Source organism: Mycobacterium sp. NGS68 (genome assembly GCF_059812195.1).
Genome location: NZ_JCALCE010000038.1, coordinates 1 through 50,181 on the forward strand (window position 1 = coordinate 1; position 50,181 = coordinate 50,181).

General features: G+C 68.4%; 39 protein-coding genes and 1 tRNA gene. 16 read left to right on the forward strand and 24 right to left on the reverse strand.

Going from position 1 to position 50,181, the window contains the following annotated elements; translation table 11 throughout:
* Positions 1-464 (reverse strand): hypothetical protein (locus AC5Y5V_RS26835; protein ID WP_499941219.1); only part of this gene is annotated, 464 nt, incomplete at its 3' end.
* 163 nt (positions 465-627) lie between these two features.
* Between AC5Y5V_RS26835 and AC5Y5V_RS26840 the strand changes: the two genes are divergently transcribed.
* Genes AC5Y5V_RS26840 through AC5Y5V_RS26850 form a run of 3 tightly spaced genes read left to right on the forward strand, consistent with a single transcriptional unit; the run spans position 628 to position 3,409 of the window.
* The gene (locus tag AC5Y5V_RS26840; protein ID WP_499941221.1) at positions 628-1,068 is read left to right on the forward strand and encodes a DUF2752 domain-containing protein; all 441 of its coding nucleotides are present in this window, start codon (positions 628-630) and stop codon (positions 1,066-1,068) included.
* 58 nt (positions 1,069-1,126) lie between these two features.
* Positions 1,127-2,545: a pyruvate kinase gene (pyk, locus tag AC5Y5V_RS26845; RefSeq protein WP_499941224.1), complete on the forward strand. Its 1,419-nt coding sequence runs from the start codon at positions 1,127-1,129 to the stop codon at positions 2,543-2,545.
* A complete protein-coding gene (locus tag AC5Y5V_RS26850; RefSeq protein ID WP_499941228.1) occupies positions 2,546-3,409 on the forward strand; it encodes an acyl-CoA thioesterase II in 864 nt (287 codons plus the stop codon).
* A gap of 23 nt (positions 3,410-3,432) precedes the next feature.
* On the opposite strand, the gene AC5Y5V_RS26855 is transcribed toward AC5Y5V_RS26850, so the two are convergent.
* The 7 genes from AC5Y5V_RS26855 to AC5Y5V_RS26885 all read right to left on the reverse strand — a co-directional run bounded on the left by AC5Y5V_RS26855 (position 3,433) and on the right by AC5Y5V_RS26885 (position 11,777).
* Positions 3,433-5,076: a thiol reductant ABC exporter subunit CydC gene (locus AC5Y5V_RS26855; RefSeq protein WP_499941230.1), complete on the reverse strand. Its 1,644-nt coding sequence runs from the start codon at positions 5,074-5,076 to the stop codon at positions 3,433-3,435.
* On the reverse strand, positions 5,063-6,649 hold the full coding sequence (gene cydD, locus AC5Y5V_RS26860; protein WP_499941232.1) for a thiol reductant ABC exporter subunit CydD: 1,587 nt from the start codon (positions 6,647-6,649) through the stop codon (positions 5,063-5,065). The genes AC5Y5V_RS26855 and cydD overlap by 14 nt, the downstream gene beginning before the upstream one ends.
* A gap of 80 nt (positions 6,650-6,729) precedes the next feature.
* Positions 6,730-7,770, reverse strand: coding sequence for a cytochrome d ubiquinol oxidase subunit II (cydB, locus tag AC5Y5V_RS26865; protein ID WP_499941234.1), 1,041 nt, complete (start codon positions 7,768-7,770; stop codon positions 6,730-6,732).
* A 15-nt stretch (positions 7,771-7,785) separates the two neighbouring features.
* Entirely contained in the window at positions 7,786-9,240 is a 1,455-nt protein-coding gene (locus AC5Y5V_RS26870; RefSeq protein ID WP_499941236.1) for a cytochrome ubiquinol oxidase subunit I, read from the reverse strand.
* Positions 9,241-9,320: 80 nt separating this feature from the next.
* Positions 9,321-9,896, reverse strand: coding sequence for an HdeD family acid-resistance protein (locus tag AC5Y5V_RS26875; RefSeq protein ID WP_499941303.1), 576 nt, complete (start codon positions 9,894-9,896; stop codon positions 9,321-9,323).
* A 177-nt stretch (positions 9,897-10,073) separates the two neighbouring features.
* Positions 10,074-11,405 carry an adenylate/guanylate cyclase domain-containing protein gene (locus tag AC5Y5V_RS26880; RefSeq protein WP_499941240.1) on the reverse strand — a complete coding sequence of 444 codons (1,332 nt, stop codon included), beginning with the start codon at positions 11,403-11,405 and terminating at the stop codon, positions 10,074-10,076.
* A gap of 30 nt (positions 11,406-11,435) precedes the next feature.
* Positions 11,436-11,777 carry a hypothetical protein gene (locus AC5Y5V_RS26885; RefSeq protein WP_499941242.1) on the reverse strand — a complete coding sequence of 114 codons (342 nt, stop codon included), beginning with the start codon at positions 11,775-11,777 and terminating at the stop codon, positions 11,436-11,438.
* Between the two features lie 134 nt (positions 11,778-11,911).
* On the opposite strand from AC5Y5V_RS26885, the gene AC5Y5V_RS26890 reads away from it, so the two are divergent.
* Positions 11,912-12,721 (forward strand): sulfotransferase family protein, encoded by an 810-nt coding sequence (locus AC5Y5V_RS26890; protein ID WP_499941245.1) that lies wholly within the window; start codon positions 11,912-11,914, stop codon positions 12,719-12,721.
* 24 nt (positions 12,722-12,745) lie between these two features.
* Here the strand turns inward: AC5Y5V_RS26890 and AC5Y5V_RS26895 are convergent, their stop codons facing one another.
* Positions 12,746-24,454: a PE domain-containing protein gene (locus AC5Y5V_RS26895; protein WP_499941247.1), complete on the reverse strand. Its 11,709-nt coding sequence runs from the start codon at positions 24,452-24,454 to the stop codon at positions 12,746-12,748.
* Between the two features lie 1,014 nt (positions 24,455-25,468).
* Between AC5Y5V_RS26895 and AC5Y5V_RS26900 the strand changes: the two genes are divergently transcribed.
* Positions 25,469-25,630 carry a hypothetical protein gene (locus AC5Y5V_RS26900; RefSeq protein ID WP_499941249.1) on the forward strand — a complete coding sequence of 54 codons (162 nt, stop codon included), beginning with the start codon at positions 25,469-25,471 and terminating at the stop codon, positions 25,628-25,630.
* 334 nt (positions 25,631-25,964) lie between these two features.
* Here the strand turns inward: AC5Y5V_RS26900 and AC5Y5V_RS26905 are convergent, their stop codons facing one another.
* From AC5Y5V_RS26905 to AC5Y5V_RS26925, 5 genes are all read right to left on the reverse strand, one after another.
* Entirely contained in the window at positions 25,965-26,258 is a 294-nt protein-coding gene (locus AC5Y5V_RS26905) for a hypothetical protein (protein WP_499941251.1), read from the reverse strand.
* 26 nt (positions 26,259-26,284) lie between these two features.
* Positions 26,285-27,145 carry a phage major capsid protein gene (locus AC5Y5V_RS26910; RefSeq protein ID WP_499941253.1) on the reverse strand — a complete coding sequence of 287 codons (861 nt, stop codon included), beginning with the start codon at positions 27,143-27,145 and terminating at the stop codon, positions 26,285-26,287.
* Positions 27,146-27,225: 80 nt separating this feature from the next.
* Positions 27,226-27,714: a hypothetical protein gene (locus AC5Y5V_RS26915; protein WP_499941256.1), complete on the reverse strand. Its 489-nt coding sequence runs from the start codon at positions 27,712-27,714 to the stop codon at positions 27,226-27,228.
* On the reverse strand, positions 27,715-29,091 hold the full coding sequence (locus tag AC5Y5V_RS26920) for a phage portal protein (RefSeq protein ID WP_499941258.1): 1,377 nt from the start codon (positions 29,089-29,091) through the stop codon (positions 27,715-27,717).
* Between the two features lie 26 nt (positions 29,092-29,117).
* Complete coding sequence (locus AC5Y5V_RS26925; RefSeq protein ID WP_499941260.1) at positions 29,118-30,584, reverse strand: terminase large subunit domain-containing protein; 1,467 nt, start codon at positions 30,582-30,584, stop codon at positions 29,118-29,120.
* Positions 30,585-30,599: 15 nt separating this feature from the next.
* Here AC5Y5V_RS26925 and AC5Y5V_RS26930 point away from each other — a divergent pair, with 15 nt between their 5' ends.
* Together AC5Y5V_RS26930 and AC5Y5V_RS26935 are read left to right on the forward strand one after the other, a co-directional pair.
* Positions 30,600-31,175: a hypothetical protein gene (locus tag AC5Y5V_RS26930; protein WP_499941262.1), complete on the forward strand. Its 576-nt coding sequence runs from the start codon at positions 30,600-30,602 to the stop codon at positions 31,173-31,175.
* Positions 31,176-31,440: 265 nt separating this feature from the next.
* The gene (locus AC5Y5V_RS26935) at positions 31,441-31,746 is read left to right on the forward strand and encodes a hypothetical protein (RefSeq protein ID WP_499941265.1); all 306 of its coding nucleotides are present in this window, start codon (positions 31,441-31,443) and stop codon (positions 31,744-31,746) included.
* On the opposite strand, the gene AC5Y5V_RS26940 is transcribed toward AC5Y5V_RS26935, so the two are convergent.
* The 6 genes from AC5Y5V_RS26940 to AC5Y5V_RS26965 all read right to left on the reverse strand — a co-directional run bounded on the left by AC5Y5V_RS26940 (position 31,732) and on the right by AC5Y5V_RS26965 (position 35,942).
* Complete coding sequence (locus AC5Y5V_RS26940; protein WP_499941267.1) at positions 31,732-32,127, reverse strand: HNH endonuclease; 396 nt, start codon at positions 32,125-32,127, stop codon at positions 31,732-31,734. The two genes, AC5Y5V_RS26935 and AC5Y5V_RS26940, sit on opposite strands and share 15 nt — an antisense overlap.
* A gap of 958 nt (positions 32,128-33,085) precedes the next feature.
* Positions 33,086-33,328, reverse strand: coding sequence for a hypothetical protein (locus AC5Y5V_RS26945; RefSeq protein WP_499941270.1), 243 nt, complete (start codon positions 33,326-33,328; stop codon positions 33,086-33,088).
* A gap of 13 nt (positions 33,329-33,341) precedes the next feature.
* The gene (locus tag AC5Y5V_RS26950; RefSeq protein WP_499941272.1) at positions 33,342-33,869 is read right to left on the reverse strand and encodes a hypothetical protein; all 528 of its coding nucleotides are present in this window, start codon (positions 33,867-33,869) and stop codon (positions 33,342-33,344) included.
* Between the two features lie 161 nt (positions 33,870-34,030).
* Positions 34,031-34,201, reverse strand: coding sequence for a helix-turn-helix transcriptional regulator (locus AC5Y5V_RS26955; protein WP_499941274.1), 171 nt, complete (start codon positions 34,199-34,201; stop codon positions 34,031-34,033).
* Positions 34,202-34,430: 229 nt separating this feature from the next.
* Positions 34,431-35,768 carry a tyrosine-type recombinase/integrase gene (locus AC5Y5V_RS26960; RefSeq protein WP_499941276.1) on the reverse strand — a complete coding sequence of 446 codons (1,338 nt, stop codon included), beginning with the start codon at positions 35,766-35,768 and terminating at the stop codon, positions 34,431-34,433.
* Positions 35,769-35,865: 97 nt separating this feature from the next.
* Positions 35,866-35,942, reverse strand: a tRNA-Leu gene (locus AC5Y5V_RS26965).
* Between the two features lie 106 nt (positions 35,943-36,048).
* Here AC5Y5V_RS26965 and AC5Y5V_RS26970 point away from each other — a divergent pair.
* On the forward strand, positions 36,049-36,663 hold the full coding sequence (locus tag AC5Y5V_RS26970; RefSeq protein WP_499941278.1) for an ANTAR domain-containing response regulator: 615 nt from the start codon (positions 36,049-36,051) through the stop codon (positions 36,661-36,663).
* A gap of 192 nt (positions 36,664-36,855) precedes the next feature.
* On the opposite strand, the gene AC5Y5V_RS26975 is transcribed toward AC5Y5V_RS26970, so the two are convergent.
* Both AC5Y5V_RS26975 and AC5Y5V_RS26980 read right to left on the reverse strand, forming a co-directional pair.
* Positions 36,856-38,055, reverse strand: coding sequence for a lipid-transfer protein (locus AC5Y5V_RS26975; protein ID WP_499941280.1), 1,200 nt, complete (start codon positions 38,053-38,055; stop codon positions 36,856-36,858).
* Complete coding sequence (locus AC5Y5V_RS26980; protein ID WP_499941282.1) at positions 38,055-38,498, reverse strand: Zn-ribbon domain-containing OB-fold protein; 444 nt, start codon at positions 38,496-38,498, stop codon at positions 38,055-38,057. The genes AC5Y5V_RS26975 and AC5Y5V_RS26980 overlap by 1 nt, the downstream gene beginning before the upstream one ends.
* Positions 38,499-38,689: 191 nt before the next feature.
* On the opposite strand from AC5Y5V_RS26980, the gene polA reads away from it, so the two are divergent.
* The 8 genes from polA (at position 38,690) to AC5Y5V_RS27020 (ending at position 48,871) form a co-directional block, all read left to right on the forward strand.
* The gene (gene polA, locus AC5Y5V_RS26985; protein ID WP_499941305.1) at positions 38,690-41,377 is read left to right on the forward strand and encodes a DNA polymerase I; all 2,688 of its coding nucleotides are present in this window, start codon (positions 38,690-38,692) and stop codon (positions 41,375-41,377) included.
* A gap of 1 nt (position 41,378) precedes the next feature.
* A complete protein-coding gene (locus AC5Y5V_RS26990) occupies positions 41,379-42,350 on the forward strand; it encodes a lysophospholipid acyltransferase family protein (protein ID WP_499941284.1) in 972 nt (323 codons plus the stop codon).
* A gap of 88 nt (positions 42,351-42,438) precedes the next feature.
* Positions 42,439-43,884, forward strand: coding sequence for a 30S ribosomal protein S1 (rpsA, locus tag AC5Y5V_RS26995; protein WP_499941286.1), 1,446 nt, complete (start codon positions 42,439-42,441; stop codon positions 43,882-43,884).
* Positions 43,885-43,893: 9 nt separating this feature from the next.
* Complete coding sequence (gene coaE, locus AC5Y5V_RS27000; RefSeq protein ID WP_499941288.1) at positions 43,894-45,108, forward strand: dephospho-CoA kinase; 1,215 nt, start codon at positions 43,894-43,896, stop codon at positions 45,106-45,108.
* Positions 45,109-45,199: 91 nt separating this feature from the next.
* Positions 45,200-46,168 carry a DUF2889 domain-containing protein gene (locus AC5Y5V_RS27005; protein ID WP_499941290.1) on the forward strand — a complete coding sequence of 323 codons (969 nt, stop codon included), beginning with the start codon at positions 45,200-45,202 and terminating at the stop codon, positions 46,166-46,168.
* Between the two features lie 90 nt (positions 46,169-46,258).
* Positions 46,259-46,552, forward strand: a complete 294-nt coding sequence (locus AC5Y5V_RS27010) for a hypothetical protein (RefSeq protein ID WP_499941292.1) — start codon at positions 46,259-46,261, stop codon at positions 46,550-46,552.
* A 22-nt stretch (positions 46,553-46,574) separates the two neighbouring features.
* Positions 46,575-47,747 carry a glycoside hydrolase family 19 protein gene (locus AC5Y5V_RS27015; protein WP_499941295.1) on the forward strand — a complete coding sequence of 391 codons (1,173 nt, stop codon included), beginning with the start codon at positions 46,575-46,577 and terminating at the stop codon, positions 47,745-47,747.
* Positions 47,744-48,871, forward strand: a complete 1,128-nt coding sequence (locus tag AC5Y5V_RS27020; RefSeq protein WP_499941297.1) for a hypothetical protein — start codon at positions 47,744-47,746, stop codon at positions 48,869-48,871. The genes AC5Y5V_RS27015 and AC5Y5V_RS27020 overlap by 4 nt, the downstream gene beginning before the upstream one ends.
* A 110-nt stretch (positions 48,872-48,981) precedes the next feature.
* Here AC5Y5V_RS27020 and AC5Y5V_RS27025 read toward each other — a convergent pair whose 3' ends face one another.
* Together AC5Y5V_RS27025 and ligD are read right to left on the reverse strand one after the other, a co-directional pair.
* Positions 48,982-49,761, reverse strand: a complete 780-nt coding sequence (locus AC5Y5V_RS27025; RefSeq protein ID WP_499941299.1) for an Fpg/Nei family DNA glycosylase — start codon at positions 49,759-49,761, stop codon at positions 48,982-48,984.
* Positions 49,754-50,181: non-homologous end-joining DNA ligase LigD (ligD, locus tag AC5Y5V_RS27030; RefSeq protein ID WP_499941301.1), on the reverse strand; the 428-nt coding region annotated here is incomplete at its 5' end. The genes ligD and AC5Y5V_RS27025, both read right to left, overlap by 8 nt.

Genomic DNA, 50,181 nt, shown 5'->3' on the forward strand with positions numbered 1-50,181 from the left:
TCGAGCCTGAGGTTGCGGAGTCTGAAGCCGCTGAGTCCGAGGTCGTCGAGCCTGAGGTTGCGGAACCAGAAGCGGCCGAAGCCGAGGAGCCTGAGGCAGCGGAACCAGACGCCGCTGAGCCGGCGATCAGCGAGCCGGAAGCAGCCCAGCCGGAGGCCGTCGAATCGGAAGCGGCCGAGCCTGAGATCGCGGAGCCGGAAGCCGTTGACGAACAAGCCGCGGAGCCCGAGGCTGAGGTCGCGGAGCCTGAAGCCGCTGAGCCTGAAGCCTCCGAGCCTGAGGTCGCGGAGCCTGAAGCCGCTGAGTCCGAGGTCGTCGAGCCTGAGGTTGCGGAACCAGAAGCGGCTGAGTCCGAGGTCCTCGAGCCTGAGGCTACGGAGCCTGAGGCCGGCAAGCCGGAGGCGGCCGAGCCCCCGATACCGCTCGTCACACCGGCGAATACCCCCCGGGAGCGCTGGCGGCAACGATTGCGGAATCTCAGGTCGCGGCCGGGCCGTTAGGGCGAAACTGGCTGCGCCCGACGTGAAGCCACTACGAAAAAGTGCGGGCTTTTTCGCAGTGGCTTCACGTCCGGCGAGGGAATAGACGCCCGCCGCCGAACCCCTGCCCGTCTGGCATGCTGAAACGGTGACAAATCCGTCGTCGCCGCAACCGCCGAGAAGCCAGGCGGACACGGGGCGCCGCGTCCGTGTCTACACAGCGGTAGGCACGGGTGTATTGCTGGCAGGCGCGCTCGCGTACATCGGTGTCGTCGACCCCCACAAGCCGCATTCGGCCTATCCGCTGTGTCCGTTCAAGATGCTCACCGGCTGGAACTGCCCGTTCTGCGGCGGCCTCCGGATGACCCACGACCTGCTGCACGGCGATCTGCTCGCCAGCATCAACGACAATGTCTTCGCGTTGGTCGGCCTCCCGCTGTTGGCGGGATGGATCCTGATGCGACGCCGACAAGGCCGTCCCACGCAGCCGATACCGGCGGTGGTGACGATCGTGGTGCTGACGGTCGTGTGGACGGTGCTGCGCAACCTCCCCGGCTTCCCGCTCGTCCCGACCATTCTCAGCGGCTGACCCGCCGCTAACTGCGACTCAACCCAACGGCAACCCAGCGCGACTATGCTGGATCGCCGTGACGCGACGCGGAAAAATCGTCTGCACCCTTGGCCCTGCATCCCAGTCCGAGGAGGCGATCCTGGCGCTGGTCGAGGCCGGAATGGACGTCGCCCGAATGAACTTCAGCCACGGCGACTACGCGGATCACAAAACCGTCTACGAGCGGGTGCGGTCCGCATCGGACGTCACCGGTCGCGCCGTCGGCGTGCTCGCCGACCTGCAGGGTCCCAAGATCCGGCTGGGCCGCTTCGCCGCGGGTCCCACCTACTGGGCTGACGGGGAAACGGTGCGGATCACCGTCGCGGACTGCGACGGCACCCACGACCGGGTGTCGACAACGTACAAGAAGCTGGCCGAGGACGCCGAGGTGGGCGACCGGGTGCTGGTCGACGACGGCAAGGTGGGCCTGGTGGTCGACGCCATCGACGGCAACGACGTGGTCTGCACGGTCACCGAGGGCGGCCCAGTCAGCAACAACAAGGGCCTGTCGTTGCCAGGGATGAACGTGACCGCGCCGGCGCTGTCGCAAAAAGACATCGAGGATCTCACGTTCGCACTGACGATCGGGGTCGATCTGGTCGCGCTGTCGTTCGTGCGCTCGCCGTCGGACGTCGAGCTGGTGCACGAGGTGATGGATCAGGTGGGGCGGCGGGTCCCGGTGATCGCGAAGCTGGAAAAACCCGAAGCCATCGACAATCTGGAAGCCATCGTGCTGGCATTCGACGCCATCATGGTGGCCCGCGGCGACCTCGGCGTGGAGTTGCCGTTGGAAGAGGTTCCGCTGGTGCAGAAGCGGGCCATCCAGATGGCCAGGGAGAACGCGAAACCCGTCATCGTCGCGACCCAGATGCTGGACTCGATGATCGAGAACTCGCGGCCGACCCGCGCGGAGGCCTCCGACGTCGCCAACGCGGTGCTCGACGGCGCCGACGCGCTGATGCTGTCCGGCGAGACGTCGGTGGGCAAGTACCCGCTGGCCGCCGTGCGGACCATGTCGCGAATCGTCTGCGCGGTCGAGGAAAACTCGACGGCCGCACCGCCTTTGACGCATGTGCCGCGCACCAAGCGCGGCGTGATCTCCTACGCCGCCCGCGACATCGGCGAGCGACTGGACGCCAAGGCCCTGGTCGCGTTCACCCAGTCGGGCGACACCGTGCGCCGGCTGGCGCGCCTGCACACCCCGCTGCCGCTGCTGGCCTTCACCGATCTGCCCGAGGTGCGCAGCCAGCTGGCCATGACGTGGGGCACCGAGACGTTCATCGTCCCGCACATGAAGTCGACAGACGGCATGATCCGCCAGGTCGACAAGTCGCTGCTGGAACTCGGCCGCTATAAGCGCGGCGACCTGGTGGTGATCGTCGCCGGCGCGCCGCCCGGGACGGTGGGGTCGACCAACCTGATCCACGTGCACCGGATCGGCGAGGACGACGTCTAGTTGACCGACTTCGAGGAACTGCTTGCGGTACTGGACCTCAAGCGCGTCGCTGACGACCGCTTCATCGGCTCCCACCCCAGCAAGAACCCGATGCGCACCTTCGGCGGCCTGCTGGTGTCGCAGTCGTTCGTCGCGGCCACCCGCAGCCTGACCCGCGACGACCTGCCGCCCAGTGCCGTCTCGGTGCACTTCATCAACGGCGGCGACACCGCAAAGGACATCGAATACCACGTGGTTGGGCTGCGCGACGAGCGGCGCTTCGCCAACCGGCGCGTGGACGCGGTGCAGGACGGGGTGCTGCTGTCGTCGGCGCTGATCGCCTACATGTCCGGCGGCCCCGGGCTGGAACACGCCGTCGACCCGCCCGAGGTGCCAGACCCGTACCTGCTGCCGACCATCGGCGAGCTGTTGCGCGGCTACGAAAAGACCGTGCCGCACTTCGTCAACGCGCTGCAGCCGGTCGAATGGCGCTACACCAACGACCCGGCCTGGGTGATGCGCGACAAGGGCGATCGCCTTGCCCACAACCGGGTTTGGCTCAAGGCGCTAGGCGCCGTGCCCGACGACCCGGTGCTGCACACCGCGACCATGCTGTACTCCTCGGACACCACCGTGCTGGACTCGGTGATCACCAAACATGGGTTGTCGTGGGGATTCGACCGCATCTTCGCCGCGTCCGCGAACCACTCCGTGTGGTTGCACCGGCAGGTCAATTTCAATGACTGGGTGCTGTATTCGACGACGTCGCCGGTGGCGGCGGATTCACGCGGGCTGGGCACCGGGCACTTCTTCGATCGCTCGGGGCAGGCCGTCGCGACCGTGATGCAGGAGGGCGTGCTGAAGTATTTCCCCGCCAAGCGATAGGCGCCGAGCAGACGCAACAGCCCCTAATTCCTCAGCGTGTCGGGGGCTTTTGCTGGGGGCACCTCCCGCTTGCGGGGGACTGCTCGGCGGTCGATCGTGACCTCCGCACAACTAAGGCCGTCGGGCAGGTGATGGGTTGCGACGACCACGGTCCGGTCCGCCGCAAACAGGCCGGGACCGGGGCCCAGCAGGTCACGCAGGATCGGCTCGGCGTCGCCGCGGTCGAGGTGCTCGGTCGGTTCGTCGAGCAGCACGACGCGGGCCGGCGAAATCACCGCGCGGGCCAGCAGCAACCGCCGGCGCTGGCCGGCGGACACCGCCTGGGCGCCGCCGGTCAACACCGTCGACAGGCCCTCGGGCAGGCTGGCCAGCCACGCGCCGAGGCCGACGGCAGTCAGGGCCGCGACCAGGTCGTCGTCGCCGCAGTCGCCGCGGGCTACCAGCAGATTGTCGCGGACGGTGGTGGCGAAGAGGTGCGCGTCCTCGGCGAAAAAGCTGACAGCACTGTGTAGTTCGGCATCGTCGAACTGGTCCAGGTCGGTTCCGTCCAGCGTCACGCGCCCGTGCGAGGGCGGCAGCAGCCCGGCGAGCGTCATCAGCAGCGTGGTCTTTCCGGCGCCGCTGGGCCCGGTGACCGCGAGGCGCGCGCCCGCCGGCAGGTCGAGCGTTCCGGCCGACAACCGGCCGGTCCCGCCGGGCACCGGTCGCGTGGGCAAGGGCTGGCCCGGCGGAACCAGGTCGAGCAGCCGACGCGCCGCAATCCGTGCCCGCGTCAGCGCAACGGCGGCGGCGGGCAACGGGCCCGTCGCCTCGAACGCGGACAGCGGCAACAGCATCAGGACCGCGAGCGTGGTGGGGGCGACGGTGGATGCCATCGCGATGCCGGCGATCACCGCGCCGAGCACGCTGATCCCGATCGCCGCGGTGGGCATGGCCTCGGCGAGGGCGGCCGGTCGGGCGGCGGCGTCCAGAGCGTCTCCCCAGGCGCGTTGGCGCCGTTGCGATTCGGCGATCACACCGGGCAGGGCGCCGGCGACCCGAAGCTCCGGCGCGTGCTCGAGGGCGATCATCGCCGCCGTGTCGCGCTCGGAATGATGTTGCCGGGCAATCGCTTCCTGCGCGGACGCGGCCCGGCCGGCGAACCAGGGCGCCACGCCGCCGGCGACGACCAGAGACAGCGCCAGCACCGCTGCGGCCGGCAGAGAGATCACCGCCACGACGACCGTCGCCGCCACGGAAAGCACGCCCGCGACCGCGATCGGCACCACGGCGCGCACCAGCACGTCGGCCAGCGCGTCGACGTCGGCGCCGACGCGAGCCACGAGCTCGCCGCTGGGCAACCGGACGGAGGCCGACGCCGGTCCGCGGGAGAGCCGGGTATAGATCGTCGCACGAGCGGTGCCGGCCGCGCGTAGGGCGGTGTCGTGGGTGGCCAGCCGCTCGCAGTAGTGCAGCACGCCCCGCGAGATCGCGAACGTCCGCACCGCCACGACCGCGACGGACAGATCCAGCACCGGCGGCATCTGCCAGGCCCGGGTGATCAGCCACGCCGACACCCCGGCCAGCGCCAGCGCGCTGCCCAGCGACAGCACCCCCAGCGCGATCGCGGCGAACAGGCGGGGGAGACGCGGCCGCAGCAGGCCCAGCACGGCTTCAGACCGGCGCATAGCGATCACCGCTGCAGACGACCTCGACGACGCGGTCCCCGATTGCGACGACGGGTTCGCGATGCCCGACGACCACCACCGTCGCGCCGGCGCGGGCGCGCTCGACGACCGCGCGCAGCACCCTGTCTTCGGCGGCGGCATCCAGGTGCGCGGTGGGTTCGTCGAGCAGCAAGACGGGCGCCGTCGAGCCCAACGCGCGGGCCAGGCCCAGGCGTTGCCGCTGGCCGAGCGACAGGCCCACGCCGCCGCGACCCAGCGCGGTGTCCAGCCCGTCGGGCAGCCCGGCCAGCACCGTGTCGAAACCGGCGGCCGCGCAAGCGCCGTCCAGGTCATCGAGATCGCCGAGCAGCAATAGGTTCTCGCGCACGGTTCCCGGGACCAGGACCGGGCGTTGCGGCAGCCAGGACAGCTGCCGCCACCACGCCTCGGGCGCCAGGTCTCGGACATCCGCACCGGCCACGCTGACCCGCCCGGACGACGGCGCCGTGAGCCCCGCGATCGCCTGCAGCGTCGTGCTCTTGCCGGCACCGTTTCGTCCCGTCAGCACGGTCACCCGGCCGGGTTCGAGCTGCGCGGTCAGATCATCCGGCGCGGCGCCGTCTCGCCCTGCGACGCTGAGGTTTTCGATGCGGATGACCGCGCCGCGGGCCGTGACGGTCCGCTGGCCGGGCTCTGACACGCAAGGCTCGCCGATCAGCGCGAAAGCCTTGTCCGCCGCGGCCCTGCCGTCCTGGGCGGCATGGAATTCCACGCCGATGCGGCGCAGCGGCCAGTACACATCCGGCGCCAGCAGCAGCACGGTCAAGCCGGTCGTCAGGCTCATTTCGCCGAACACCAGGCGCAGGCCGATGCTCACCGCAACCAGCGCGACCCCCAGCGTCGCCAGCAATTCCAGCACCAGAGCGGACAGGAAGGCGATCCGCAGTGTGGCCATCGCCGAACGCCGGTGCGCGGCACCGAGTTCGGCGATGCGCCGCTCCGGGCCGAAAGCACGACCCAGCGCCCGCAGCGTCGGGATACCGGCGATCAGGTCCAGCAGGCGCGCCTGCAGCGTTGTCATGGCTTGCAGCGCGGCGGCCGATCGCTCCGCGGTGGCCAGCCCGATCAGCACCATGAAGATCGGTATCAGTGGCAGCGTGATCACCACGATCACCGTGGATTTCAGGTCATAGCAGGCGATCACGGCGACGGTGGCCGGGGTCAGGATCGCGGCCAACAGCAGGGTGGGCAGGTAGCCGGTGAAGTAGGGGCGCAGGCCGTCGAGACCGCGGGTGACCACCACCGCGGCCGCGTCACGCTCGGCGGTCAGTTGACGGGGCTCCCGGGCGGTTACCGCCGCGAGCACCTGACCGTTGAGGTCGGCAATCACCGCGCTGGCGCCGCGCTGGCCGAGGCGGGCCTGCAGCCAGGCCGTCGCCGCCCGGATCGCCCACAGCGCCAACAGGATCGACAGCGGCAGAGCATAGTGGCGGGGGTCGCGGGTCGAGGGATCGCCGACGACGCGCGCGACGACGCTCGCGAGGACGATCGCCGAACCGATGGCACACCCGGAGACGACCACACCACACGCCACCGCGGCGATTAGGTAGCGGCGCAACGCCGTCGACGCCCCCCACAGTCGCGGGTCCAGGGGAGCCCGGGATCCCTTAGCGCTCAGGAGTTACGCCTGGCCAGGCCGATCGGCGGCGGTATGCGCTCGGCCGAAATGCGTTGCCGGAACACCCAATACGTCCAGGCCTGGTAGACCACTGTCAGCGGGGCCATGATCGCGGTCACCCAGGTCATGATCTTGAGCGTGTAGGGCGTCGACGACGCGTTGTAGATGGTCAGATTCCACTGGCTATTCAGCGACGAGTGCACCAGGTTGGGATACAGCGCACCGAACAAGAGGACGACGACGGCCACTACTACCACGGCGGTACAGACGAACGCCCAGCCGTCGGATGCGCGCCGCCACACCAGGAACACCGCTCCCAACTGGGCCACCACTGCGGCGCCGAGCACCAGCCATGTCCAGTCCTTGCCGTACGCCAGCTGGGTCCAAAGGCCAAAGCCGGCAACCAATACCGTCACCGGAAGGGACAGCCACACGGCGATCCGGTAGGCGTCGTCGCGGATGGTGCCGGAGGTCTTGAGCGCCAGGAACACCGCGCCGTAGAGCAGGAACAGCCCGGTGGTCGCCAATCCGCCCAGCAGCGTGTAGGCGTTGAGCACGTCACCAATCGACAGGTTGACCTGGCCGTTGGCGTCGACGGGCAGCCCGTGCACCAAGATCGAGAACGCCACCCCCCACAGCAGGGCAGGCAGCCAGGATCCGGCCGCGATGCCGAAGTCGGCCCAACCCCGCCACTTCGTGTCGTCGATCTTGCCGCGCCATTCGATGGACACGACCCGCACGATCATGCCGAACAGGATCGCCAGCAGCGGCAGGTAGAGCGTGGAAAAGACCGTGGCGTACCAGCCGGGAAAGGCGGCGAACATCGCCGCGCCCGCGGTGATCAGCCAGACCTCGTTGCCGTCCCAGACGGGACCGATGGTGTTCAGCGTGGCGCGGCGTTGGAGTTCCGGGTCGCCGGAGCCCACCCGGGCGAGGGGCTCCATCAGCATGCCTACGCCGAAGTCGAAGCCTTCGAGGAAGAAGAAACCGGCGAAGAGCAGCCCGATCACACCGAACCACAACTCTTGGAGTCCCATCGGTCAGCTCCTTTCTCAGTATGCGAACGACAACGGCGCGACTTCGTCGTCGTCGGGTGCGCGGGGCGGGGCCGGTTCGGCGTCATGTTCCAGCGGCCCTTCGACGATGTAGCGCTTGAGTAGGAAGAACCAGACGACCGCGAGCACGGCGTAGATCAGCGTGAACGTGACCAGCGAGGTGATGACGATGCCCGACGCGTGATGGGACACCCCTTCGGCCACGGTGAGGTGGACGTTCGGGTCGCCGGTGGGATTCGGCGCGACAATCCATGGCTGGCGGCCCATTTCGGTAAACACCCAGCCGGCGCTGTTGGCCAGGAACGGGGCGGGAATCGTGAGCAACGCGAACCAGCTGAACCAGCGCTGATTCGGGATCCGTCCGCCGCGGGTCAGCCACAGCGCGAGCAGCGCGAACAGCACCGGAATCGCCAGCAGCCCGATCATTATGCGGAAGGACCAGTAGGTGACAAACAGGTTGGGGCGGTAGTCGTTCGGGCCGAATCGCAGCTCGTAATCGCGCTGGATATCGCGCACGCCCGGCAATTTGACACCCTCGAACTTGCCCTCGGCGAGGAAGGGCAACACATACGGCACCTCGATCACGCGCGTGACGGCGTCGCAGTTGTTGTGCCTTCCGACGGTCAGGATGGAGAAGTCGGGGTCGGTTTGGGTGTCGCACAACGATTCCGCCGACGCCATCTTCATCGGCTGCTGCTGGAACATCAGCTTGCCCTGGTGGTCACCGGAGAAGAACAGGCCGGCGGTGGCGAGCAGCGCGACCAGGCAGCCCAGGATGGTCGCCGGGCGGTACATCGCCCGGGTGCCGTCATCGGTGCTGTTCTGCGACCGGACCAGCCACCATGCGCTGACGGCCGCGACGAACGTGCCCGCGGTGAGCACTGCGCCAGTGACGGTGTGGCCGAACGCGGTCAGCCCGGTGTTGTTGGTGAGCAACGCCCCGATGTCGTTCAATTCGGCGCGCTTGGTCGTGGGGTTGTAGTGCACGCCCACCGGATGCTGCATGAACGAGTTGGCCGAGATGATGAAGAACGCGGACACGTTGACTGAGATCGCGACGATCCAGATGCACGCCAGGTGGATCAGTCGGGGGAGTCGGCTCCAGCCGAAGATCCACAACCCCAGGAAGGTGGATTCGAAGAAGAAAGCGAGCAGGCCCTCCATGGCCAGCGGCGCCCCGAACACGTCGCCGACGAACCGCGAATATTCGCTCCAGTTCATGCCGAACTGGAATTCCTGCACGATGCCGGTGGCCACGCCGATGGCGAAGTTGATCAGGAACAACTTGCCGAAAAACTTGGTAAGGCGATACCAGGCAACGTTTCCGGTGGCGACCCAAGCGGTCTGCATGATCGCGAGCAGGGGAGCCAGGCCGATGGTGAGGGGCACGAAGATGAAGTGGTAGACGGTCGTGATGCCGAATTGCCAGCGTGAAACGTCGACGACATTCATGTCTGTCATCTCCAGGGGGCTGCAGGGAGGTTAGTCTGCTACGACAGAGTGTAGTAGTTACCGGAGGGCGGCGCTACGAGTCAGGCGTCCCTGACTCGCGACAGGGCGTCCCCGAGCGACTTGGACGCCTTGCGGATTCCGAACGACGACACGATCTCGAACGTGCCGATGGCCACCAGCCAGAAGCCGGCCAGCCAGAACAGGATCACGAGGCTGGTGAATGGCGAACCCAGCATGATCATTCCCGCGATCAGGCTCATCACACCGACGAAGATCTCCCAACCGCGGCCCGGCAGGGTGGGGTCGCTGATCGCCGACACCGACGTCGCCACACCGCGGAAGATAAAGCCGATGCCGATCCAGATCGCCAGCAGGTAGACGGCGGTCGCCTCGTCACCCTTGCCGAAGTGGCGAAACGCCAGGAACGCCAGCACCAGCGAGGCCGCCCCGCTGATGAACAGCAGGACCCGTCCGCCCGCAGAGACGTGCAGGCCGAACGCGAAGGCAACCTGCCAGAGCCCGGTGACCAGCAAGTACGCGCCGAAGAGGATGGCTGCGGCCAGGATCGATCGCTGCGGCCAGATCAAGATGGCGACGCCCAGGCCCAGGGTGAGGAGTCCGGAGATCAGTGTGGACTTCCACAGATGGGGCAACATGGTTGGAACGGGTGAAGTTTCCATGGAAACCAGTGTGGCGCATGTGGTGGTTCCGGCATAGGGCCTGATGGCCCTTGACGCGCCTCGTTTCCGCTCGCCGAAGGTGAGCTGGCTGCGAAAATCTCGCTCCGATTTCCTGATGGTGGCGACCCGGCTGCGCCGCGCTTGCGATCGCCACTAGACGTGGGCGGTGTCGGCTTCCTCGACCCGTATGTCGGTGACTTCTTCGGCCGGCTTGCGGCCGACCAGATACCAGGTGCGCATGACACCCTTGCCCTTGACGTCGATCTGGCCGCGCGCCTGCAGCAGGAAGTCGTCCTTCAGACGGTCGTAGACCGTCTCGGGCACCTGGATGCGGCCCACCGAGTCGGTGGACTCCATCCGGGAGGCGACGTTGACCGCGTCGCCCCACACGTCGTAGAAGAACCGGCGGGAACCGACCACGCCGGCGACCACGGGACCGTCGGCCATACCGATCCGAATCGGGACCGCCTGGCCATGCGGGCCCGTCAATCCCGCTGCGACGTCGGCCATTTCGAGCGCGAAGTCGGCCAGCGCGGCGACGTGGTCGGGGCGTGGGCGCGGCACCCCGCTGACCACCATGTAGGAGTCGCCGCTGACCTTGATCTTCTCCAGCCCGTGCTTGTCGACGAGGGCGTCGAACGCGCTGTAGAGCCTGTCCAGGAACCGCACCAGCTCGGCCGGCGGGGTGCTGCTCGCGCGCTCAGTGAACCCGACGATGTCGGCGAACAGCACCGACGCGTCGTCGTACTTATCGGCGATGACCTTGCGTTCGGGGTCCTTGAGCCGTTCCGCGATGCTGGCCGGCAGCATGTTGGCCAGCAGCGCCTCCGAGCGGTCGTACTCGGACTCCATCGCCTCCTCGGCGCGCGCGGTGTCGCGCAGGGCGAACCACACCGTCACCACCACCACGACGACGGCGGACACGGTCGTGATGACGAAGCCCAGCGACTGGGCCCAGGCAGGCTGCAGCCCGGTGGTGCGCGGCACGATGAACTCGGTCGCGATGACCAGGCCGGCTGCGATCGCCGCCAGGAAGCTGGCCAGGACGATGTGTTCGATGCCCAGCAACAGCACCACGAGGCAGGCGCCGATGAGGAAGAAGAACTGGGCGCCGGACCCGGTGCCCACGTCCCAGCAGCTCGCGAACACGGTGATATAGGACGCGGCGATGAACGTCAGTGGGGCTACCAGTTCGCCGAAGCGTTGCAGCATCGGTACGAACGCAAATGTCAGCGCGCCGACGATGTTGATCGAAACGACCTGCCACAGCCATGCGCCGATCAACAGCTGCATGGCGATAAAGCTGACGCTGACCATCACGGCCAGCCAGGCGGCGATGTTCAGGATGCGCTGGCGCCGCGAGACGCTCTCGGCGTAGTGCTGGCTGCGGGCGCGGGTTTGTTCCCGAACCGCGGCGACGCAGTCCGGGCGCTGCTCTGAGCTATCCGACCACTTTTTCGTGGCCACGCATTTTTTGGCCGCCACGTGTGCAAGCCTAACCGCTCAGCTGCATGTTTACGCATCTTCGGCGGGGCGGGGCCGCTCCTCCGCCCCAGGTTCGGCCATGTCGCGCAGCCGCTGGGCAAGATAGCGGTCTTCGGCGGCGTACTTGCGGTGAAGGTCCGCGTGCCCGCGGTAGTCGGCCCCGTACTGGTTTCGATTGGCCAGGGAATCATAGGATTTGGCGAGTCGGTCGTGGCCGCTTGCGGACTTGTCGAAGCTCTCGGCCGCGGATCGCTGCGACGCCATCTTCTTCCGCCGTCTCTGCTCCGTCCGTTGCACTATGCGGTCCGCCTGTTCGGCGGCCTCCTCGGGATATCCCGGGCGGTGGTCGAATGGTGGGCTGCTGCCGTTCATCAGCGCCTCCTGGTTGCGTATACCGCGGGGATTGACGGCGTCGGTGCGGTCGAAACAACGCCGTTGCAGGGGCCACTATGCTCATCTGCGATCGGTCGATGCAGCCGAGCGGGCGGTAGGTCAGGGAGCGTGCCATGGCAGCCATCCATTTCATCTCGGGCCTGCCGCGGTCCGGCTCGACTCTGCTGGCCGCGCTGCTGCGCCAGAACCCGCGGTTCCAGGCGGGAATGTCGGGTCCGTTGGCCGGCCTGTTCGGCGCCCTGCTGGACGCCATGAGCGCGCGCAACGAGTTTTCGATATTCATCGACGACGCCAAGCGCCAGCGCATCCTGCGTGGGCTGTTCAGCAACTTCTACGCCGACGCCACCGCCGAGGTCATTTTCGACACGAACCGCGCCTGGTGCGGCTGGATGCCGGCGATCGTGCGGCTGTTCCCGGACGCGAAAGTAATTGCCTGCGTGCGCGAATTGCCCTGGGTGGTGGACAGCATCGAGCGGCTGGTGCAGCAGAACATCTTCACCCCGTCGTCGATCTTCAACTACAGCGCCGGTGGCACGGTCTACAGCCGTGCCCAACAAGTGGTCGAACCCGAAGGCATGGTGGGCGGCCCCTACGACGCCCTACGGCAGGCGTGCCACGGTGCGCAACGGGACCGGTTGTTGTTGCTGCAGTACGAAACGCTGACGACCGACCCGGCCAAAGCGATGCAGGCCGTCTACGCATTCATCGGCGAGCCCGCGTTCGAGCACGACTTCGACCGTGTCGAGTATGACGTCACGGAATTCGACGAGCGCGCCGGTACGCCAGGGCTGCACACCGTGCGGCGCACAGTCAAGGCCGAACCGCGCGACACGTTGCTGCCGCCCGACCTGTTCCAGCGTTTCGTCCGCGACGCCTTCTGGCGCGACCCGGAGAGGATTCCCGCCGGACTGCAGGTCGTGTGAGGCGCCGCCCGGCGGGCGTCGTTGCTACGCGGGGTCGTTCGTACCGGGCGCCCCGGTGCCACCCGGCGCCCCGGTCGGTCCGGCGTTGCCGCCGACGCCGCCGATGCCGCCCGTACCGCCTCCGACGTTGAGCTTGCCGCCGGTGCCGCCGACACCACCCGTGCCACCGATGCCGGTGCCGCCTGCGCCGGGGGTGCTGCCGTTTCCGCCGGTGCCGCCCGGGCCGCCGGTCGCGGTCTGGTTGGTGAAGGTGCCGCCGTTGTTGACGCTGAGCAGGCCGGTGCCGCCGGCACCGCCGGTGCCGCCGACCGCGGTGCCGGTGCCATTGGTGCCGCCGCCGCCGCCGGTACCGCCGGTCGCGTGGCTGCCGATGATGGTGCTGCCCCCGGTCGCCGACACGGTGCCGGCGCCACCGGCACCGCCCGCGCCGAATCCGGACCCGCCGGCACCACCGTTGCCGCCAGCCGCAGAGCTGGTGCTGACGGAGCTGCCGGTGCCGGTGGCCGTGAGACTGGCACTACCGCCGGCAGCGGTGGCGGAGGCGTTTCCGCCGGTCGCGGTGCTGTCCGAGATGTGGCCACCGGTGCTGGCCGTCGCGGACGCGCCACCGCCCGCTTTGGTGGGCCCGGCGTCGCCGCCGGTGAGGTGGGTGCCGCTGACGCTGCTGCCCGAGCCCCCGGTGACGTTGATGCTGGCGCCGCCACCGGCGGCCCCGGCGGTGCTGGCGCCGGACGTGACGCTGCTGTCGGTGACCGTGCCGCCGTTGGTGGTGATCTGGCTGGTGGTGCCCTGGCCGCCGGTGTAGCCGTCGCCGCCGATTGCGGTGCTGTTGGTGATGGAGTCGCCGACACCCTTGGTCGAGAGGTTGCCTGAACCCGCGCTACCGCCGTTGACGCCGCCCTGGCCTGCCCCGCCGTGACCGCCGGTCACTGTGCCCTGGGCGGTGCTGGTGGTGACAGTGCCAGCGGCGGGCCCCGTGCTGATGACGCCTTGGCCGCCGTTGCCGCCCGTGACGCTGGCACCGGTACCGCTGCCGCCGTCACCGCCGGTGGCGGTGCCGCTGGCCGTGGTGGCGGTCGTGGAGGTACCGGCGCCCAGCGTCACCACCTGCCCGAGCCCGCCTTTGCCGCCGGTTCCGCCGCTGTAGCCTGCACCGCCGTCGCCGCCGTACGTGCTGCCGGTGGCCGAGGAGTAGTCGCCGGTGGCCAGCACCACAGACCCGCCACCGACGCCGCCGTGGCCGCCGGTGTTCGCGCCGCCGCCGGCACCGCCGAGGGCGTACCCGCTGGCAATGCTGTTGGCGCCGCCGGCGTAGTAGCCGGTCTGGATCCAGCCGCCGCCGCCCTTACCGCCGGTGCTGCTGGCGCCGTCGGCGGATCCGCCGCCGCCTCCAATGCCGGTGCCGAGGGCCTGGCTACCGACGCGCTGGGCAAAGACCCCACCCTGCGCGCCCGCGCCACCGGTGCCACCGTTGGTGCCGGCGCCGCCGTCACCGCCCGTGGTGGTCCCAGTGGCGGTGCTGGCGGTGGCGGAGGCCAAGATCTTGCCCTCGCCGCCGGCGCCGCCGGTACCGGCGTCGCCGAGGCCGCCGTGACCGCCGGTCGCGTCGCCGCTGGCCGAGCTGCCGGTGGCAGTGGCGTTGATGTTAGCGTCTCCGCCGTTGCCGCCGGTGCCGCCGTTGATGCCGTTGCCACCCTCACCACCGAGAGCCCCGGTGGCGGTGGCGGTGGCGTGACCGCCGCCAGTGGCGGTGATGTTGCCGGCCCCGCCGGCGCCGCCGGTGGCGCCGTTGGTGCCGCCGTCACCGCCCTGGCCGCCCTGTGCGGGGCCGCTGGCTTGGCTGCCGGTTCCGTCGGCGGAGATGGTGGAGGTTCCGCCGGCGCCGCCCGCGCCGCCGGCGGTGGTGGCGTTGCCCGCACCGCCGGTGCCGCCGTCGCCGCCGGTCGCGGAGCTGGTGGAGATGACGACACCGTTGTTGGTGGCGGTGATGGTGCCTAGGCCGCCGGCACCGCCCTTGCCGCCGTTATGGGCGTTGCCGCCGACGCCGCCGTCACCGCCGTCACCGCCGGTGGCGGTGCCGCTGCCGGGCGTGCCGTAGCCGTTGCCGCCTGCGCCGCCCTGACCGCCCACGCCGCCGTTGGTGCCACCGGTGCCGCCGTCGCCGCCGTCACCGCCGATGCCGATGTTTCCTGCGGTGGTGCCGCCGATGCCGCCGGCGCCGCCCGCGCCGCCGTTGCTGCCGACCCCGTCACCGCCGTTGCCGCCGTTGCCGCCCGCGCCGCCGGCGTTGACCCCGTTGGTGGAGGTCTGGCCGCCGGACTGCCAGAAGGTGCTGTTGCCGCCGCCGCCACCGGCGCCGCCGATCGCGCCGTTGGTGCCGTTGAGGCCGCCGTTGCCGCCGTCGCCACCGGTGGAGGTGGCGCCCGTGATCTGCGTGCCTGCGGCGCCTGACGGGTCATAACCCTGGATCCAGCCGTCGCCACCCTTGCCGCCGTTGCCGCCGTTGCCGTCGCCGCCGTCACCGGAGGTCGCGTGGCTGTTGGTGATGCTGGCGTTCAACCCGGCGACGTTGGAGAACCCGCCGGCGCCGCCGGTGGCCCCGGCCGCATTGCCCGCGCCGCCGTCGCCGCCGATGGCGCTGCCCTCAGCGACACCGGTGGGCCCGGAGGCCAGCAACAGTCCGGCGCCGCCGTCGCCGCCATGGGCCCCGGCCACGGTGGCGTCGCCGCCGTCGCCGCCCTGCGCGAGACCCTCGGCGTGCCCGCCGGTGGTGGGGGTGCTGGCCGAGTAGCCCGACTGGACCTCCGCCCACGCACCGGCACCGCCGGTACTGCCCGCACCGGTGGCGCTGCCGCCGTGACCGCCCGTCGCGCTACCGCCGGCAAAGCCGTTCGCGCTGGATTCAATAGAGCCCGCACCGCCGGCACCGCCGGTGCCGCCGGTGCTGCCGTTGCCGCCGTTACCGCCGAGGGCGCCGTTACCCGTGGCGACGGCAGTCGCCTGAGCACCGGTCGCGGTGATGTCGCCCGCTCCACCGGCCCCGCCGGTGCCGCCGTTGGTGCCGGCCCCGCCGTCGCCGCCTTGAGCCGGGCCGCTGACGGTCCCGCCACCGCTGGCGGTGAGGCTGGCCGCACCGCCAGCCCCGCCGACGCCGCCGTTGGTGTCGCCGGCACCGGCGTTACCGCCAATGGCCGACGCATTGCCGATGGTGCTGGCGCCGCTGGCCGTGGCGGTGGCACTGCCACCGAGAGCGGTGTCGGAGCTGTTTCCGCCGGTCACGATGGTGTCCGAGATGGCGGAGCCGGTGCTGGCGGTCACCGTCGCGGTGGCACCGGCGTGGCCCGCCCCGGCGTTGCCACCGGTGGCCTGGGTGCCGCTGACCTCGCTACCGCCGCTGGCGTCGATGCTGGCGCCGCCGCCGACGGCCCCGGCTGCGCTGTGGCCGGCGACCGCGGAGCTGTCGGTGATGGTGCCTCCCGAGGTGTGCAGCGACCCGGCGTTGCCGGCCACCCCGGTCACACCGTCGCCGCCGGTCGCGGTGCCGCCGGTGATGGAGTCGTTGAGGCCCTTGACCGAGATGGTGCCGTCACCACCGGCGCCGCCGTTGACGCCGCCCTGGCCCGCTCCGCCGTCACCGCCGGTTGCGTTGCCCTCGGCGGTGCTGTTACCGACGGCACCGGACTGCAGGCCCGCGCTGACGATGCCGCGGCCGCCGGCGCCACCCGTGATGCCGCTGCCGGTGCCGCTGCCGCCGTCGCCGCCGGTGGCGGTGCCGCTGGCTTCGGTTCCGGCGCCCAGCGTTACTACCTGCCCGAGCGCGCCCGCACCGCCGGTGCCGCTGTTGGAGCCAGCACCACCGTCGCCGCCGAACGTGCTGCCGGTGGCCGTGGAGTTATCGCCGGTGGCGAGCACGGTGGCCTGGCCGCCGGCGCCCCCGTGGCCGGCGGTCGTCGCGGCACCGCCGGCACCGCCCAGGGCGGACCCGGTGGCGGTGCTGTTGACGCCGCCAGCGTAGAAGCCGGTCTGAATCGAGCCGCTGCCGCCGGTACCGCCGACACTGCCGGAACCGTCGGCCGAGCCGCCGGCACCACCGACGGCGCCACTACCGGTGCTGGTGGCCTCGCTACCGGTCCGCTGAGCGGCGATCGAACCCGCGGCACCGGCACCACCGGTACCGCCGTTGCTTCCGGCCCCGCCGACACCGCCGGTCGCCGTGCCGCTCGCCGTGCTGTCGGTGGCCGTTGCGGTAATCAGGCCGTTACCACCGTTACCGCCGTGACCGCCGCTTTCGCCCTTACCACCGCCACCTCCGGTTGAGGTGCCGCTGGCTGAACTGTCGGCAGCCGTGGCAGAAATGGTGCCGTTACCGCCGTTACCGCCGGTGCTGCCGGAGCCGTCGCCGATCCCGCCGGTCCCGCCTTTACCCGTACCGCTGGCTGTGGCGCCGTTGGCCGTGGCGGTGACGGTGCCGATGCCACCGTTACCGCCGGTTCCGCCGTTGCTGCCGGCGCCGCCTGCGCCGCCGGTGGCGGTTCCGCCGCTGCTGCTGCCGGCACTCACCGTGAGGTTGCCGTTAGCGCCGTTGCCGCCGTGACCGCCGTCGGTACCACCGCCGCCGGCACCACCCTGGGCTGTGCCGTTGGTGACGGTGCCGCCGAGGCTCACCGTGATGTTGCCGTTACCACCCTTGGCGCCGACGCCGCCGTTGGCGTCGCCCGCCCCGGCGTAACCGCCGGTCGCAGACGAACTGGTGATGGAGCCGCCGCTGTTCGTGATATTGGCATTGCCGCCGACGGCGCTGTCGGAGCCCTTGCCGCCGGTGGCGGTGCTGTTCGAGACGGTGCCGCCACCGCTGTCGGTCACCGTCGCGTTTCCGCCGGCCTTACCAGACCCGGCGTCGCCGCCGGTGGCCTGTGTGCCGCTGACCGAGCCGCCGGTGACGTTGATGCTGGCGGCGCCGCCGACGGCCCCGGCGGTACTGTGCCCGGCGATCGCGGAGCTGCCGGTGATGGAGCCTCCATTGGTGGACAGGCTCCCGGCGTTGCCGTTGATCCCGCTGGCGCCGTTACCACCGGTGGCGGTGCCGCCGGTGATGGAGTCGCCCGCACCCGCGGCCGTGATGGTGCCGGCACCGCCGTTGCCGCCGTTGACGCTGTTCAGCCCTGCCGCGCCGGCCCCGCCGGTCGCGGTGCCCTGTGCGGTGCTGTTGGCGCCCGTGGCTGAAATGCTGCCCGCTCCACCGTTACCGCCGGTGGCGCCGTGGTCGCCGCCGTTGGCGCCTTCGCCACCGATCGCGCTGCCGCTGGCGTTGCTGCCAGATGCGTTAGCCGTGATGGTGGCCGCGCCGCCGTCCCCGCCGGCGCCGCCGCTATTGCCGCTGGTGTCGCCGGCCGCGCCGTCCCCGCCGCCACCGCCGTGGGCGCTGCCGCTGGCGGTGCCGCCGTTGGTGCCGGTCACGGTGCCTGCGCCGCCGTCGCCGCCGGCGCCGCCGTCGCCGGTGTGGGTGGCGTCGACGTAGGTGCCGCCGTTGCCGCCGTTGCCGCCGGCCCCGCCGACGCCGTCGGTCCCGCCGCCTGCGCCGCCGTTGCCGCCGTCGCCGCCGAGGGATCCGGTGCCACCCTTGCCGCCGTCGCCGCCGTCGCCGCCGGTGCCGCCGGTGGGCTGGAAGGTGTTGCTGCCGCCGTCACCGCCGTTGCCGCCGTTGCCGTTGTGGACGGCGTCGACGTAGGTGCCGGCGTTGCCGCCGTTGCCGCCGTCGCCGCCGGTGCCGGTGGCGCCGGTGGACTGCTGGCCGTTGGCGACGAGCACGTTGCCCCAGCCGCCGTCGCCGCCGTCACCGCCGTGCGCGGTGCCGGCGCTGGTGGTGTTGTTGGTGCCGCCGTTGCCGCCGTCCCCGCCGATCGCGGTGCCGTTGGTGATGGTCGAGCCCAGCGCGCCGCCGTATCCGTCGGCCACGATGTTCCAGGCGTTGCCGCCGTCGCCGCCGTTGCCGCCGTTGCCGACGCCGCCGTCACCGGCGGTTGCCGTGCTGTTGGTGACGCTGCCGTACAGGCCGGCGTTGGAGGCGAAGCCGCCGTCGCCGCCGGTGGCCCCGGCGGCTGTCGCGCCGCCGCCGCCTCCACCCGTGGACGTGTTGCCGGTCGAGGAGCCGCCGGTGCCGGCGCCCAACACCAGGGCGTCACCACCGTCTCCGGCTGTGCCTCCGCCGCTGGCGTTGCCACCGTCGCCGGCGGTCGCGGTGCCGCTGGCGGTGCCGCCGAGGTGGATCCCGCCGTCGGCGCCGACGCCGTCGACGAGGCCGGCCTGCACCCAGGCGTTACCGCCGTCACCGCCCACGCTGGCGTCAGAGGCGTCGCCGCCGTCGCCGCCGGTCGCGGTGCCGGTGGCGGTGCCGTTCTGGTGGGCAGTGACCTCGCCCAGGCCGCCCTTCCCGCCGACGCCGCCGTTGGTCCCGCTGCCACCGGCCCCGCCGATGCCGCTGCCGGTCACGGTGGCGTTGGTGGAGTCGGGAACCGAGGCGGATTCGGGGGTGGTGGCGTCGACCGAGCCGTCACCACCGGCACCGCCGGTCCCGGCATCACCGAGCCCGCCCTGGCCGCCGGTGGCGGTGCCCTTGATCACGTCACCGGCATAGTTGCCCGAAATGGTGCCCGCCCCGCCGGCACCACCGGTGCCGCCGTTGCTGCCGGCCCCGCCGTCGCCGCCGCTGGCGCCGGTGCCCAGGCCGGTCGCCGACCCGCCGTGCGCGGCGCTGATGCTGCCCGCGCCGCCGGCACCGCCGGTGCTGCCGGACCCGGTGCCGGCCCCGCCGTCGCCGCCGGATGCGGCCCCGCTGACGGTCCCGCCGCTGCTCGCCGTGAGGCTGGCCGCACCACCCGCGCCGCCGACGCCGCCGTTGGCGTCGCCCGCACCGGCGTTACCGCCGATGGCGGACGCGTTGGCGATGGAGCTGTTGACGCCAGTGGCCGTGACGGTGGCACTGCCACCGAGAGCGGTGTCGGAGCTGTTGCCGCCGGTCACGGTGGTGTTCGAGACGGTGGCGCCGCCGCTGTCGGTCACCGTCGCGTTGGCACCGGCGTGACCCGCCCCGGCGTCGCCGCCGGTGACGTGGGTGCTGTTGACGGCGCTGCCCAAGCCCCCGGTGACGCTGATGGTGGCGCCGCCACCGACCGCCCCGGCAGCAGCGTTGCCAGCGACCGCGGAGCTGTCGGTGATCGTGCCCAAACTGGTGTAGAGCGACCCGACGTTGCCGTCGACGCCGGTCGCGCCGTCGCCGCCGGTCGCGGTGCCGCCCGTGATGGAGTCGTTGGCACCCTTGGTCGAGATGCTGCCCGTGCCACCCTTGCCGCCGTTGACGCCATTCTGGCCCGCGCCGCCGTCACCGCCGGTCGCGGTGCCCTGGGCGACGCCATTGGCGCCCGCACCGGAGGACTGACCTGCACTGACTGCGGCCTTGCCGCCGGCGCCGCCCGTGACGCTGTTGCCGCTGCCGGTGCCGCCGTCGCCGCCGGTGGCGGTGCCGCTGGCTTGAGTTCCGGTGCCCATCGTCACGACCTGCCCAAGGCCCCCGGCCCCGCCGGTGCCGCTGTTGGAGCCCGCACCGCCGTCGCCACCGTAGGTGCTGCCGGTGGCCGTGGAGTTGTTGCCGGTGGCCAGCACGACGGCCTGGCCGCCGGCACCGCCGTGGCCGCTGGTGGTTCCGGCGCCGCCGGTGCCGCCGAGGGCGTAGCCGCTGGCGGTGCTGTTGGCGCCGCCGGCGTAGAAACCGGTCTGGATCCCGCCGCTGCCACCGTTGCCGCCGGTGCTGCCGGCGCCGGTGCCGGCGCCGCCGCCACCGCCGATGCCGGTGCCGATGGCCTCGCTGCCGGTGCGCTGGGCAAAGACCCCACCCTGGGCACCCGCGCCGCCGGTGCCGCCGTTGGTGCCGGCACCACCGACGCCGCCGGTGGCGGTGCCGCTGGCCGTGCTTCCGGCGGCCGTGGCGGCGATGTCGCCGGCGCCGCCAGCGCCACCGGTGCCCGCATCCCCGAGGCCGCCGGTGCCGCCGGTGGCGGTGCCGCTGGCCGTGCTTCCGGCGGCCGATGCGGTGATGGTGGCGGCCCCGCCGGCCCCACCGGTGCCGCCGTCCTGGCCGGCCCCGCCGTCGCCACCGGTGGCGCCGGTGCCGGACGTGACGGTGCTGGCGGTGCCGCCGTCGGCCGCGCTGATGGTGGCCGCGCCGCCGTCGCCGCCGGTGCCGCCGGTGCTGGCGGCACCACCATCACCGCCGGAAGCGACGCCGCCGGCGTGGCCGCCGCTGGCGGCGCTGAGGGTGGCGGCCCCGCCGCCGCCGCCGGTGGCGGCGTGGTCGCCGCCGTTGGCGCCTTCGCCGCCGGTCGCGATCCCGCTGGCGACGCTGTTTGCTCCGTCGGCCTTGATGGTGGCCGCGCCGCCGTCCCCGCCGTCGCCGCCGGCATTGCCGGCGCCATCGCCGCTGAAGCCGTCGCCGCCGCCGCCGCCGTGTGCGCTGCCGGTGGCGGTGCCGCCGTTGGTGCCGGTGATGCTGGCTGCGCCGCCGTCGCCGCCGTCGCCGCCGTCGCCGGTGTGGGCCGGGTCGACGTAGGTGCCGCCGGCACCGCCCTGGCCGCCGGCGCCGCCCCTGCCATCGGCACCGGTGCCGGCGCCGCCGTTGCCGCCGTCGCCGCCGAGGGATCCGGTGCCACCCTCGCCGCCGTCACCGCCGGCACCGCCCGTGCCGCCGGCGGGCTGGAAGACGTTGCCACCGCCGTTACCGCCGTTGCCGCCGTCGCCGGTGTGCACCGCGTCGACGTAGGTGCCGCCGTTGCCGCCGTTGCCACCATCCCCGCCCTGGCCGGTGGCGCTGCTGGACTGCTGGCCGTTGCTGACCAGGACGTTGCCCCAGCCGCCGTTGCCGCCGTCACCACCGTGCGCGATGCCGGCGCTGGTGGTGTTGTTCGTGCCGCCGTCGCCGCCGTCCCCGCCGATCGCGGTGCCGTTGGTGATGGTCGAGCCCAGCGGACCGCCGAATCCGTCGGCGACGATGTTCCACGCGTCGCCGCCGTTGCCGCCGTTGCCGCCGTTCCCGATGCCGCCGTCGCCGGCGGTCGAGGTGCTGTTGGTGACGCTGCCGTACAGGCCGGTGACGGAGGCGAAACCACCGTCACCGCCGTTGGCGCCGACGGTGATCGCCGCGCCACCTTGGCCACCGGTGGCGATGCTGCCGGTGGAGGAACCGGCGGTGCCGGCCCCCATGACCAGGGCGTTCCCGCCGTCACCCGCGACGCCGCCGCCGCTGGCGTTGCCACCGTCGCCGGCGGTGGCGGTGCCCTGAGCGGTACCACCGAGGTGGTTACCGCCATCCATGCCCAGACCGTCGACATAGCCGGCCTGCACCCACGCGTTACCGCCTTCGCCACCCACGCTGGCGGCGTCGGAGGCGTTGCCGCCGTCACCACCGGTCGCGGTGCCGGTGGCGATGCCGTCCTTATGGGCGGTGACCTCGCCGAGGCCGCCCTTGCCGCCGACGCCGCCGTTGGTGCCGCTGCCCCCGGCCCCACCGGTGCCGGTGCCGGTGACGATGGCGTTGGTGGAGTCGGGGACTCCGGCGTTTTCGGGGGTGGTGGCGTCGACGGAGCCGTCGCCGCCCGCACCGCCGGTGCCGGCGTCACCGAGCCCACCCGCACCGCCGGTGGCGGTGCCCTTGATGACGTCGCCCGCGTAGTTGCCGGAGATGGTGCCCGCACCGCCGGCACCACCGGTGCCACCGTTGACACCGGCCCCACCAGCGCCACCGGTGGCGCCATCACCCACGCCGGTCGCCGACCCGCCGTTGGCCGCGCTGATGGTCGCCGCACCACCGTCGCCGCCGGTGGCGCCCGATGTGCCGCCGGCGCCGCCCCGGCCGCCGGTCGCGGTGCCGCTGGCGACGCTGCCCGTGCCGTCGGCCGTGATCGCCGCGTCGCCACCAGTGCCGCCGTCGCCGCCGGCCGCGCTCGAGGTGCCAGCACCACCCTCGCCACCGTGGCCGCCGTTCGCGGTACCGCTGGCGCTCCCGCTGTTGGTGCTTTGGACAGTGGCGCCGCCGCCACCGCCGCCACCGCCGCCGCCCTGTCCGGCAGCGGTGCTAGTGCCGGCCGCGCCGGCGCCGCCCGTGCCGCCAATACCACCCGTTGCGCCCAGGCCGGCGGCCGCGCCGGTGCCGCCGGTGCCGCCGGCGCCACCGCTGCCGTACGCGGCACCCGGAATGGCAGTGCCGCCGGTGCCGCCGGTACCGCCCGTGCCGCCTGCCTGCGCGAGGCCGGCGGCGTCCACGCCGCCGTTGCCGCCGTCGCCGCCCTTCCCGCCGGTGCCGGTGGTACCCGTGGTGCCATTGCTCCCGCCGTCTGTGCCGGACCCGGCCGCCCCGGCCTTCCCGCCGGTGCCGCCGTCGCCGCCGTCGCCGCCGGTGTTGAGCACGCCGTCGGCGCCGCGACCGCCGTCGCCGCCGGTGCCGCCGTCGCCGCCCTTGCCGCCGTCGCCGCCGCCGATGCCGCCGATTCCGGCGCCGCCCGCGCCGCCCTTGCCGCCCGCGCCGGCCGTGGCGCCGTTACCGGCGTTGCCGCCGTCGCCGGTTCCCGCGTCGCCGATGGCGCCGTTGCCGCCGCGCCCACCTATGCCGCCGTCGCCACCGGTGCCGTTGTGGCCGGCGCTGCCGTTGTTGCCAAAGAGCAGCGCGGAGTTCGCACCAGCGGCGCCACCAAGGCCGGCGCCACCGCCGGTACCGCCGGTCCCGCCGTCGCCGCCGACAAGGCCGGATCCCTGGGCGCCGGTAGCGCCGAGACCGCCGACGCCGCCCCCGCCACCGATTCCGCCGACCCCGCCGTTGCCGGCGGTGCCGCCAAGCCATGAATGGTTGGCGCCACCTGCGCCGCCGGAACCGCCGACGCCGCCTGTTCCACCGTCAAGGGCGGACGCGCCGCCCGCCACCCCGGGCACGCCTGAACCGCCGACGCCGCCGGTGCCGCCGGCCCCGCCGGTCCCGCCAGTCCCGTTCAGCGAGAACAGTTGACGGTTCGCTCCACCGGCCCCGCCGGTACCGCCGACGCCGCCGGTTTGGCCGGAGTTGTCGGCTCCTGCGCCGCCAGTTCCGCCGGCGCCGCCTGCGCCGCCGGAACCGCCGCCCCCGCCGATGAAGCCGTTCGCGCCGCCGGCCCCGCCGGTGCCGCCCGCCTTACCAGCACCGCCTTCGCCGCCTTCGCCGCCGGCGCCGCCGGCGCCCCACAGGCCCGCCTGCCCGCCGGCACCGCCGTTGCCGCCACCGGTGCCCGAGGCGACGCCGCTGGTGCCCGAGCCACCGTTGCCGCCGTTACCGATCAACCAACCGCCATCTTGACCGGCGGCACCCGTACCGGCCGTGCCGTTGCCGCCGTTGACGAACAACGAACGCCCCGTTATTGCCCTGACGGGCGACAGAATCCCGAACGGCTGCGCCAGGTCGACCAGCGTGGTCAACAGGTCCGAACTGGCCGCCGCCTCAGCCCCGGCATAGGCCGACCCGCTCGAGTTCAACAGCTGCACAAACTGGGAATGCAGCAGCGCCGAGCGCGCGCTCAACGCCTGAAAGTCCTGCCCGTAGCCGCCGAACAACCGCGTAATCGCCGCCGACACCTCATCCGACGCAAGTGGTGCGATCCCCGTCGTGGCGGGAGCCGCCGCCGCTGTGGCCCGCTGCAGTGCCTCTCCGATTCCACTCAAGTCGGCCGACGCGTTGGTCAAAGCTTCAGTTGCTGCGATTACGTAGGAAGACACTCGATTTCCCCTAACTGGATGACGCCGGTCCCGAATCCGACGGGGGGACTGTATGCGGGGCGGAGTATTTACGGGGCCGTTAGGGAAATATTGTGATCTGTATCACAATAACCCGAGTGGTAACAATAGTACCGCTTGCTAAGAAGTTAATTTACAGGCTATGTCAATTTCTCTTCATCATTGCTGGATCGTGACGTTTGGGGACCAGGAGATACTGTCGATCGCGACGATGGTTGCCGCAAGGATTTGCTGAGAGATGACTCGCGGAGGCAGATGCACTTCTAAGGGCCGAGATTTGGACGCTTCAGTTGATTGCTGGCACCGGGGGTCCGTCTGCGCGGCCCAGGGGTTTGCGGGTGTGTCGCAATGTGACTGATGTGCCAGAAGTTGAAGGACGGACGCCGGGCGGCATATTACTAGGCGGTAATGTTACCGACGAGTCGCTGGGTTACGTTTAAATTTCCCGTTATCAGCTACCAAACTAATCAGAGTGCTTAAATATCCGGGCGGTTAAAAGAGCCATTTACAGTCGCGCGGGGCGAATATCCGGAACCGAAGTAAAGAACCAGGAACGAACACCGCCACGGCGGCGGAGCCAGTCGACTGCACACTTGTGGTGCCCTCGGTGAGATTCGAACTCACACTGTACGGGTTTTGAAATCGTACTGACAGCAAAACCGCAGGTCGCGGGTATTGGTGCCGAATTGTGGAGATTGGTGGTTGGGGGAGTGAAGTAGCAGCTCAGTGCCAGTTTTCTCTTGCCGTCACCGGTGGGCGTCGGTGGCCGCTGGTTGGTGCCGTGCGGACTGCGTGCGGACTGGCGCGGACTGGCCGAGCGGGGCCGCCGCGTACACGCCATGTACGACTTTCGCTGTCTTGCAACATGTTTCGACACATCGGCCGTACGATCCGTGTTTAGCGCCCGCAACACCTAGCCGGGCCAACATCAGGAGGCACAGAGTGAAAGCACCCGCGCTTGACTTCGCGCCCTGGCGGCAGTCGGCCAACGGCGTCAGCCGATACCGGACCAACGGCCGCGTTGTCGAGCTCGTCTATCCGGCCGGGACCGTGTTCGATGACGACACCGTGTCAGACGGTGCGCCGATCACGGTTGAGCTTTAGAGCGGTGAGCGCCGGGCGGTGAGGTTTCCTAAGTCCTCACCACCCGACGCCCCACACCGAATAAGGAGTTGGGTCGGGCTTGCGCGTGTGTGCAGGGAAGCTACCCGCCGCGTAAGCCCGGCCCGTTTCGTTAAGCCGCAAACTTCGGTGACTACCAACCGTCAGTCAGTCGTCAATGTTTGTTTGCGCCCACCGAAGCATCGTTGCCCCGGCGGGTTGCGATAGGTGACACCCGCCCGTTCCGTAAGCGGGGTCCCTCCTTTGAAGAGTTTGACCACGGGTGCCTTACCGCTTACCGCACTTCCTATGTGCGGCAAATCTAAAGTCCGTCAAGCTAACAGGCGCGTACGCGATACCGGTTCAGTACCGCTAGCTCGGCCGTCGACCAGCCGTCGAACCCGGCGCGGTAGTTGATCTGAAACGGCCCCATTTGTCGCCCTGCGGTGATTTGAGACGTGTCCGTCAGCAACCGCACCGCTGCGGTGAGGATCACGGCGCGAACGTCGTCGTTCGGTTCCCCCGCCGTGAATCCCTCGCCGCGTGTGTAGCTCGACGCCATCGCGGAGACGACGCCGAGCACGGCCGTAGCCTGCCCGGCGTCGACAGCCTTGCCCAACAGAGCGGACACGTCATCCGTTGTCGGTGCCGCCACAATTAAGCCTCGGTCAGCAGCGTGACGGCCTTAGCCTGCAACAGCGCCACGTCCATACGCAGAGTCACACGGATAGCCACCGTGTCGTAATTCGCAAGCGTCTGGTCAGCGATGAATACCTGCGCGTCGGTGTCCCGGACAACGGCGACCTTGCTGAAGTCCACCAGCGCCACACGATTCTTAGTCGACACAGCCGGAATAGCCGTATCCGAGATAATCACCGGCAGCCCAAACAGCTGGAAAGCCGTCCCGTTCTGAATCGTTGACGGGTCAAAGATGTACCGCGCGTCGTCTTCGCCAACCTTCAGCTTGCGCAGCGCTGCGAAACTCGCGGAAGTCATCACCCAGTGCGACGCCGCAACGTGGTTGCCCTGCGCGGTCGCCATCGCGTCAATCAGGCTGTCAGGGTCCGTCAAGTCGAGCGTGCCGGTAGCGATACCCGACTGGCGCAGCACACCCTTAACGGTGTTCGAGCTGCCGTCGCCGTCCCACAGGGATGCGTCGAGAGCGTTACTAACGTCGGTCACAAGACGGGCCTTCACAATGGAATCCAGTCCAGTAACCGCAGCGCCCCGGATAAGTTCGTTGCTCAACGGGCACCAAACCTTGAGGCTCTTAAGCGTAGACGGCAACGCGGTGACCTCATCGAACGTCACGCTGCTATCCGCGATTAGCGAACCTGCACTAACGAATCCAGCAGTAACTCCGCTGGCAATGCGCGGAATCCGAACCGGCTGATTAGAGTCGATAATGATTGGGCCGGCACTTAGAAAAGAAGAAGCCTGCTCAAGCGGCTGCACAAGTAGCTGTTGTACCTGCGAAGCAATCAGCGTCGAGTTATTCGACGGAGTTGCAATTGTCATATTCAGTTATTCCTTATTAAGTTGTTTATTCAGTTATGCCCGCCACCGGGGCGGGTTTAGGTTTGTGCGCGTCTGGCGCGTTAGCGGTCGCCCCGCAACAGCCCGAGCAGGTTTACCCCGCCGGTAGCCGAGTCGCCGCGATTGCCCTGGCCGGCGTCGCCGGTTACCTTGCGCGCTTTGAGATAAGGCCGGTCGGTAAGCAGCGCATCGAGCGCAGCGGCCAGCTTGTCGGCGTCGTCTAAGTGTTCGGCGTCGTATGGCAAATCTTCGGGATTCTCCAAACGCGCCGTAGCCTTAACAACCTCGCGGTGTAGCTGCCTAGCCAGTGCGTCGGCACGTTCCTCAGCCTGCTTAGCACGGTCGCGGTACCCGGCGGACTCCTTGCGCAGTTCCTCAACATAAGAACGCGGGAATGTGTCACCAGCAGATTCGTCCGCATTTGCGTTTGATTGCGCGCCTGGCGCATTTTCTGCCGCGTCAGCAGTATTCGTATTGCCTGCGCCCGTTTCGCCGCTCTGCGTGTTAATGGGCGCGTCATTTGCGGCATCGGGCCGCGTCGTGTCATCCATTTAAATATTGCCCTTCGTCTTGTCGTCGTTAAGCAGCATTGCCGCGTACTTGCGGTAAGCAACTGAAACTTCCGGGTTAGCGCCAGCCTGAGCATCTAGCTCGGTGTCCTGGCGTTCCTGTTCGATCTCATCAGCGGAGTAGCCGAGTTTCCTCAGTGCACCGGATTTGGACAGAATGCCCGCCTGCACAAGTTTGGTCACTGCATCGGCATCCGCACTAGTCGAGCGTGACGACGGATCGCACCATTGCACATTTACGTCCACCGCATCCACGGCCACGCCATCGCGGATAACCACCATGAGTTTCGCCACCCGCTCCCACGAGCGGCCAAATACTGCTTGCCGTGCCTCGGCGCGGGCGGTCAACGATGCTTCACTGGCCCGCAATGCCTCGGCGCTTGACGGGTTCTCTGTGGTGATTCCAACAAAATGCGCCGGGAGCGCGGACACGGCCATGATTTGACCGAGCCAAATGTTCACCGCGTTCTCGTAGCCCGCAAGGTCCGCGCCGTCGAGCTGCCCGAACTTCGCCTGTTCGTTCTCCGACAGCATGGCCCGGTTGCCCTCGGGAATCGGGTTCACCGTCTCCAAGACCGGCTGCCCGTCACCGTCGAGCACCGGATTACCGGCGTCGTCCAGCTTCGGCCGCTCGACAAGCTCGATGCCGGTAGCCCAGCGGCGCGGCCGGGCCGTGTATTCCTGCGCTACCGCAAGCCCGGCAAGGGTCGCATTCAACCCGTCCACGAGCGGAATCAAATCGTCAATCTCACTATTACCGCGTCCAAGAATCGAATGCTGATTACAGAACCCCACAACCGGCACCACGCCGAGCGGGTTATCCAGCGTCTCGACAAGCTCGAATGCCGCCGTCGCCGCGCCTACCGTGTTGGCGCGCCAGTGCTGAAGCTCAGTCGGCAGATAAAGCCACGCCTCGGTTGTCGTCTTAGTCGTCCAGCGCTTCACCGCGCTCGTAATCTCGCGCGTCGCCGGGTCGCGGATCACCGCGACTTGCTTGGCGCTCTCCACGGTTACCAGCGGTGAACCATCGGGCCGCGCCCAACAGATCACGTACGAATCGCCGAGCGTCAGCGCTTCGCGGTGCAAAATCTGGCTGGTCTGGTCAAGATCGTTGGCTAGCCAATCGGCCCACAGATCAGCACCCTTAAAGCCGGTAATGCGGAGCCGCTCGGCAAGGCTGGTCACGGCAAGGCCGGGAATGTTGCTGACGATCCGGTTTAGCGCCGGTAAAGCGATCCTCGCCTCTGGGCTTAAATATGCCAGCTTTTGCCGCCCGGACGCGTACCGCTCAAGATTGGCGTAGTGGTGCTGCGGCGCGTCGAGCGCCTGCAAAAGCTCCACAAGTAGATCAGAACTCATTTATTCAGTTGTCTTTCTGTATTCAGTTAGGCGAACGATACGGTTCGCTTACGCGGCTTAGCCTGCGACGCCAACCACGTAGCGCGAGAATGCGCCATCATCAACGCAGTACACAAGTCAATCTTCGGTGCGTGCTTACTGCGGCCGGCTTTCGCAATGCGAATACCCTTATCCGTCTCCACCACCGTCGCCGCAAGCACATGCCTACGCAAAAACTCATCACCCGAATGCGCCAATTGCCCATTAACCAGCGCGCTACGCAGATCGTTAGTCGCTCGGGTTTGGCGTTCTGGCGACTGCCGAAACTCCACCATCGGCAACCCTTCAGCCGCGAGTATCTGCGCAGAGCGCGTAAACAGATACGGGTCGTACGCGACCTCGCGCACCTTCCACCGCTCACACGCGTCTCTAATCGCTTGCTCCACGTCGAGCACGGGCACCCGCCACGCGTCATCACCGGGATTAACCCACACCGCCGCCCTGTCGAAATCCGGCACCTTAGCCACAGTGCCGACAACGATTGCCGTGCTGTCGTCCTTCAGGCTTGCATCGACAGCAAGCACCACTTCGGCACCGTCCGGGATGCCGTAGCCGGTGCACAAGTCGTCCCACATCTCAGCAGTGACAAGCGCGTTTTCCATCGGCCCGACGAACTGGCAAAGCCTGGCTCGCCTAAAGTGCGCCTCAGTCGACTTCGGCGGCAACAGCGCCCGCAACGCGTCGCGGTGCAGGTAGTCGTCTAAGGCCGGATTCGCCAGCTCCCAACAGTGTTCGCAATCGGCCGCGTGATCCTCAAAACCGGCAGCGCTGTGCTCGACATACACCTGTGATTCGTCCTCGGGATGCTCAAGCGAATAAGCACGGAGCCGCGCTAAAACGTTGTCCTCGCTCGGTCCCGGCGTGCCAATGCCGATCAGCGTCGAGCGTTCCCGCTTACCCTGCGCTAGTGCGATCACTTCCCACGTTTCGATCAACACGCGGCCGATCTCGTCAACGATTGCCAGCGTGTAATCCAAACCCTCAAGTGCGGCCGGTGACGCCGGTAAGCACGTAAACGACGCGCCCCGCGACGGCACTACCAAACGGTCCTTAAACACCTGCACACGGCTCTGTAGCTCCGGGCTTAGCTCCACCATCCGCGCCGCGACACCGAACACGATGCCCGCCTGGCGCTCATCCACGGCGGCCACGATCACGGTCGCGCCGTCGCCGCCGGTCATCAGCTCGTACAAGGCGAGTGCGGCCACGAGCGTGGACTTGCCTTGCCCTCGCGGCAGACACCACCCGGCGACGCGGGGCTGCGTCTCGGCATCGAGCACCGACCCGACCAATGCTCGCTGCCACGGCCGCAACTTCAACGGTCCGCCGGAGCCAGTGCCCTTGGGCACAATGACGAATTTTTCGCAGAACGCGGCGAACCGCGTCGAGCCGCTCGACCGTGGCCGAAACGGCAACACACTGTCATCAACGGCCCGTTTCGGGCCAGCCCTCAAAGTAAACTCCTAACAATGTTGCACTTAACTGCCGTATACCAATTGGCAGGTGTCTGCGGTCTTGCGCTTGGCCTGTACAACCTTTGGCGGTCGACAAAAGAGCCGGTGCGTGTTCGGCAATCGAAACTGCGTAATGACCTTCTAGAGATTCTCTTTGCGGTAAAGCCTGAGATTAGTAGCGCGTTATATAAATTAAAGAACGCTGGCGATCTGCCGAAGGACATTCCTGCAATATTGAGCGAAGCCAGAGATCGCCTTATCCCCATATCAGAAGGTATAATTTCTCCTGCTCCAAGATATGTCAGTCTTTTAAAGTCAAATTTGTTGAAGAACGACATAAATTGGACAATGCTAAGAATGGCAAAAATGCCGCCGGGAGTGATTGAGGACCTAACCGAACAAGAGTCATACCGAAAGCGATACGATGCTGAGAATAAACTGAAGGACTCGCTTGAGACCACGCGTGCCAGCGTCGATAAGCTCATCGACGTTACGCAAAAAATAGACAAACAACGTCGCTTGGCCTATTACCGCTATAAGGAGCGGAACTGGACCCGGCTCTTCCGGTCGCTCGGGCGGCGGCGAGAGTAATCGGCCCTGTGCTGGCTGTTCGAGGGGAGGCGCGACCGCTTCGGGGACCATCCCCCTGGTGTCTGGCCGCCGAATCGCGGCGCTGCTCAGATCAATTTCTCGGTGTTTCTGCAGGTCATGGCGCTAAATCAGGCACAATGCAGACTTTAGACCGTGTTGGGAACTGGCCTCGCGCAGCTACCTTGACAATTGGCCGCACATATTCCCGTGGTTGGGAGCGGCCAGCAGCGCTTCCATCGGGGGATGGAGCCGCTGTAGGTGGGCGGTGGAGTTGCTGTCGGGGGATGGCGCTCTGCCGCCCACCGTCACCGCTGCGGGTTCTTATCAGACCGTTGCCGTAGCGTCTGCCCGCATGACATTCGTGCTCTTGGCGATTTACGTCGTGGCCGTGATCGTTGAGGTTCTAGGCATATTTCTGACCGTTACCACCTACGTACGAGAGACGGGTGGCGGCGTCACGATACTTGAGCACGCCGAGACAAAGTGGCAGCGCAGTCGCGGGCCGGTGTTGATCGGTAGCGGCGCGGTGCTCGGCGCGCTCGGCAACATCATCGCGCTATTCGTGAAGTGACACGTAGTAGCGCCCGCGCCGGTCGTCGCGTGCCTTAATGGCGTCTCGCACTTGTTGACGCTCAGCGTCGGTGCAACGGTTACCGCGCGCGCCGTTACAGGCGCGGCAAGCCGACCGGAGGTTAAGCAGCTCATGTACCAGCTCGGGCGCTTCACCCGGCGGCACAATGTGGTCGGTGGTATCGGCGCGGCCGGTGCAGCACCATAGCCGTAGCTCGCAGAACGGCACCCGCTTACGCTGAGCCGCCGACACCTTGCGCCATGTCCAGTCCGTCGCTGTTCGTCCCTTGCGGCGGGGTGTTGGTCGTGGCTTGGGTTTGCACGGTGAGCACCTGGACCCGTTGGCGATTAGGCACCCGCAGCCGATACATGGGCGCTGCACTTAGCTGATTGGTGCGATGCCAGCGGCCCACCTGCGCACCGGCCGCTGCTCAACGAAGTCAGAGTGAGCGACAAGCATCCGGCCAACGACAAACGAATCCTCGCTAGTCATAGGGATAGTGATGCTGCCCTGAGCGGTGTTCACCTTAAGACCGATCAGTGTCTTGTCGTCCCCTTCGCTCAGAAGAAAGTCGTAGCTGTCGGGAGAGATTACGGTGTTAGTCATTAGTTTGTTTGTCCTGTTCTAGTTGGTCGATTAATTGGTTACAGATGGTTACTACGTCACCCGGCAACATGCTGATGCTGTTGTACCGGCCGGTTTTCTTGGAGTTACGGCTTAAGACGAGGTTGGGTCCGTTAAGTAGTAGCGCGTAGTCGGGTCCGCCGTCGCTGGCTGGAATACGGATCACTTAAGCTCCTGCGCGTTTAGTCGGTGCTCGGCTTAACCCATCGCATAAGCCGGGCCTTAGCCGGAGTGGCTGTCGTGTACCGGTCGTTAAGTTCAGACGCGCCCGTTAGTTGCCCTCTAAGCTCGCTTAGTTCGTCGGCTGTCACGGTCGCTAACGGTTCCCCGTTCCGGGTTAGCGTGTACCCGCCGGTGTGTTGTATTACTGCTATCAATTGTTTCCCCGTTTAGTGACCTTTACTGGCCCATATGTGAATGAACACCCACCGCCGGAGGTTGTATAAATGGCGGCGGGTGTTCGGGTCTGTACGGCGCTCTCAGTGCCGTTACTTTTCCCATTTGCGCGGTTCGCGCCCCGTAAGGAAATCGGCATGGGCCACGAGCATAGACCCAACGCGGTACGCATCTTCCGCAGCAAGCGGGATAAGGATGCTCTTAACGGTCGGCGAAAAGCTGCCATCATTCAGCAATGCTTTAACCCCTACCATCGTCCGCGTTTCATCTATGAGGAACTCGAATCCCTCCGGGTGTACGTTCAACACGCCTGTATCTCTCATTGGTCGTTCTCCTGATCGACGTTGATTCCGCTCACCCGGAAGCCGGCGGCGGTAAGTGTGGCGGCAACGCTGCGCGCATGGCCGTGTTTCACAGTCCATTCTTTGTTTCTCGGTGACCAGCTACGCGCATGTGACGGAACCACGTGCTTGATAATCTCGACCGCCGTTGCGTCGTAGTAGCTGAATTTGATCCTGTACGTCCATTCATCTGCGACTTTAAGGAATCGGATGGCTGGCATCTAAAGCCCGCTTTCAGGCTTGAAGTTTGTATTCACCATACAGCGCGTCCCAATCTTGCACCCTGTTCTGTGGCGGCTCCATAATGTGTGTGGAACGCCGTTGACCTGGCTTGCCGTCATCAATCGGTACGAACTCAAATTCGCCCATTCGTCTAACCTTCACTGCGCCCGTGTGGACTTGCCTCATGTTGGAGCGCATCTCAAGTTCCGACCATTCAGGGTCCACGGCCCACGCGATATTGTCCGCGCCACAGTTATTCCAGTCGCCGTCAAAATGGATAACGTGTACATATTTGTGTGCGCGAATCGGCGGCGGGCCGTGATACGTCCACGCCATGATCTCGTCTAGGAACCGTTCGGTACTGCCGTCGCCGTAAGCGGGCTTCACGGCCCCCAGATATTCTGGGCCTAGATCGACAAGTGGGACGCCTCGACCACGCGGCTTAACTTTGTGGCCACGATGGAAAACGTCGGCATCTTCGTTGAGTTGCCATCCGGGAGCGTCGGCTATGTCCGCGCGCTTCTTGCGTGCGTTGCTCATGGGTGACGTACCCCGGCAAGTTGCGGAGACTCCACCCATCTAGTTTGTCGTAATACCATAATAGCTTTTAGCCCCCGCGATTTTGCACTTAGCTCCCGCTCTTGTGACGCAGATAACAGAAACTTGCTTTGATTCACAATTAGCCACCATTCCACACCTATTCAGCGAGGAATGAGAGCTTCAATCTCGGAGCGACGCCAATACCGACGACGGCCCAACTTGTAAGACGGCGGCAACACCTTGCCAATACGGTCCCAGTAACGAACGGTGTCTAAGCTGCGACGGAGCAGTTTGGCGACCTCATCTGCGTAAATGATCTCTGAATCGGACACGTTGGTTCCTTCGTGCTTTCGGCAGCGCAAAATAAGCCCCCGCCGTTAGGGCTACCCGCGCGAGATTGCGCGAACTGGACGCGTTCGATGTCCGATGCTGTATGCGTCCACCAGTGATTAACACTTTACCGGGTTGGGGTGACAAGTTGTCGAGATAGTCGAAAACTCGTTCGACCATTCTCTCCACGGCTCTCCACGGCACTCCACCGTCCCAGAATGTGAGACGGCTCTAGGCGTCCGTTGCTTGCGTCGCCTTATCCATCGCCGCCGCAAGCCGGTCCCAATCGCCGTCAATCATGTGGCTGTAGATGTTGGCCGTAGTCGAGACATTCCGGTGACCGAGCAGCTTCGACGTAGTAACCACGGAGGCACCCTCAGACAACGCCAGTGATCCGGCCGTGTGCCTCAGCGTGTGCGGCGTAACGCCCTCTAAGCCGAGCTTGGCCGTTGCTTTGTCGAACCGAACCCGGAACCAACCAACTGTCATAGAGCCGCCGTCCGGGCCGGGAAACAGGAACTCGGAGCTGTCCCGCCCCTTCACAAGGCGCTTAAGTTCGTCGGCCAGCGCCGCCGTCAGGATAGGCACGGAGCGCTTCTGGTGCGTCTTAGTGTCTCCCTCGATCCGTCCCCGGCCGCGCACGCCGGTAATCGACTTGGAGACCATGATTCGACGGCGCTCGGCGTCCACGTCTCCGACGCGCAGCGCGGCGCACTCGCCAACCCTTAGGCCGCTGTACGCCAGCACGCGGACCATCGTGGCGAGAGCTTCTGGCGGTATGCCCGGCCGGGCCGTGTCGGCGCGGTGTCGTACCGACGCCTCGGCGTTCGCGGTCTCATTCGCGAGTTGGCGCACCTGCTCGTGTGTCAGCGCCAAATCCTTGCTTTGCGGCTTGCTCGGCAAGGTGATTTCATCTGCCGGATTAGTCGCAAGGTATCCGCTCCGCATGGCGTAGGCGAACACCTGGTGGACGATCTGGTGAGTCTGGACTACCCGCGCGGGGGACAGTCCTGCATCCGGGTCGCTCTTTCGTTTACGTGTGCGCGCTGCCGGGTCGGTGGATAGTCGCGCGATCCACGTCTGTATGCGCTCGTGGTCGATGTCTCTAAGCCGCTCATCTTTCCACTCGGGCAAGATCACCACGTCTAGCAATCCTCGGTACCCGGCGACGGTCTTAGGTGCCCGCTTAGCGGCCTCTTTGGTCTTAAGCCACGCCTCCGCGACGGTCCCGAAATCAACCGCCGATAGGCGCGGGTCTGCGTAAGTGCCAGTGTTTAGTGCCGTCTTCTCGGCGTCGCAGCGCCGCTCGGCGTCGGCGCGCTTCTCGTATGCCTCGGTCGTTTCCTTGCCCTTATGGTCGACCCATCGGGCAAGCCAGCGCTTACCCTGCCCGTGGCGAACGGTGCAGACCGTTTTGCCCGTTCCGGGCGTTTTCGTGTGTTTCGGATCAACACACCACACCGGGCCGCCTGCCTGGTCGGCGGGCCAATTGACCTGCTCGCCGCGCCGGGCCGGCCGGTGCCAGCGGTCCTCTACACCTGCGCGAATGCTGCGTTTCGGGGTCGTCATAGTCCGCATCCTAGACCGTTCCTGCGGACTGTGTGCGGACTGCGGACGGGTCGCACTTAAGCGTGTCGGTCAATAATCCGCTCTGAGCTGGTCTTTCTGGTGCCCTCGGTGAGATTCGAACTCACACTGTACGGGTTTTGAATCCGTTTCCTCTGCCAGTTGGGATACGAGGGCCCATCCGGGTTGTACCGGCCTCCATACCTTAGAGGAGCTTGCCGACCACAGCAGATCCGTACCCCCGCGCTCGCTGGTCACAGGCGCTCACGACACAATGTCCGTCATGACCGGCTCAACGACCGACGCCGACGCCATTCCGCCGCGTCGGGTCCTGATCGCTGAAGACGAAGCGCTCATTCGACTGGACCTCGCTGAGATGCTCCGAGAGGAGGGGTATGACATCGTCGGCGAGGCCGGCGACGGGCAGGAAGCCGTCGAGCTGGCCGAGCAGCATAAGCCCGATTTGGTGATCATGGACGTGAAGATGCCCCGCCGCGACGGCATCGACGCCGCGTCGGAGATCGCCAGCAAGCGCATCGCCCCCATCGTGGTGCTCACCGCGTTCAGCCAACGCGATCTGGTCGAACGTGCCCGCGACGCGGGAGCGATGGCCTACCTTGTCAAGCCGTTCACCATCAGCGACCTGATCCCGGCGATCGAGCTGGCCGTCAGCCGGTTCGCAGAGCTCAGCGCGCTGGAACACGAAGTAGCGACGCTGTCCGATCGGCTGGAGACCCGCAAGCTGGTGGAACGGGCCAAGGGCCTGCTGCAGGCCAAGCAGGCCATGACCGAGCCCGAGGCGTTCAAGTGGATACAGCGGGCGGCCATGGACCGGCGCACGACGATGAAGCGGGTCGCCGAAATCGTCCTCGAGACGCTGTCCGACCCCGCGGAGTAACGCCGACGCGCCGGCGCGCGGCGCGATTGGCTCTGCGGTGAGCGTGGGGGTTACTCGCACAAGTTCGCAGTCACCGCAGACTCAAAGCCCGGGGCGGGCGCTCCGCGATTGGCTCTGCGGTGAGCGTGGGGGTTACTCGCACAAGTTCGCAGTCGCCGCAGAGTCAAAGCCCGGGACGCAGCAGAACCACACTTAGCGCGCCACGATCACCGACGACCCGTGCCCGAACAGCCCCTGGTTCGCGGTGACGCCGACGGTCGCACCCTCCACCTGACGCCCGGTGGCTTGCCCGCGCAGCTGCCAGGTCAACTCGCAGACTTGGGCGATCGCCTGCGCGGGGATGGCCTCGCCGAAGCACGCCAGGCCGCCGGATGGGTTGACCGGCACGCGACCCCCCAGCGCCGTGGCCCCGGACCGCAGCAGCGCCTCGCCCTCGCCCTTGGGGCACAGCCCCAGGTGCTCGTACCAGTCGAGCTCCAGAGCGGTCGACAGGTCGTAGACCTCGGCCAGGCTCACGTCTTCAGGCCCGATGCCCGCCTCGGCATACGCCGCATCCAGGATCTGGTCCTTGAACACCCGCTCCGGCGCGGCCACAGCGGCGGTGGAATCCGTTGCGATGTCGGGCAATTCGGGCAGGTGCTGCGGGTATTGCGGGGTGACGGTGCTGACCGCGCGCACCGACGGCACGCCATCCAGGGAGCCGAGCTGCTTACGGGCGAACTCCGCGCTCGCCACCACAAGCGCGGCCGCGCCGTCGGAGGTTGCGCAGATGTCGAGCTGATGCAGCGGGTCGGCGACCACCGGACTGGCCAGCACGTCGTCGACCGAGGATTCCTTGTGGTAGCGCGCATTCGGGTTCTGCAGGCCGTGCTGTGAGTTCTTCACCTTCACCTGCGCGAAGTCCTCCACGGTCGCACCGTACAGGTCCATCCGGCGCCGCGCCAGCAGAGCGAAGTACACCGGGTTCATCGCGCCGATCAGGTGGAACCGCTGCCAGTCGGGGTCGTTCTTGCGTTCCCCGCCGACCGGCGCGAACGCGCCCTTCGGCGTGGTGTCCGCGCCGATCACCAGCGCGACGTCGCAGAAGCCGGCCAGGATCTGCGCTCGGGCACTCTGCAGCGCCTGCGACCCGCTGGCACACGCGGCGTAGCTGGAGCTGACCGGCACGCCATTCCAGCCCAGCTTCTGCGCAAAGGTCGACCCGGCGATGAAGCCGGGGTAGCCGTTGCGAATCGTGTCGGCCCCGGCGACCAGCTGGATCTGACGCCAGTCCAGGCCCGCCTCGCGCAGCGCGGCCCGCGCGGCGACCACGCCGTATTCGGTGAAGTCCCGGCCCCACTTGCCCCAGGGGTGCATGCCGGCGCCAAGGATGTACAGCGGTTCGGGGCTCATCAGGCGATCCTCCAGGCGTGCACCATCCGCTGCACACCGTCGGCGTCGACGAACAGCGGCATCGTCGTCAGCTCCATCTCCATGCCGACCTTCAGGTCCGCGGCCAGCGTGCCCTCGACCACCTTGCCCAGCACGATCAGGCCCTCGTCAGCCAGCTCCACGGCGGCGATCGCGAACGGTTCGAACGGGTCCGGGGCCGGATACGGCGCCGGTGGCGGGTAGCGGTTCTCGGTATAGCTCCACAGCTTCCCGCGGGTCGACAACGCGACGGACTCTAGTGAGTCGCTGTCGCATGCCGGGTTGGGGCAGTTGTTCTCGCGGGGCGGAAATACGTAGGTGCCGCACTGGGGGCATTTGCTGCCGATCAGGTGCGGTTTTCCGGCGTCGTCGGCGGCGAACCAGCCTTCGATCGCAGGCTGGGCCTTCTCGAGAGCTTCTGTCACCACGCCAGATTACTCATCACCGCGGAAAAACTGAAACGTGTTCCAGTTAGCTCCCGCCGCGGGGGAAATGAGCGGCTGCGGCGATGTCGGCGGCGATGCCTAGAGTTATGGCCGTGAGCCCAGCCAGGACCGCCGCCGGCAAGGCGGAACAAGGCGCCCCTGATGGCGGAGATCAAGCCAAGCCGACGCTGATGCTCCTGGACGGCAACTCGTTGGCGTTCCGCGCGTTCTACGCGCTGCCGGCGGAGAACTTCAAGACCCGCGGCGGCCTGACCACCAACGCGGTCTACGGCTTCACCGCGATGCTGATCAACCTGCTGCGCGACGAGGGGCCCACACACATCGCGGCCGCGTTCGACGTGTCGCGGCAGACGTTCCGCTCGGAGCGCTACCCGGAGTACAAGGCGAATCGCTCGTCGACGCCGGACGAGTTCCGCGGCCAGATCGACATCACTAAGGAAGTGCTTGGGGCGCTGGGCATCACGGTGCTGGCGGAGGCGGGGTTCGAGGCCGACGACATCATCGCCACGCTGGCCACCCAGGCCGAGAACGAGGGCTACCGGGTGCTGGTCGTCACCGGGGACCGGGACTCGTTGCAGCTGGTGAGCGACGACGTGACGGTGCTCTACCCGCGCAAGGGCGTCAGCGAACTGACCCGTTTCACACCGGACGCCGTCGTCGAAAAGTACGGCCTGACGCCCAAGCAGTACCCGGACTTCGCCGCGCTGCGCGGCGATCCCAGCGACAACCTGCCCGGCATTCCCGGAGTGGGGGAGAAGACCGCGTCCAAGTGGATCGTCGAGTACGGCTCGCTGCAGGAACTGGTCGACAACGTCGAGTCGGTGCGCGGCAAGGTGGGCGACGCGCTGCGGGCGAATCTGGCCAACGTGGTGCGCAACCGCGAGCTGACCGACCTGGTCAAGGACGTGCCGCTGGCGCAGACCCCGGACACGCTGCGGCTGCAGCCCTGGGACCGCGACCAGATCCACCGGCTCTTCGACGACCTCGAGTTCCGGGTGCTGCGGGACCGGCTGTTCGACACGCTGGCCGCCGTCGAGCCCGAGGTGGACGAGGGGTTCGACGTCCGCGGCGGCGCTGTGGAACCCGGCGCGGTCAGGCAGTGGCTGGCCGAACACGCCAGCGACGGGCGCCGCGCCGGGCTGGCCGTCGTCGGCACCCACCTGCCGCACGACGGCGACGCCACCGCGCTGGCCATTGCGGCGGCCGACGGCGACGGCGCATACCTCGACACCGCGACGCTGACCCCCGATGACGACGCCGCGCTGGCCGCCTGGCTGGCAGACCCCGACAAGCCCAAGGCCCTGCACGAGGCGAAGCTGGCCATGCACGACCTCGCCGGCCGCGGCTGGACGCTGGGCGGCGTCACCTCCGACACCGCGCTGGCCGCCTACCTGGTGCGTCCCGGCCAGCGCAGCTTCACCCTCGACGACCTGTCGCTGCGCTACCTGCGCCGCGAGCTGCGCGCGGAAACGGCTGAACAACAACAGCTTTCGCTGCTCGACGACCTGGATGAGGCGGGCGGCGTGGACGAGCAGGCCGTGCAGACCACCATCCTGCGGGCCCGCGCGGTCGTGGACCTGGCCGACGCGCTGGACGAGGAACTGGCCCGCATCGACTCCACGGCGCTGCTCGGCGACATGGAGCTGCCCGTGCAGCAGGTGCTGTCGGAGATGGAACGCGCCGGCATCGCCGTCGACCTGCGGATGCTCACCGAGCTGCAGAGCCACTTCGGCGACCAGATCCGCGACGCGGCCGAGGCCGCGTACGCCGTGATCGGCAAGCAGATCAACCTGGGCTCACCAAAGCAGCTGCAGGTTGTGCTGTTCGACGAGCTCGGGATGCCGAAGACCAAGCGCACCAAGACCGGCTACACCACCGACGCGGACGCCCTGCAATCGCTGTTCGACAAGACCGGACACCCGTTCCTGCAGCATCTGCTGACCCACCGCGACGTCACCCGGCTGAAGGTCACCGTCGACGGGCTGCTGAACTCGGTGGCCGGCGACGGCCGGATCCACACCACGTTCAACCAGACCATCGCCGCGACGGGCCGGCTTTCGTCCACCGAGCCGAATCTGCAGAACATCCCGATCCGCACCGACGCGGGCCGGCGGATCCGCGACGCGTTCGTGGTCGGCACGGGCTCCAACGACAGCGACTTCGCCGAGCTGATGACCGCCGACTACAGCCAGATCGAGATGCGGATCATGGCGCACCTGTCCCGCGACGAGGGCCTGATCGAAGCCTTCAACACCGGAGAGGACCTGCACTCCTTCGTCGCGTCGCGCGCGTTCGGCGTGCCCATCGAGGAGGTCACCGGCGAGCTGCGGCGCCGGGTCAAGGCGATGTCGTACGGGCTGGCCTACGGGCTGAGCGCCTACGGGTTGTCCGCCCAGCTCAAGATCTCCACCGAAGAGGCCAAGGAGCAGATGGACCAGTACTTCGCCCGATTCGGCGGGGTGCGGGACTACCTGATGGACGTCGTCGAGCAGGCCCGCAAGGACGGCTACACCTCCACCGTGCTGGGCCGGCGGCGCTACCTGCCGGAACTGGACAGCTCCAACCGCCAGGTGCGCGAGGCCGCCGAGCGGGCGGCGCTCAACGCCCCGATCCAGGGCAGCGCCGCCGACATCATCAAGGTGGCGATGATCGAGGTCGACAAGGCGATCAAGGCGGCCAACCTGGCGTCGCGCATGTTGCTTCAGGTCCACGACGAGCTGCTCTTCGAGGTCGCGCCGGGCGAGCGTGACCGACTCGAGGAGCTGGTCCGCGAGAAGATGGGCGGCGCCTACCCGCTGGACGTGCCGCTCGAGGTGTCGGTCGGCTACGGACGTAGCTGGGACGCGGCGGCGCACTAGCATGTCGGAGGCGGCCGAGCGCAAGCCGTTCGTGCGGTACCCGCTGGTGCTGTTCTCCAAGCTGTTCGGGCTGCTGCCGGCGCCCGCCGCCGACGCGGTGCTGGCCGTGCTCGCCCGGCTCGTCTACTGGCGGGGCCGCGCCCAGCATCTGAATGTGCTGCAGGATTTCCGCGACAACGTGGACCCGACGGCGCAGTTCTCCCCACGCAAGTGGCGGCCGGTCCAGGCGATGTACCGGGCCCTGGTCCGCAACGCCAACGACGCGATCTGGTTCCTCGGCACCACGCGCGCCGCGGCGCTGCGGCGCTTCCGGATCGCCGACCCATCGCCCATCCACGCCGCCCTCGACGCCGGCCGGTCCGCCGGTGTGGGCGCCATCGTCGCGTTCCCGCACCTCGGCTCGTACGCGGCGCTGCCGATCGTGCTCGCGCTCAACGGTCTGCCGACCACCGTCGTCGCCAACCGGCAGCGCGCCCTGATGCAGTGGGTGATCAGCCGCGGCGCGCAGAAAGCGCAGCTGGAACTCATCACGGTCGATCGCACCGGGGGAGCCAGCATCACCGCGGCCATGGCGGACGCCCTGCGCCGTGGCCGGATCGTCGCGGTGGCCGGCGACTATTTCCGGGCCCGAGAGAGCGCGCAGGGTGGCACAAGTAAGGCCATTCAGGTCGACCTGGCGGGAGTCAAGCGCCCGGTCGGTCCGGGACCGGCGCTGCTGGCCCTGCGCACCGGAGCGCTGATCGTCCCCGGTGCCGTCTTCCAGCACAAACACCAGCGCGAACCCGTATTCGGGCCGCCGATCTGCGTCGCCATCCCGGCCGACGGTAGCGAGCAGAACGTCAGGGATGCCGTGCAGGAGACGTCGCAGGAGGTCGCCGACGCGCTCGCGCAGTTCATCAACCGCGAGCCGGACCAGTGGCTGATGCCGGGCGGGCTGGTGTCGGATTCCGTGGGGCGCACCCGGAAGGGGTGAGTTTGGCCAGCTAGGGCCCGTCGAGTAGCCTCAATAGGCAATCCCGAATTGTCCCTACGATGAACCCTGTCCGGAGCAACCCAACAATATGCCGAGTCCCACCGTCACCTCGCCGCAAGTAGCCGTCAACGACATAGGCACCAGCGAGGACTTTCTTGCTGCAATAGACAAAACGATCAAGTACTTCAACGATGGCGACATCGTCGAAGGCACGATAGTCAAAGTGGACCGGGACGAGGTGCTCCTCGACATCGGCTACAAGACCGAAGGGGTCATCCCCGCCCGCGAACTCTCGATCAAGCACGATGTCGACCCCAACGAGGTCGTTTCCGTCGGCGACGAGGTCGAGGCCCTGGTTCTCACCAAGGAGGACAAAGAGGGCCGCCTGATCCTGTCCAAGAAGCGCGCGCAGTACGAGCGCGCCTGGGGCACCATCGAGGCGCTCAAGGCGAAGGACGAGGCCGTCAAGGGCACCGTCATCGAGGTCGTCAAGGGCGGCCTGATCCTCGACATCGGCCTGCGCGGCTTCCTGCCGGCGTCGCTGGTCGAGATGCGCCGGGTCCGCGATCTGCAGCCGTACATCGGCAAGGAGATCGAGGCCAAGATCATCGAGCTGGACAAGAACCGCAACAACGTGGTGTTGAGCCGCCGCGCCTGGCTGGAGCAGACCCAGTCCGAGGTGCGCAGCGAGTTCCTCAACCAGCTGCAGAAGGGCACCATCCGCAAGGGTGTGGTCTCCTCGATCGTCAACTTCGGCGCGTTCGTCGACCTGGGCGGGGTGGACGGCCTGGTGCACGTTTCCGAGCTGTCCTGGAAGCACATCGACCACCCGTCCGAGGTGGTGCAGGTGGGCGACGAGGTCACCGTCGAGGTGCTCGACGTCGACATGGACCGCGAGCGGGTTTCGCTGTCGCTGAAGGCCACTCAGGAAGACCCGTGGCGGCACTTCGCCCGCACCCACGCGATCGGCCAGATCGTGCCGGGCAAGGTCACCAAGCTGGTGCCGTTCGGCGCGTTCGTCCGCGTCGAGGAGGGCATCGAGGGCCTGGTGCACATCTCCGAGCTGGCCGAGCGTCACGTCGAGGTGCCGGACCAGGTGGTTGCCGTCGGCGACGACGCGATGGTCAAGGTCATCGACATCGACCTGGAGCGGCGCCGGATCTCGCTGAGCCTCAAGCAGGCCAACGAGGACTACACCGACGAGTTCGACCCCGCCAAGTACGGCATGGCCGACAGCTACGACGAGCAGGGCAACTACATCTTCCCCGAGGGCTTCGACGCGGAGACCAACGAGTGGATGGAAGGTTTCGACGCCCAGCGCAACGAGTGGGAGGCCCGCTACGCGGAGGCCGAGCGCCGGCACAAGATGCACACCGCGCAGATGGAGAAGTTCGCCGCCGCGGAGGCCGCGGACCACGGTGGTGGCGGTCAGTCGTCGTCCAGCAGCAGCTCCTCGGAGAAGTCGGCAGGGGGGTCGCTGGCCAGCGACGCCCAGCTGGCCGCGCTGCGGGAAAAGCTCGCCGGCAACGCCTGATCTGCGCGGATGCTGCGCATCGGGCTGACGGGCGGCATCGGTGCCGGCAAGTCGGCGCTGTCCGCCACGTTCGAGCAATGCGGCGGGATCATCGTCGATGGCGACGTCATCTCCCGTGAGGTGGTCGAACCGGGCACCGAAGGGCTGGCGTCGCTGGTCGACGCCTTCGGCGAGGACATCCTGCTGCCCGACGGCGCGCTGAATCGGCCGGCGTTGGCCGCCAAGGCTTTCGCCGACGAGGAGGAACGCAAGAAGCTCAACGGCATCGTCCACCCGCTGGTCGCCAAACGACGCTCGGAGATCATCGCGGCGGTATCCGAGGATGCCGTTGTGGTGGAAGACATTCCGCTGTTGGTCGAGTCGGGGATGGCGCCGCTGTTCCCGCTCGTCGTCATCGTGCACGCCGACGTGGATGTGCGGTTGCGGCGGCTGACCGAGGTCCGCGGCATGACCGAGGAGGACGCCCGCGCCCGAATCGCCGCGCAGGCCACCGACGAGCAGCGCCGTGCCGTCGCCGATATCTGGCTGGACAACTCGGGCACCCAGGAGGAGTTGGTCGAGAAGGCCCGCGACGTCTGGTACAACCGGATCCTGCCGTTCGCCCACAACCTGACCGAGCGACAGCCCGCCCGCGCGGCGGCCAGGGTGGTGGCGGCCGACCCGTCCTGGCCGGATCAGGCGCTGCGGATCGTGAACCGATTGAAGACCTGCTGCGGGCATCGGGCATTGCGGGTGGACCACATCGGCTCCACGGCCGTGCCGGAACTCGACGCCAAGGACGTCATCGACATCCAGGTGACCGTCGAATCCCTCGATGTGGCAGACGAACTCGTCGAACCTCTGCTGACCGCCGGCTATCCGCGGCTGGAACACATCACCCAGGACGCTGCCAAGACCGACGCCCGCAGCACCGCCGCCGGCCTCGACCACAGCGACGATCCGGCGTTGTGGCACAAACGCATTCACGCCTCAGCCGATCCCGGTCGGCCGACGAATGTGCACATCCGGGTGGCCGGGTGGCCCAACCAGCAGTTCGCGCTGCTGTTCGTCGATTGGCTCAAGGCCAATCCCGGTGTGCGCGAAGACTATCTGGAGGTCAAGCGAGCCGCCGACGCCAGCGGCGGTGGTGACCTCATCCGCTACGTCACCGCCAAGGAGCCGTGGTTCCTCGACGCCTACCGGCGGGCCTGGGAGTGGGCCGACGCGACCGGGTGGAAGCCCTAGGCGGGAACCGACGATTCGCGAGCGTAACGGCACTGCGAAACTCGGCGGTCGGAATCGCGGCCACGTTACGCTCGCGCGTACCGTCTGAGGGATGCCGTTCGTCACGGACATCCTGGGGCCGAGGCGGCCCGTCGAAGGGGCGTCGCCGCTGGTGGCGGGTCGGCTGCGTCGTACCAGCACCATCGACACCCACCCCGACGCGGCGCGCGGCTCCGTCGTCGACCTCCGGGCCCGTGACGCGACGGGGGCAGACGGCGTCGAGGTGCTCGGCGAGATCCGCGTCGACGCGCGGTTGCTCAATTTCGTCATCGACGACATCGGCTGCACGCCGCCGGACGGCCGTCTCGACGCGCTGCGGGGCTGTCGCGTCGGCCCCGGTTTCCGGTCGAAGGTCGGCGCGTTGCTGCCCGACGAAGCACGAAAAGCGAGCCTGCTGCACCTGCTACTCGACGACTGGGTCGGCGCGTCGCTGGTGTCCGGGTACGGCACCCAGCACACGGCGATCGTCCTGGGCGTCGAGCAGAAGATGCCGGCCGGTGTCGCGGACCGGATGGCTGGGATCTGCGCGGGTTTCGCGCCGGACGCGTCGCTGATCGACTACGCCCGCCGACACGACGTGATTCCGACCGGCCGCGGGCCGGTGGCGCCGCCGCTGGACGGCCTGCACGACGCCGAGCCGCTGAGGCCGCGCGGGATGCGCAGGTTCCGCCGGCTCGACGCGTGGCCGGTGGACGCCGAGACGGTGGGGTTCGACGCGCACTTCCGGGACTCTCACATGGACGACGACGGCGTCGAGACGATCGTGCACGAGTACACGGTCACCGGGACGGTGGACGATCCGACGCGGACCATCACCTCGGTGAAGGCCGAGGTGCGGGTGCTGCCGTGGCAGGAATGCCCCGGTGCCATCGGAAGCGCCGCGCGGGTCCGCGGCATGAGCCTCACCGAGTTGCGAGAGCGGGTCCGCGGCGAATTCGTCGGCACCAGCACCTGCACTCACCTCAACGACACCTTGCGCGCGATCGCCGACTTGGACGCCCTGCTAGGGCAGCGGCGATGACCTTGCGCATGACCGTCGTATAACCACTCGCGGCACCCTACGGTAGGTGTCGGATCGAAGTTGGACACCGTGGCAAAGGGGGCGTGCGTCGTGGCGGATCGGGTGCGGGTCAATCCCGAGGAGGTAGCGAGGGGCGCACGCCAAACGGGGTATGCGATCGCGGACGCGGATCGGCAATTCGTGAGCCACGAGACCGGGATCACCGAAGCGTCCGCGGGCTGGGTCGGGTCCTCGCAGCAGGCGCTGCAGGAGCTGTCGACGCATTGGGAGTCCCGCCACCAGCACCACCGCGTCCGCACCGCGGCGACGGGCGAATCGATGGCCTCGGCCGCGAAGCGCTTCGCCTCGACGGAGCGGGATTCACAGCAGAACCTCTCGTCGTGACGACTCCCACGCGGGGAAACCGTTGGTAACCCTGACGATCCCCGACATCCTGCGCTGGGACCCGGCCGCCATCTATGACGTCTTCCGCATCGTCAAGACCCGCGAGCAGACGTTCGCCGACTTCGGCACCCACCTGCAGCGGGTGCAGAACACGCTGGCCGACTGGGGCGGTGACGCCGGGCAGGCATTTCACCAGTCGATGAACCGGCACCGCGTCGACATCGAGGGTGACGGGCGGGAGTCCGCGCGGGTGGCCGCGGCGGTGGACCGCGCCGAGCACGACGTCGAATCCGTCCGGACCAGCCTGCGGGCCGCGCTCAGCTTCGCGGCGGGCCAACACCTCAACGTCGCCGACGACGGCACGGTGACCATCCAGCCCGGGTTCGAGAACAATAAGGACGCCAAGCAGGCACTCGCGTTCGAAGCGAGAGGGCCAGGGCAGCCGGGCTACGACCTGACGATCCGCGGCATCATGGCGGCGGCGGAACGCGTCGACGACGGACTGGCCGCCGCCATCCGCGCGGCGGTCGGCGATCAACAACTCGACGAGAACGGCCGACCTGTCGGGGGCGCGCCGCCCGCGCCGCCGCCTCTGGTGACGGTTGACCAGCTCAAGCAGATATTTCCGGAACTCGCGAACGACCCGGCGAAGGCGCAGCTGTATCAGCAGAAGCTCAACGAGGCCATGCGGGAGTACGGCATCGACACCCCGCAACGGGCGGCCGCGTTTTTGGCCCAGCTGTCGGTCGAGACCGACGGCTTCAACACGCTGACCGAATACGCCGACGGTTCGGAATACGAGGGCCGCACGGACATGGGCAATGTCAACCCGGGCGACGGCCCGCGCTACAAGGGCCGCGGCGCCATCCAGCTGACCGGGCATAATCACTACCGTGACGCGAGCCGCGATCCTCGGCTGAACATGCCTTTTCTGGAGAGTCAGCCCGAACGGGCAGCCGATCCCGAGAACGCCTTCCGCATCGCCGCGTGGTACTGGACCAATCCAGAGCTCACCGCCAACGGTCAGAACCTGAACGTCCTCGCCGACCGAGCGGGTCTGAGCGATGCGGGACTCGCAGAGTTCCGCCGGATCACCGAAGGGGTGCGTGGCGGTTCGTGGACCGAACTCAACGCGCACGAAGACCGGCGCGAAGCGGCGTATCGGCGCGCCCTGACGGTGCTGGGCGTCTCGTGAGCACGCTGGGAAAGTGGGGCCGCGCGGCGTTGTCCGCGGTCGTGGCGTGGGTTCCCCTCGCGGCGTGCACGCACCCCAGCGCGCCGAGCGGTACCGGAAGCGGCCGGCCGGTGCCCGACGCGGCCTTCGCGTACGTCTCGGATCAGGAATTGGGCCTCGTCCGGGGCGGACAAGTGGTGGCGCGGGCCAAGGGAAACTTCTTCCACATCTTTCCGCCGCAGTTCACCGCCGATGGCAGATTTGTCTTTGCCGCCGAAGGCGGCGATCAGCTGGGCGTCGTCGATCTCGTGACGCTCAAGGCCCAGACCGTCGCGACGCCCGGCGCCGCCGGCAAGGTGGCGGCGGCGCGCGGGACGACGGTCGTCTGGCTCAACGGTGCGGGCGAGCTGACCAGCCTGGACCTCGGCGCGGAGCACCCGGTCCCGTCGCCCGCCACGAAGCTGCAATTCCCGGCGCCGGACGTCGGCGCCGGCGAGATCCCCAACGACGTGCTGCAACCCCGACTCGTCGGCTCCGGCGGGACGGCCCTGCTGTTCGCGAGGCTCGACCACAGGCCCGGCACGTGCCTCGGCCCGGACAACCTCTACCTGGTGCGCGACGGCGCGGTCTCGGCGCTGGGCAAGACGAGCGGGTGCGCTCCTTTGACGAGGGTGGCGTTCAGCCGCGACGGGGGTCAATTGGCGTATGCCAACGCGTCGCGCATGTGCGATCAGGCTTCGGTGACGATCCGCGGTGTCGCGGACGGGGTTGCGCAGACCTCTGGCGTGCAGGCCGGCCAGGGCCAGATCCGCTCGAACGTCCCGCGCCTGTGGTGGGACGCGCACGGTGCGCTCAGCGTCGGCTACGCGAGTTTTCGCTGCGACGGTGGCCGGCTGACTGCCCTGGAGCCTCCGAGCGTGTGGACGCACACAGATGGCGGATGGAACCGGCAGGCGCCCGCCCCGGCGCTGCAGATCCTGTCCTTCTCCTCGGGTTCGACGGCGGTGCTGGCGCCCGGCGCCGGCGCGCAGGACTCCCTCGACAAGGGCGCGCTGTGGATCGTCACCGAGTCGAACCGCACCCACATCGCCGATAACGTCAGCGACGTTGCCGCCCTGCCGATTTCGTCGCAAAACGATTCGTAGGCGGCGTGTGCCGGGCGTGAGCGGCCCCAAATGTGGGGGAAATACCGCGTGAGCCCTGCGTTTTGAGGACCCTCGCGGGCTCGCCCGCAAAGGCTATCGGCGGACGCACGCTAGCGTGCCTGGCACCGCGGGCACCACCACGACGTGCGTCCGCCCACCCGCCCGGTCGTCAGGGCGGTGCCGCAGCGGGGGCAGTGCGGGTCGGGGTCGTCGCGCACCCCCGTGAGCCAATGGGGCAGACGGGGCACCCGCCTATGTCGCACGGCGGTACGCAGGACCCGACTCGTCGCGGTGTGCAGGCGTTTCACGTCGTCGGTGTCCAGGTCGGCCACCGAGCGCTTGGGGTTTATCCTGGCGCGCCAGCAGATTTCGTCGGTCAGCAGGTTTCCGAGCCCGGCGAGCACCGCCTGATCCATCAGCGTCGGCTTCAGCGCGCCGCGTCGCCCCGACAGGACGCCGCGCAGCTCCCGCAGCCCGATGCCCAGCGCGTCGGGGCCCTGCGGACCGATCAGGTCGGCGACCGCGGCGTCGTCGCCGGCCAGCCAGACGCCGCGCAGTTTGCGCAGGTCGGCGTAGCGGAGTTGGCCGCGATCCAGCGTCAGGACCAGCCGCTCGTGCTTTTCAGGCTGCGCGCCGTCGGCGCAGTAGTACGGGTGACCCGTCATCCCGCTGTGGATCAACAGCGTCGGGCCGTCGGTGGGCAGGATCAGCCACTTGCCGCGCCGGCGGGGGTCGCGGAAGCGATGACCGTGCAGTTGGCGGCCCAGCACCGCGGGCTTCGTGTTGCGCAGCACGCCGGGATCGCGCACGTCGACGCGCTCGATGCGGCGGCCGGGCAGGGCGCGGGCAAGCTCGCGGCGGAAGCCTTCCACGTCGGGCAGTTCAGGCACGAAGCTTCGCCAGCCGTCGCAGCGGCCCGGTCAGGGATCGCGCATGCCGCGACATGTCGGCCCACGGGTCGCGTTGCCCCGCCAGCCGTTTGGGGATGTCGCGGATCGTGTACCGGTCGGCGCGCAGGCCGCGGGCATCCAACTCGTCCCACTCCAGCGGGGTGGCGACCGGCGCGCCGGCGCGGGCCCGGACTGAGTACGGCGCGACCGCCGTCTGCGCGTAGGCGTTTCGCATCACGTCCAGATACACCCGGCCGCCGCGCTTGTCCTTGCGGGCCGCCACGGTTCGGTGCTCGGGGTCCTCGGCGACCACCAGTTCGGCGACGTCGCGGGCGAAGTGCCGGACGGTGTCGAAGTCGGCGTCACCGCGCAGCGGCGCCACGACGTGCAGCCCGCGCGACCCGGTGGTCTGCACGTAGC

Excerpts from the sequence above, each read along its gene's own strand:
- AC5Y5V_RS26855 (WP_499941230.1), bottom strand. The coding sequence starts at position 5,076 with ATGCGCCGGTCTGAAGCCGTGCTGGGCCTGCTGCGGCCGCGTCTCCCC.
- cydB (WP_499941234.1), bottom strand. The coding sequence starts at position 7,770 with ATGGGACTCCAAGAGTTGTGGTTCGGTGTGATCGGGCTGCTCTTCGCC.
- AC5Y5V_RS26870 (WP_499941236.1), bottom strand. The coding sequence starts at position 9,240 with ATGAATGTCGTCGACGTTTCACGCTGGCAATTCGGCATCACGACCGTC.
- AC5Y5V_RS26875 (WP_499941303.1), bottom strand. The coding sequence starts at position 9,896 with ATGTTGCCCCATCTGTGGAAGTCCACACTGATCTCCGGACTCCTCACC.
- AC5Y5V_RS26885 (WP_499941242.1), bottom strand. The coding sequence starts at position 11,777 with ATGAACGGCAGCAGCCCACCATTCGACCACCGCCCGGGATATCCCGAG.
- AC5Y5V_RS26890 (WP_499941245.1), top strand. The coding sequence starts at position 11,912 with ATGGCAGCCATCCATTTCATCTCGGGCCTGCCGCGGTCCGGCTCGACT.
- AC5Y5V_RS26910 (WP_499941253.1), bottom strand. The coding sequence starts at position 27,145 with ATGACAATTGCAACTCCGTCGAATAACTCGACGCTGATTGCTTCGCAG.
- AC5Y5V_RS26915 (WP_499941256.1), bottom strand. The coding sequence starts at position 27,714 with ATGGATGACACGACGCGGCCCGATGCCGCAAATGACGCGCCCATTAAC.
- AC5Y5V_RS26920 (WP_499941258.1), bottom strand. The coding sequence starts at position 29,091 with ATGAGTTCTGATCTACTTGTGGAGCTTTTGCAGGCGCTCGACGCGCCG.
- AC5Y5V_RS26930 (WP_499941262.1), top strand. The coding sequence starts at position 30,600 with ATGTTGCACTTAACTGCCGTATACCAATTGGCAGGTGTCTGCGGTCTT.
- AC5Y5V_RS26945 (WP_499941270.1), bottom strand. The coding sequence starts at position 33,328 with ATGCCAGCCATCCGATTCCTTAAAGTCGCAGATGAATGGACGTACAGG.
- AC5Y5V_RS26950 (WP_499941272.1), bottom strand. The coding sequence starts at position 33,869 with ATGAGCAACGCACGCAAGAAGCGCGCGGACATAGCCGACGCTCCCGGA.
- AC5Y5V_RS26960 (WP_499941276.1), bottom strand. The coding sequence starts at position 35,768 with ATGACGACCCCGAAACGCAGCATTCGCGCAGGTGTAGAGGACCGCTGG.
- AC5Y5V_RS26970 (WP_499941278.1), top strand. The coding sequence starts at position 36,049 with ATGACCGGCTCAACGACCGACGCCGACGCCATTCCGCCGCGTCGGGTC.
- AC5Y5V_RS26975 (WP_499941280.1), bottom strand. The coding sequence starts at position 38,055 with ATGAGCCCCGAACCGCTGTACATCCTTGGCGCCGGCATGCACCCCTGG.
- polA (WP_499941305.1), top strand. The coding sequence starts at position 38,690 with ATGCTCCTGGACGGCAACTCGTTGGCGTTCCGCGCGTTCTACGCGCTG.
- AC5Y5V_RS26990 (WP_499941284.1), top strand. The coding sequence starts at position 41,379 with ATGTCGGAGGCGGCCGAGCGCAAGCCGTTCGTGCGGTACCCGCTGGTG.
- rpsA (WP_499941286.1), top strand. The coding sequence starts at position 42,439 with ATGCCGAGTCCCACCGTCACCTCGCCGCAAGTAGCCGTCAACGACATA.
- coaE (WP_499941288.1), top strand. The coding sequence starts at position 43,894 with ATGCTGCGCATCGGGCTGACGGGCGGCATCGGTGCCGGCAAGTCGGCG.
- AC5Y5V_RS27005 (WP_499941290.1), top strand. The coding sequence starts at position 45,200 with ATGCCGTTCGTCACGGACATCCTGGGGCCGAGGCGGCCCGTCGAAGGG.